This window comes from Mesorhizobium sp. WSM4808, assembly GCF_055811675.1.
In genome coordinates this window covers 1-54,862 of the sequence record NZ_JBVVQX010000009.1, presented here as the reverse complement: position 1 = coordinate 54,862, position 54,862 = coordinate 1, and the positions used below count along the sequence as shown (strand labels likewise).

58 protein-coding genes and 1 tRNA gene (1 of these 59 cut by a window edge) are annotated in these 54,862 nt (G+C 62.3%); 19 read left to right on the top strand and 40 right to left on the bottom strand.

Annotation, left to right across the window (positions count from 1 at the left end; translation table 11 throughout):
- From AC0L2U_RS17635 to AC0L2U_RS17615, 5 genes are all read right to left on the bottom strand, one after another.
- Positions 1–1,497, bottom strand: partial view of an amidase gene (locus tag AC0L2U_RS17635; RefSeq protein WP_127810474.1) — the 5' portion only. 69 nt of this gene lie to the left of the window's left edge; only the first 1,497 of its 1,566 coding nucleotides appear in the window; the start codon lies at positions 1,495–1,497; its stop codon lies beyond the left edge, outside the window.
- Entirely contained in the window at positions 1,497–1,952 is a 456-nt protein-coding gene (locus AC0L2U_RS17630) for a GNAT family N-acetyltransferase (protein ID WP_127380854.1), read from the bottom strand. Before AC0L2U_RS17630 ends, AC0L2U_RS17635 begins: the two co-directional genes overlap by 1 nt.
- Positions 1,953–1,960: 8 nt before the next feature.
- Complete coding sequence (gatC, locus tag AC0L2U_RS17625) at positions 1,961–2,248, bottom strand: Asp-tRNA(Asn)/Glu-tRNA(Gln) amidotransferase subunit GatC (protein WP_127272494.1); 288 nt, start codon at positions 2,246–2,248, stop codon at positions 1,961–1,963.
- A 118-nt stretch (positions 2,249–2,366) separates the two neighbouring features.
- The gene (locus AC0L2U_RS17620; RefSeq protein WP_473602333.1) at positions 2,367–2,783 is read right to left on the bottom strand and encodes a hypothetical protein; all 417 of its coding nucleotides are present in this window, start codon (positions 2,781–2,783) and stop codon (positions 2,367–2,369) included.
- Positions 2,784–2,807: 24 nt separating this feature from the next.
- The gene (locus tag AC0L2U_RS17615) at positions 2,808–3,515 is read right to left on the bottom strand and encodes a metal-dependent hydrolase (RefSeq protein WP_292630831.1); all 708 of its coding nucleotides are present in this window, start codon (positions 3,513–3,515) and stop codon (positions 2,808–2,810) included.
- Between the two features lie 123 nt (positions 3,516–3,638).
- On the opposite strand from AC0L2U_RS17615, the gene ruvX reads away from it, so the two are divergent.
- A complete protein-coding gene (gene ruvX / locus AC0L2U_RS17610) occupies positions 3,639–4,145 on the top strand; it encodes a Holliday junction resolvase RuvX (protein WP_128308140.1) in 507 nt (168 codons plus the stop codon).
- Here the strand turns inward: ruvX and AC0L2U_RS17605 are convergent.
- From AC0L2U_RS17605 to AC0L2U_RS17595, 3 genes are all read right to left on the bottom strand, one after another.
- Positions 4,063–4,404, bottom strand: coding sequence for a DUF6105 family protein (locus tag AC0L2U_RS17605; protein WP_127272493.1), 342 nt, complete (start codon positions 4,402–4,404; stop codon positions 4,063–4,065). The genes ruvX and AC0L2U_RS17605 overlap by 83 nt on opposite strands.
- On the bottom strand, positions 4,404–4,973 hold the full coding sequence (locus AC0L2U_RS17600) for a hypothetical protein (RefSeq protein ID WP_127810477.1): 570 nt from the start codon (positions 4,971–4,973) through the stop codon (positions 4,404–4,406). Before AC0L2U_RS17600 ends, AC0L2U_RS17605 begins: the two co-directional genes overlap by 1 nt.
- A gap of 193 nt (positions 4,974–5,166) precedes the next feature.
- On the bottom strand, positions 5,167–6,795 hold the full coding sequence (locus AC0L2U_RS17595; protein WP_473602332.1) for a DNA alkylation response protein: 1,629 nt from the start codon (positions 6,793–6,795) through the stop codon (positions 5,167–5,169).
- Between the two features lie 192 nt (positions 6,796–6,987).
- Between AC0L2U_RS17595 and AC0L2U_RS17590 the strand changes: the two genes are divergently transcribed.
- From AC0L2U_RS17590 to AC0L2U_RS17570, 5 genes are all read left to right on the top strand, one after another.
- Complete coding sequence (locus AC0L2U_RS17590) at positions 6,988–7,947, top strand: aspartate carbamoyltransferase catalytic subunit (RefSeq protein ID WP_127327334.1); 960 nt, start codon at positions 6,988–6,990, stop codon at positions 7,945–7,947.
- Complete coding sequence (locus tag AC0L2U_RS17585; protein WP_473602330.1) at positions 7,944–9,230, top strand: dihydroorotase; 1,287 nt, start codon at positions 7,944–7,946, stop codon at positions 9,228–9,230. Before AC0L2U_RS17590 ends, AC0L2U_RS17585 begins: the two co-directional genes overlap by 4 nt.
- Positions 9,231–9,288: 58 nt before the next feature.
- Positions 9,289–9,876, top strand: a complete 588-nt coding sequence (gene plsY, locus AC0L2U_RS17580; protein ID WP_292135827.1) for a glycerol-3-phosphate 1-O-acyltransferase PlsY — start codon at positions 9,289–9,291, stop codon at positions 9,874–9,876.
- Positions 9,877–9,893: 17 nt separating this feature from the next.
- Positions 9,894–11,033 (top strand): DNA-processing protein DprA, encoded by a 1,140-nt coding sequence (dprA, locus tag AC0L2U_RS17575; protein WP_473602437.1) that lies wholly within the window; start codon positions 9,894–9,896, stop codon positions 11,031–11,033.
- A 251-nt stretch (positions 11,034–11,284) separates the two neighbouring features.
- Complete coding sequence (locus tag AC0L2U_RS17570) at positions 11,285–11,755, top strand: nucleoside deaminase (RefSeq protein WP_473602329.1); 471 nt, start codon at positions 11,285–11,287, stop codon at positions 11,753–11,755.
- 64 nt (positions 11,756–11,819) lie between these two features.
- On the opposite strand, the gene AC0L2U_RS17565 is transcribed toward AC0L2U_RS17570, so the two are convergent.
- A tRNA-Lys gene (locus AC0L2U_RS17565) sits at positions 11,820–11,895 on the bottom strand.
- A gap of 259 nt (positions 11,896–12,154) precedes the next feature.
- Here AC0L2U_RS17565 and AC0L2U_RS17560 point away from each other — a divergent pair.
- A complete protein-coding gene (locus AC0L2U_RS17560; RefSeq protein ID WP_128363083.1) occupies positions 12,155–12,640 on the top strand; it encodes a BA14K family protein in 486 nt (161 codons plus the stop codon).
- A gap of 96 nt (positions 12,641–12,736) precedes the next feature.
- Here AC0L2U_RS17560 and AC0L2U_RS17555 read toward each other — a convergent pair whose 3' ends face one another.
- The 16 genes from AC0L2U_RS17555 to AC0L2U_RS17480 all read right to left on the bottom strand — a co-directional run bounded on the left by AC0L2U_RS17555 (position 12,737) and on the right by AC0L2U_RS17480 (position 29,635).
- Entirely contained in the window at positions 12,737–13,216 is a 480-nt protein-coding gene (locus AC0L2U_RS17555; protein ID WP_292141767.1) for a DUF6882 domain-containing protein, read from the bottom strand.
- A 34-nt stretch (positions 13,217–13,250) separates the two neighbouring features.
- Complete coding sequence (gene glpK / locus AC0L2U_RS17550; RefSeq protein ID WP_473602327.1) at positions 13,251–14,744, bottom strand: glycerol kinase GlpK; 1,494 nt, start codon at positions 14,742–14,744, stop codon at positions 13,251–13,253.
- Between the two features lie 97 nt (positions 14,745–14,841).
- On the bottom strand, positions 14,842–16,566 hold the full coding sequence (locus AC0L2U_RS17545; RefSeq protein WP_027036699.1) for an ABC transporter substrate-binding protein: 1,725 nt from the start codon (positions 16,564–16,566) through the stop codon (positions 14,842–14,844).
- Between the two features lie 79 nt (positions 16,567–16,645).
- Positions 16,646–16,927: a DUF2160 domain-containing protein gene (locus tag AC0L2U_RS17540; RefSeq protein ID WP_127269597.1), complete on the bottom strand. Its 282-nt coding sequence runs from the start codon at positions 16,925–16,927 to the stop codon at positions 16,646–16,648.
- Positions 16,928–16,994: 67 nt separating this feature from the next.
- Positions 16,995–17,918 (bottom strand): carbohydrate ABC transporter permease, encoded by a 924-nt coding sequence (locus AC0L2U_RS17535; protein ID WP_292335543.1) that lies wholly within the window; start codon positions 17,916–17,918, stop codon positions 16,995–16,997.
- A gap of 1 nt (position 17,919) precedes the next feature.
- On the bottom strand, positions 17,920–18,786 hold the full coding sequence (locus AC0L2U_RS17530; protein WP_127272310.1) for a carbohydrate ABC transporter permease: 867 nt from the start codon (positions 18,784–18,786) through the stop codon (positions 17,920–17,922).
- Positions 18,787–19,854 carry an ABC transporter ATP-binding protein gene (locus tag AC0L2U_RS17525; protein WP_473602326.1) on the bottom strand — a complete coding sequence of 356 codons (1,068 nt, stop codon included), beginning with the start codon at positions 19,852–19,854 and terminating at the stop codon, positions 18,787–18,789.
- Positions 19,855–19,864: 10 nt separating this feature from the next.
- The gene (locus AC0L2U_RS17520) at positions 19,865–20,944 is read right to left on the bottom strand and encodes an ABC transporter ATP-binding protein (protein WP_473602325.1); all 1,080 of its coding nucleotides are present in this window, start codon (positions 20,942–20,944) and stop codon (positions 19,865–19,867) included.
- Positions 20,945–20,986: 42 nt separating this feature from the next.
- A complete protein-coding gene (glpD, locus tag AC0L2U_RS17515) occupies positions 20,987–22,513 on the bottom strand; it encodes a glycerol-3-phosphate dehydrogenase (RefSeq protein WP_127380842.1) in 1,527 nt (508 codons plus the stop codon).
- 124 nt (positions 22,514–22,637) lie between these two features.
- The gene (locus AC0L2U_RS17510; protein ID WP_127258922.1) at positions 22,638–23,405 is read right to left on the bottom strand and encodes a DeoR/GlpR family DNA-binding transcription regulator; all 768 of its coding nucleotides are present in this window, start codon (positions 23,403–23,405) and stop codon (positions 22,638–22,640) included.
- 127 nt (positions 23,406–23,532) lie between these two features.
- Positions 23,533–24,939, bottom strand: coding sequence for a pyridoxal phosphate-dependent decarboxylase family protein (locus AC0L2U_RS17505; RefSeq protein ID WP_473602324.1), 1,407 nt, complete (start codon positions 24,937–24,939; stop codon positions 23,533–23,535).
- Between the two features lie 101 nt (positions 24,940–25,040).
- The gene (locus tag AC0L2U_RS17500; protein ID WP_013531816.1) at positions 25,041–25,772 is read right to left on the bottom strand and encodes a proteasome-type protease; all 732 of its coding nucleotides are present in this window, start codon (positions 25,770–25,772) and stop codon (positions 25,041–25,043) included.
- Positions 25,773–25,904: 132 nt separating this feature from the next.
- Positions 25,905–26,699 carry a transglutaminase family protein gene (locus AC0L2U_RS17495; RefSeq protein ID WP_127273300.1) on the bottom strand — a complete coding sequence of 265 codons (795 nt, stop codon included), beginning with the start codon at positions 26,697–26,699 and terminating at the stop codon, positions 25,905–25,907.
- 85 nt (positions 26,700–26,784) lie between these two features.
- Positions 26,785–27,726: an alpha-E domain-containing protein gene (locus AC0L2U_RS17490; protein WP_473602323.1), complete on the bottom strand. Its 942-nt coding sequence runs from the start codon at positions 27,724–27,726 to the stop codon at positions 26,785–26,787.
- Between the two features lie 88 nt (positions 27,727–27,814).
- Entirely contained in the window at positions 27,815–29,227 is a 1,413-nt protein-coding gene (locus tag AC0L2U_RS17485; RefSeq protein WP_023812984.1) for a circularly permuted type 2 ATP-grasp protein, read from the bottom strand.
- A gap of 171 nt (positions 29,228–29,398) precedes the next feature.
- Positions 29,399–29,635 carry an Lrp/AsnC family transcriptional regulator gene (locus AC0L2U_RS17480; RefSeq protein WP_010909609.1) on the bottom strand — a complete coding sequence of 79 codons (237 nt, stop codon included), beginning with the start codon at positions 29,633–29,635 and terminating at the stop codon, positions 29,399–29,401.
- A gap of 265 nt (positions 29,636–29,900) precedes the next feature.
- Here AC0L2U_RS17480 and AC0L2U_RS17475 point away from each other — a divergent pair, with 265 nt between their 5' ends.
- Positions 29,901–30,320, top strand: coding sequence for a DUF4864 domain-containing protein (locus tag AC0L2U_RS17475; protein ID WP_127269463.1), 420 nt, complete (start codon positions 29,901–29,903; stop codon positions 30,318–30,320).
- 4 nt (positions 30,321–30,324) lie between these two features.
- Here AC0L2U_RS17475 and tgt read toward each other — a convergent pair whose 3' ends face one another.
- The 6 genes from tgt to coaD are packed head-to-tail and all read right to left on the bottom strand — an operon-like array spanning position 30,325 to position 34,708.
- Positions 30,325–31,455 carry a tRNA guanosine(34) transglycosylase Tgt gene (gene tgt / locus AC0L2U_RS17470; RefSeq protein WP_127380837.1) on the bottom strand — a complete coding sequence of 377 codons (1,131 nt, stop codon included), beginning with the start codon at positions 31,453–31,455 and terminating at the stop codon, positions 30,325–30,327.
- On the bottom strand, positions 31,448–32,590 hold the full coding sequence (gene queA, locus AC0L2U_RS17465) for a tRNA preQ1(34) S-adenosylmethionine ribosyltransferase-isomerase QueA (RefSeq protein WP_473602322.1): 1,143 nt from the start codon (positions 32,588–32,590) through the stop codon (positions 31,448–31,450). The genes tgt and queA overlap by 8 nt, the downstream gene beginning before the upstream one ends.
- Positions 32,590–33,039: a DMT family transporter gene (locus tag AC0L2U_RS17460; protein WP_127269466.1), complete on the bottom strand. Its 450-nt coding sequence runs from the start codon at positions 33,037–33,039 to the stop codon at positions 32,590–32,592. Before AC0L2U_RS17460 ends, queA begins: the two co-directional genes overlap by 1 nt.
- Positions 33,040–33,051: 12 nt before the next feature.
- On the bottom strand, positions 33,052–33,564 hold the full coding sequence (locus tag AC0L2U_RS17455; protein WP_473602321.1) for a peptidylprolyl isomerase: 513 nt from the start codon (positions 33,562–33,564) through the stop codon (positions 33,052–33,054).
- Between the two features lie 39 nt (positions 33,565–33,603).
- Positions 33,604–34,191, bottom strand: coding sequence for a peptidylprolyl isomerase (locus tag AC0L2U_RS17450; RefSeq protein WP_127269468.1), 588 nt, complete (start codon positions 34,189–34,191; stop codon positions 33,604–33,606).
- A 16-nt stretch (positions 34,192–34,207) separates the two neighbouring features.
- Positions 34,208–34,708 (bottom strand): pantetheine-phosphate adenylyltransferase, encoded by a 501-nt coding sequence (gene coaD / locus AC0L2U_RS17445; protein ID WP_127272529.1) that lies wholly within the window; start codon positions 34,706–34,708, stop codon positions 34,208–34,210.
- A 298-nt stretch (positions 34,709–35,006) separates the two neighbouring features.
- On the opposite strand from coaD, the gene AC0L2U_RS17440 reads away from it, so the two are divergent.
- Positions 35,007–35,159 (top strand): hypothetical protein, encoded by a 153-nt coding sequence (locus AC0L2U_RS17440; RefSeq protein WP_081714296.1) that lies wholly within the window; start codon positions 35,007–35,009, stop codon positions 35,157–35,159.
- 69 nt (positions 35,160–35,228) lie between these two features.
- Here AC0L2U_RS17440 and gyrA read toward each other — a convergent pair whose 3' ends face one another.
- Both gyrA and AC0L2U_RS17430 read right to left on the bottom strand, forming a co-directional pair.
- Positions 35,229–38,030, bottom strand: coding sequence for a DNA gyrase subunit A (gene gyrA, locus AC0L2U_RS17435; RefSeq protein ID WP_473602320.1), 2,802 nt, complete (start codon positions 38,028–38,030; stop codon positions 35,229–35,231).
- 202 nt (positions 38,031–38,232) lie between these two features.
- Positions 38,233–39,075: a helix-turn-helix transcriptional regulator gene (locus AC0L2U_RS17430; protein WP_127810492.1), complete on the bottom strand. Its 843-nt coding sequence runs from the start codon at positions 39,073–39,075 to the stop codon at positions 38,233–38,235.
- An 85-nt stretch (positions 39,076–39,160) separates the two neighbouring features.
- Between AC0L2U_RS17430 and AC0L2U_RS17425 the strand changes: the two genes are divergently transcribed.
- A complete protein-coding gene (locus AC0L2U_RS17425) occupies positions 39,161–39,691 on the top strand; it encodes a hypothetical protein (protein ID WP_127269843.1) in 531 nt (176 codons plus the stop codon).
- 155 nt (positions 39,692–39,846) lie between these two features.
- Positions 39,847–40,476 carry a MarC family protein gene (locus tag AC0L2U_RS17420; RefSeq protein ID WP_436161335.1) on the top strand — a complete coding sequence of 210 codons (630 nt, stop codon included), beginning with the start codon at positions 39,847–39,849 and terminating at the stop codon, positions 40,474–40,476.
- A 32-nt stretch (positions 40,477–40,508) separates the two neighbouring features.
- Here the strand turns inward: AC0L2U_RS17420 and AC0L2U_RS17415 are convergent, their stop codons facing one another.
- Together AC0L2U_RS17415 and AC0L2U_RS17410 are read right to left on the bottom strand one after the other, a co-directional pair.
- A complete protein-coding gene (locus AC0L2U_RS17415; protein ID WP_127810493.1) occupies positions 40,509–40,934 on the bottom strand; it encodes an OsmC family protein in 426 nt (141 codons plus the stop codon).
- Positions 40,935–41,051: 117 nt separating this feature from the next.
- Positions 41,052–41,573: a single-stranded DNA-binding protein gene (locus tag AC0L2U_RS17410; protein WP_127270744.1), complete on the bottom strand. Its 522-nt coding sequence runs from the start codon at positions 41,571–41,573 to the stop codon at positions 41,052–41,054.
- A gap of 226 nt (positions 41,574–41,799) precedes the next feature.
- Here AC0L2U_RS17410 and AC0L2U_RS17405 point away from each other — a divergent pair, with 226 nt between their 5' ends.
- The 8 genes from AC0L2U_RS17405 (at position 41,800) to AC0L2U_RS17370 (ending at position 49,866) form a co-directional block, all read left to right on the top strand.
- Positions 41,800–42,114, top strand: coding sequence for an ArsR/SmtB family transcription factor (locus AC0L2U_RS17405; RefSeq protein WP_473602318.1), 315 nt, complete (start codon positions 41,800–41,802; stop codon positions 42,112–42,114).
- The gene (locus AC0L2U_RS17400; RefSeq protein ID WP_127810494.1) at positions 42,111–42,602 is read left to right on the top strand and encodes an SRPBCC family protein; all 492 of its coding nucleotides are present in this window, start codon (positions 42,111–42,113) and stop codon (positions 42,600–42,602) included. Before AC0L2U_RS17405 ends, AC0L2U_RS17400 begins: the two co-directional genes overlap by 4 nt.
- 24 nt (positions 42,603–42,626) lie before the next feature.
- The gene (locus AC0L2U_RS17395) at positions 42,627–43,232 is read left to right on the top strand and encodes an ATP-dependent Clp protease proteolytic subunit (protein ID WP_127270740.1); all 606 of its coding nucleotides are present in this window, start codon (positions 42,627–42,629) and stop codon (positions 43,230–43,232) included.
- Between the two features lie 92 nt (positions 43,233–43,324).
- A complete protein-coding gene (locus tag AC0L2U_RS17390; RefSeq protein ID WP_127810495.1) occupies positions 43,325–43,621 on the top strand; it encodes a hypothetical protein in 297 nt (98 codons plus the stop codon).
- A 711-nt stretch (positions 43,622–44,332) separates the two neighbouring features.
- Positions 44,333–47,254, top strand: coding sequence for an excinuclease ABC subunit UvrA (uvrA, locus tag AC0L2U_RS17385; protein ID WP_473602317.1), 2,922 nt, complete (start codon positions 44,333–44,335; stop codon positions 47,252–47,254).
- A 29-nt stretch (positions 47,255–47,283) separates the two neighbouring features.
- Complete coding sequence (locus AC0L2U_RS17380) at positions 47,284–47,754, top strand: GNAT family N-acetyltransferase (protein WP_128289134.1); 471 nt, start codon at positions 47,284–47,286, stop codon at positions 47,752–47,754.
- 23 nt (positions 47,755–47,777) lie between these two features.
- Positions 47,778–48,599, top strand: coding sequence for a DUF72 domain-containing protein (locus AC0L2U_RS17375; RefSeq protein ID WP_127810498.1), 822 nt, complete (start codon positions 47,778–47,780; stop codon positions 48,597–48,599).
- A gap of 115 nt (positions 48,600–48,714) precedes the next feature.
- Positions 48,715–49,866 (top strand): GGDEF domain-containing protein, encoded by a 1,152-nt coding sequence (locus AC0L2U_RS17370; protein WP_473602316.1) that lies wholly within the window; start codon positions 48,715–48,717, stop codon positions 49,864–49,866.
- 49 nt (positions 49,867–49,915) lie between these two features.
- On the opposite strand, the gene AC0L2U_RS17365 is transcribed toward AC0L2U_RS17370, so the two are convergent.
- From AC0L2U_RS17365 to urtB, 5 genes are all read right to left on the bottom strand, one after another.
- Positions 49,916–50,092 carry a hypothetical protein gene (locus AC0L2U_RS17365; RefSeq protein WP_081738697.1) on the bottom strand — a complete coding sequence of 59 codons (177 nt, stop codon included), beginning with the start codon at positions 50,090–50,092 and terminating at the stop codon, positions 49,916–49,918.
- A gap of 270 nt (positions 50,093–50,362) precedes the next feature.
- On the bottom strand, positions 50,363–51,058 hold the full coding sequence (urtE, locus tag AC0L2U_RS17360) for an urea ABC transporter ATP-binding subunit UrtE (RefSeq protein WP_023813006.1): 696 nt from the start codon (positions 51,056–51,058) through the stop codon (positions 50,363–50,365).
- Positions 51,059–51,127: 69 nt separating this feature from the next.
- A complete protein-coding gene (urtD, locus tag AC0L2U_RS17355; RefSeq protein ID WP_127271299.1) occupies positions 51,128–51,874 on the bottom strand; it encodes an urea ABC transporter ATP-binding protein UrtD in 747 nt (248 codons plus the stop codon).
- Between the two features lie 6 nt (positions 51,875–51,880).
- On the bottom strand, positions 51,881–53,113 hold the full coding sequence (gene urtC / locus AC0L2U_RS17350; RefSeq protein WP_127271080.1) for an urea ABC transporter permease subunit UrtC: 1,233 nt from the start codon (positions 53,111–53,113) through the stop codon (positions 51,881–51,883).
- Positions 53,110–54,723: an urea ABC transporter permease subunit UrtB gene (gene urtB / locus AC0L2U_RS17345; RefSeq protein WP_473602315.1), complete on the bottom strand. Its 1,614-nt coding sequence runs from the start codon at positions 54,721–54,723 to the stop codon at positions 53,110–53,112. The genes urtC and urtB overlap by 4 nt, the downstream gene beginning before the upstream one ends.
- Positions 54,724–54,862 lie beyond the last annotated feature (139 nt).

The window sequence follows — 54,862 nt, the reverse complement described above, 5'->3', positions numbered from 1 at the left end:
TTCCTCGTCGAACGGCCGACCGATCAGCTGCAGCCCGAGCGGCAGGCCCTTGGCGTCGAGCCCGGCGGGCACGGCGATGCCCGGCAGGCCGGCCATGTTCACCGTGACGGTGAAGATGTCGTTGAGGTACATCTTGACCGGATCGGCAGCCATGTCCTCATCGGCGACGCCGAAGGCGGCGGACGGCGTTGCCGGGGTCAGGATGACATCGACGCCGGCGGCGAAGACCGTCTCGAAATCCCGCTTGATCAGATTGCGCACCTTCTGCGCCTGCAGGTAGTAGGCGTCGTAGTAGCCGGCCGACAGCACATAGGTGCCGATCATGATGCGGCGCTTGACCTCGCGGCCGAAACCGGCGGCGCGGGTCTTCTCATACATGTCGACGATATCCTTGCCCGGCACGCGCAAGCCGTAGCGGACGCCATCATAGCGGGCGAGGTTGGATGACGCCTCGGCGGGCGCCACGATGTAATAGGCGGGCAGCGCGTATTTGGTGTGCGGGAGGGAAATGTCGACAATCTCGGCGCCGGCGTCCTTCAGCCAGGCAATGCCCTTCTGCCACAGCGCCTCGATCTCTTCGGGCATGCCGTCGACGCGGTATTCCCTGGGAATGCCGACCTTCATGCCCTTGATCGGCTTGCCGATCGCGGCCTCATAGTCCGGCACTGGCCGGTCGACCGACGTCGTGTCCTTCGGATCGACCGAGGCCATCGACTTCAACAGGATCGCGGCATCGCGCACGTCGCGCGCGATCGGGCCGGCCTGGTCGAGCGACGAGGCGAACGCGACGATACCCCAGCGCGAGCAGCGGCCATAGGTCGGCTTGATGCCGACCGTCCCGGTGAAGGCGGCCGGCTGGCGGATCGAGCCGCCAGTATCCGTCGCGGTCGCGCCGGCGCACAGGAAGGCGGAGACTGCCGTGGCCGACCCGCCGGAAGAGCCACCCGGCACCAACTGCGCATTGTCCAGGCTGCGCACGGTCCTCGTGCCGCCGGCCGAGACGAAGCCGCCGTCGCCTTGATGCGTCGTCGGCATCACCGCAGTATCGAGGCGCGAGCGCCGCCACGGATTGATGACCGGACCATAGTAGGACGTCTCGTTGGACGAACCCATGGCGAACTCGTCCATGTTGAGCTTGCCGAGCATAACGGCGCCGTCGGCCCACAGATTTGACGTAACGGTCGATTCGTAGCGCGGCTTGAACCCGTCGAGCACATGGCTGCAAGCCTGCGTGTGGACGCCTTCGGTGCCGAACAGGTCCTTGATCCCCAACGGAATGCCTTCCAGCGCACCGCCCTCGCCCTTGACCAGCCTGGCGTCGGACGCCTTGGCCATGTCGCGCGCCTTGTCGCCGGTCACGGCGACATAGGCATTGAGCGCCGGATTGGCGCGCTCGATAGCGCCGAGATAGGCCTCGGTGATCTCGGTCGCGGTGATTTCCTTGCCGCGCAGCTTGGCGCGGGCCTGTGAAATCGTCAGCTGGGTCAGGTCGCTCATCAAAGGCTCTTTTCGTAAAACACCGACCACTCAGAATCGGGATAATCCAGCACCGGGCCGCAACGCGAAAACCCGGCGCGCTCGTAGACTGTCCACGCCGCGGGATGACGATCGCCCGTCTCCAGCACCAGTCGCTTCAGTCCCTCGTTGCGCGCCAGCGCCTCGACCCGCTCAACGATTTTCGCGCCGATCTTCTGGCCGCGATGCGACGGCCTGATATACATGCGCTTGACCTCGCCAATGGCGCCGTCATGACGCTTCAGCGCGCCGCAGCCAATGGCCAGGCCTTTATCTCGGGCGATGAAAACCGTCGTGTCCTCACCGGCCATCTGCTCAACCGTCAAATGGTAGCAATGCTCCGGCGGCGTCAGTTCGAGCAAGGTCTCGTTGAGTTCGGTGACCAGCCCGCGCAGGTCGTCCTGGAGCGGCGTCTCAATGGCGATCTCGATTGCCATCGGCGGACTTACTCCACGACCTTCGGCACGAGGAAGAAATTCTCTTCGGTCGCCGGCGCGTTGACGACGATGTCGGCCGCCTTGCCGCCGTCGGTGACGACATCGCTGCGCTTCTTCATGTCCATCGGCGTCACCGAGGTCATTGGCTCGACACCGGAAACATCGACCTCGTTCAGCTGCTCGACGAAGCCCAGAATGGCGTTCAGCTCGCCGGTCATCCGTTCGGCATCCTCTTCGCTCACCGCGATGCGGGCGAGATGCGCGACGCGCTTCACTGTCTGAAGATCTACGGACATGTTTTTGCCTCGGGGAAAACCAGTTCGGGCTATAGCGGCGCCGCGCGCGCTGCGCAACATGCATCGTGCGAGAGACCAGGCTGTGCCGACGGCCCGCTCGTCGGCTCTCAGAATACGTCTATGGCAGGGCAACGCCTTCGCACAGATAGTAGCTGCCGCTGTTGCCGCTTGCTTCGCTTTCGTCGTCGACGGGCCGAACCGACACGAGATCGATCTGCTTCGCGTTCATTTGCGTCACCGAGAGAACGTCGGGAAAGACATAACCCGGTTCCTGGCAGATGGCCGTCACCGCCCAGCTCGGCGAAGCCGTCGCCTTGCTGATCTGCAGAAACTCGCAATTGTATTCGACGCTTTGCAGGCCGTATGCCGAAAGCACGATGTTGCCGGCGTCGATCAGCGTTTGCAGCGTGTCCTTCTTGGCCTGTTTGCAAAGCTCCTCGGACTGAAGGTAGACGCCTTCAATGAAATCATCCGCGGCGAGCGCGGGCGACGCCGCAATCAGTATGGAAACGCAAAAAGATTGCCTCAAAGCCATGGTTTTATTCCATTTTGGCTGCTTCTAAATCGTAATCGTCTCGCCAATCTTGGGCAAAGCCACCTTGATGCCGGATCCTTCCAGGCCGGCCTCGAACTTGTCGGCGGTCGGGTCGATCATCGGAAAGGTGCCGAAGTGACAGGGAACCACGGTGTCGAACTTGAAGAAGCGCCGGCAGGCAAGTGCGGCCACCGCGCCTCCCATGGTGAAGCGGTCGCCGATCGGCACAATGCCGATCTTCGGCTCGTGCAACTCGTTGATCAGCGCCATGTCGGAAAAGATGTCGGTGTCGCCCATGTGGTAGAGCGTCTTGTCTTCCGGGAAATGCAGGACGAGGCCGCCCGGATTGCCGAGATAGGTGTTCTGGCCGCCATCGCCGGGAAATGAAGATGAATGCAGCGCCTGGACGAAAGTGGTGGTGAAGCTGCCGCAATCGACTGTGCCGCCGATGTTGCCCGGGTTGATCTTCTTGTCGCTGGCGCCCTTGCCGACCAGGTACATGCAGATCTCGAAATTGGCGACTAGCTGGGCGCCGCTTTTGCCAAGCACTTCCAGCGCGCCGCTGATGTGGTCGCTGTGGCCATGCGTCAGCAGTACATGCGTGATTCCCTCCGCCGGTCCCTCCCAGCCGCCCTTCCAGGACGGATTGCCGATCAGATAAGGATCGATGAGGATCTTGGCATCAGCGGTCTCGATGCGAAAGGCCGAGTGGCCGTACCAGGTCAGTTTCATGAATGCATTCCTCGATTTTTATCTTGCCAAAGGATAGAACGCCGACGGCCCCGAGATCAAAGGGTTACTGTGTCCACCACGCGTTTGACAAAACACGTGGTGGTGAAATGCGAAGGACGGCCGGTGGGCATTATCACGATCGAGGAATTGCCGGCGCGGCTGACCGGCGGCAAGACGCTGGCGGGACTTGACCTCGGCGACAAGACGATCGGCGTCGCGGTCTCGGACCAGAGATTTTCCTTCGCCCATCCGCGCCCGGTCATCATGCGAAGGAAATTCTCGCTCGATGCGGCGGTGCTGCTCGCCTTGCTGCATAAGGAGAATGCCGGCGCGGTGGTGATTGGGCTGCCGATCAACATGGACGGTTCGGAAGGTCCGCGTGCGCAGAAATCGCGCGCCTTCGTTCGCAACATGGCCCAGATGAGCGACCTGCCCTTCGTGCTCTGGGATGAAAGACTATCGACGGTCGCGGCCGAAAGGACGCTGATCGAGATGGATTTCTCGCGCCGCAAGCGCGCCGGCAAGATCGATTCGGCGGCAGCCGCGTTTATTCTGCAGGGAGTTTTGGACCGGCTTCAGTCGCTCCACGCATCCGCTCGAACGGAACCGGACCCGCCCAGCGCTGTTTGACCCAGCCGGCGATTTCGCGGCGACGGCGGAAAGCCCAAAGCGCCATCAGCAGCAACCCGTCGAAGACGCACGTCTTCGCCACCATGCCGGGAATGATCGCCGGATCGATGCCGAGCATCTGACCATAGAGCTGGAAGAAGAAGTCGTGCATCTGTCGGCTGAGCATCGTGTAGCCGAAATTGATGTCGTTGGCCGACAGATAGAACCAGCCCCAGAAAATCGCCATCGGCGCCGCCCAGAACCCGAAGATGTAACGCATCAGCGGCCTCCCCTGTGATTGGAGCCGGTCTTGGAGACCGTTCGGCCTGATATGAGTGAGAGCAGCGAATTGTGAGCCGCGGCTTTTGCCATGTCATGCGCGACGGCATGGATCTCGCTTTCGCCGGAAGCCGCTGCCACAACCACGGACCGCCGCTCGGCAAGCATGGCGACATAGGACGCCAGAAGTGCCGTCAGCTGCACGGCAACCGCCATGAACAGCCCGTTGATGCCTTGCGCAGCACCTCCGATGACGATCAGCGACAACATGCCGGACGCGCAGATGAAGGCGATGCGGGCGACGCTGTCGGCGCCGGGACTGGTCGCGTCGTTGACCAGGGCTTCGACAAAGGCCCAGAAAAACAGAACCGCGACGACAAGCAATGCGGTGGCGAGCGGCGCCACGACAACGAAATTGTCGAGGTCGACGAAGCGGGTACCCTCGATTGTGGTGCCCAGCACGCCGAGTGCCGCCGCCACACCCCGGTTTCCGTCGATGCAGATGAGCGCAAGCAGGGCGAAAACAATCGCCCAGTGCAAGGCCAGAAAAGAGGTCAGTACCTGTCGCATCGGTGTTCCTGCTTCGCAAACCAAGAGACGGCCAATCTGAACCATTCCCTGCTCGCGCCGGGACAGTGGGCCTTGCCGTCCGCCATCGCAACGAAAACCATTTGTTAAGGTTAACAGCGATTAGCCATACGCGTGAGGATGCCGCCAACGCGTCAAAACTGTGGATGGCGCCGATTTTTGCGATGCTCGCCGCTCAGTTCACCGGCGGATAGAGCGTGTCGATGATCATGCGTGCATCGTGGCGCGAATCGATCATGCCATAGGTGTTGCGCCATTGGCCGGCCAAACGCGTCTCGACGAAAGCGTCGGCGATCCGCCCTGCCCCCAGGCGGCGCAATTCCGCCGCCGCAGCCGACAGTGCCAGCTGCTCGGTCAGCAGCCGGGCCGAACCTTCGTCGGTTGAGGCAACCTGCATCGCCGCCTTCAGAACGCCGATCGTGCCGCGTCCGCCGGCGCCGAGATCACGGTCGATGCCGGCCAGCACATCCTCGAACAGGCCGGGCGCACGGCCGAGCACGCGCAGCACATCAAGCGCCATGACATTGCCCGAGCCTTCCCAGATCGCGTTGACCGGGGCCTCGCGATAGTAGCGGGCGAGTGGCGCCTCCTCGACGTAGCCGTTGCCGCCTAGGCACTCCATCGCCTCATAGAGCAGCGGGGGCGCGATCTTGCAGACCCAGTATTTGACGACCGGCGTCATGGCCCGGGCAAACGCCGCCTCGCCGCGATCGCTGGCCGCCTCGTCGAAGGAGCGCGCCAACCGGAACGACAGCGCGGTGGCGGCGGCGACGTCGAGCGCCATGTCGGCCAGAACGCGCTGCATCAACGGCTGCTCGATCAGGGTCGAACCGAACACCTGGCGATGGCGGGCGTGGTGAACGGCCTCGGCGAGGCCCGCGCGCATGATCGCCGACGAGGCGATGGCACAATCGAGCCGGGTCAGGGTGACCATGTCCATGATCGTCTTCACACCGGCACCGGGTTCGCCGACCATCTCGCCGAGGGCATTGACGAATTCGACTTCGGAGGAGGCGTTGGAACGGTTGCCGAGCTTGTCCTTCAGTCGCTGAAAGCGGAAGCCGTTGCCCGAACCATCACCGAGAACGCGCGGCACGAGGAAGCACGACAGCCCCTCCGGCGCCTGCGCCAGCACCAGGAACGCATCCGACATCGGCGCCGACATGAACCATTTGTGCCCGGTCAGACGAAAAAAACCGCTGCCGGCGCGTTCCGCCCTCGTCACATTGGCGCGCACATCGGTGCCGCCCTGCTTCTCGGTCATGCCCATGCCGAGCGTCAGCCCGGTCTTCTCGACCGGCGGTTTCTGGCTCTGGTCGTATTTGCGCGTCGTCACGCGCGGCGCCCATTCGCGAAACAGTTTTGGGCTGGCCATCAAGGCCGCCAGCGAAGCGTTGGTCATGGTGATGGGGCACAGATGCCCGGTCTCGAGCTCCGCCGTCAGATAAAACCGGGCGGCACGGACTTGATGGCGGCGGCCGATCTCGGTGTCGCCGTTCTCCCACACCGAGGAATGCAGCCCGTTGGCCACAGCGCGGCGCATCAAGGCGTGATAGGCGGGATGGAACTCGACCACGTCGATGCGCCGTCCCTGGCGATCATGCGTCCTGAGCTTCGGCGTCTCGACATTGGCGAGGCGCGCCAGTTCCTGCGCCTCCTGCGTCAGCACGAAGCGGCCGAGACCGTCGAGATCTTTGCGCACCGGATCGGAAAAACGCTCCGCGAGCTGGATCAGCAACGGATCGCCCCGCCAGGCGTTGCCGCCCGTCAGCGGCGGCGGCTGGTTCGTCACGTCGTCGGTCACGCCCAATCCTTCTATCGTCAGAAAGCCACGAATCCGAGGCTGTCGGCTAGATATAGCCAAGCCATGCAGCGCGCGCGATGAAAATACCGGCCGATACAATCGGCCATTATACGAAAAAATTGAGGAGAACGGCTGCAATGCAAAGCTGGCGCTTGCAGCCGCAAAGTCTCCACCCTATAGCAGCGCCTTGAGATGACCGACGCTTCGTCCCCCTATCCTCATCGCCATCTTCTGGGCATCCGCGACCTTTCCCCCGCCGATATCGAGCTGTTGCTCGACAGGGCGGACCGAGCGGTCGCGATCTCGCGGCAGTCCGAGAAGAAAACCTCGACGCTGCGCGGCCGCACACAGATTAACCTCTTTTATGAAGCCTCGACGCGCACGCAGTCGTCGTTCGAGTTGGCCGGAAAGCGGCTCGGCGCCGATGTGATGAACATGTCGGTTGCGAGTTCTTCGGTGAAGAAGGGCGAAACGCTCATCGATACGGCGATGACGCTGAATGCGATGCGGCCCGACATATTGATCATCCGTCACCAATCGGCCGGTGCGGCCGCGCTTCTGGCGCAGAAGGTCGGCTGCTCCGTCGTCAATGCCGGCGACGGCGCGCATGAACACCCGACACAGGCGCTGCTCGATGCGCTGACCATTCGTCGCGCCAAGGGCCCGCTGTCGAAGCTCATCGTGGCAATCTGCGGCGACATCCTGCATTCGCGCGTGGCACGTTCCAACATCATGCTGCTCAACGCGCTCGGCGCGCAGGTGCGCGTCGTCGCACCGTCGACGCTTCTGCCCACCGGCATCGAGAAGATGGGCGTCATCGTCACCCGCTCGATGGCCGAGGGCCTCAAGGACGCCGATGTGGTGATGATGCTGCGCCTGCAGCGCGAGCGCATGGAAGGCGCGTTCGTGCCTTCGGTGCGCGAGTATTTCCGCTATTTCGGCCTCGATGCGGAAAAACTGAAGGCGGCCAAGGGCGATGCGCTGGTGATGCACCCCGGGCCGATGAACCGCGGCGTCGAGATCGCCTCGGAAATCGCCGACGGTCCGCAGAGCGTCATCCAGGAACAGGTCGAAATGGGCGTCGCCGTGCGCATGGCCGTCATGGAAGCGCTGCTTGACCCGCGCCGCAATCATGAAGGCCGCGGCGCATGAGCATAACGGTCTTCGAGCGCGTCCGCATTATCGACCCGTCGCGCGGCATCGACGAAGTCGGCGCCGTCGTCGTCGACGGCCGCAAGATCGTTGCCGCCGGCAAGGCGGCGCTGAACCAGGGCGCGCCCGAGGGCGCAACCGTTGTCGACTGCGCCGGCAAGGCGATCATTCCAGGCCTGATCGACGGCCGCGTCTTCATCGGTGAACCGGGCGGCGAGCATCGCGAGACTATCGCGTCGGCAAGTGTCGCGGCGGCGGCCGGCGGCGTCACCTCCATCGTCATGATGCCCGACACCGATCCGGTGATCGACAATGTGGCGCTGGTCGAGTTCGTGCTGCGCACGGCCAAGGACACGGCCATCGTCAACGTCTTTCCGGCCGCGGCGATCACCAAGGGCCTCGACGGGCGCGAAATGACCGAGTTCGGCCTGCTGCGCGAAGCCGGCGCGGTCGCCTTTACCGATGGCCGCCACACCATATCGAGCGCGCTGGTGATGCGCCGCGCGCTGACCTATGCGCGCGACTTCGGCGCCACCATCGTGCACGAGACGCAGGATGCGGACCTCGGTTCGTCCGGCGTGATGAACGAGGGCCTCTACGCCAGCTGGCTGGGCCTCTCCGGCATTCCGCGCGAAGCCGAATCCATCCCGCTGGAGCGCGATCTGGCCCTGGCGCGGCTGACGCATGGTTCGTACCATGCAGCAAAGATCTCGACGGCGATGGCAGCAAACGCCGTCACACGTGCGAAAGCCGACGGGGCGACGGTGACGTCAGGCGTGGCGATCCACAATCTGTCGCTCAATGAAAACGATGTCGGCGAATACCGCACCTTCTTCCGTCTGACCCCACCTTTGCGCGCCGAGGAAGACCGGCTGGCGATGATCGAGGCGGTCAGGGACGGCACGATCGACATCATCGTCTCCTCGCACGATCCGCAGGATGTCGACACCAAGCGCCTGCCCTTCGCCGATGCGGCGGCCGGCGCCATCGGGCTGGAGACCCTGCTGAGTGCGGCCCTGCGGCTCTACCACAATGGCGACGTGCCGTTGCTCAGGCTTATCGAGACCCTATCCACCGCTCCCGCAAAACTGTTCGGCCTGCCCGGCGGCACGCTGAAGCCGGGCGCTGTCGCCGATCTTGCGCTTGTCGACCTCGACGAACCCTGGATCGTCAGCGAGAGCGGCATTCGTTCGCGCTCGAAAAACACCTGTTTCGAAGGCGCGCGGCTGCAAGGCAAGGTCTTGCAAACGCTGGTTGCGGGCCGCACAGTGTTCTCCGTCTGAGCCGGCTACCGCGCACCGCGCGTGATCCGGCTTGTCAGGGGGAAATGCGGGGGAAACAATGACTTACAGCCTCATCCCAGCACTCGTGTTTGGCTATTTGCTTGGCTCGATCCCGTTCGGGCTCCTGCTGACGCGCGCGGCCGGTCTTGGCGATGTGCGCAAGATCGGCTCCGGCAATATCGGCGCCACCAATGTTCTGCGCACCGGCAACAAGGGCCTTGCCGCCGCGACGCTGCTGCTCGACGCGCTGAAGGGCACGGCCGCCGCGCTGATAGCAGGCCATTTCGCGCCTGACCTGGCGATCTGGGCCGGTCTCGGCGCCTTTCTCGGTCATCTCTTCCCGGTCTGGCTCGGTTTCAAGGGCGGCAAGGGCGTCGCCACCTATCTCGGCGTGCTGATCGGCCTTGCCTGGCAGGTGGCGCTGATCTTTGCCGTCGCCTGGCTGGTGATGGCATTCCTGTTCCGTTATTCCTCGCTGGCGGCGCTGACGGCGGCGGTCATCGTGCCGATCGCCCTCTACGTCCTGAGCACACCGCAGAATGCGGCCTTGTTCGTGGTGATGAGTATCATCGTTTTCATCAAGCACCGGGAAAACATTTCGCGCCTGCTTGCCGGCACCGAGGGCAAGATCGGAGCCAAGGGGTGAGCGAGCCTGCCGCCGTGGTGAGTGGGCCGGCCGCCGGGCCGCGTCTCAGCGACCGGCAGCGGCTGAGCTGGCTGCGGCTGATCCGCACCAAGAATGTCGGCCCCGCATCCTTTCGCGACCTCATCAACCGTTTCGGTTCGGCCGAGGTGGCGCTGGAGATATTGCCGGAACTGATGATTTCAGGCGGCGCCATCCGGATCGCTCGCATCCCTTCCGTTGCCGAAGCCGAGGCCGAACTGGAATTAGCCGGAAAGGCCGGCGCCCGCTTTGTCGGGATCGGTGAAGCAGATTACCCACCCCTATTGCGCAACATGGACCATCCGCCGCCGTTGCTGGCGGTAAAGGGCAACGCAGCTGTTTTTCGGCTGCCGGGTGTCGCCATCGTTGGGGCACGCAACGCGTCGCTGGCCGGCATCAAGATGGCACGCATGCTGGCGGCCGACCTCGGCCGCGACGGCTACGCAATCGTCTCCGGCCTGGCGCGCGGCATCGACACGGCGGCGCATCAGGGCAGCCTGGCGACCGGCACGATCGGCGTCCTGGCCGGCGGCCTCGACCTGCCTTACCCGCCTGAAAATGCCGGCCTGTGCGAGGAAATCGCCGAGCGTGGCGCCATCATCTCGGAAATGCCGTTCGGCTGGCAGCCGCGCGCCCAGGATTTTCCGCGCCGCAACCGCCTTGTCGCGGGTGCGGTCCTTGGGCTGGTGGTGGTCGAGGCAGCGCAACGCTCGGGCTCCCTGATCAGCGCCAGGCTTGCCGGCGAAATGGGCCGACTGGTCTTCGCTGTACCAGGCTCACCGCTCGATCCACGCGCCGCCGGTACCAACGGCCTACTCAAGGATGGCGCCACCCTGGTCACCGACGCAGCGGACGTTTCGCGGGCAATCGCTCCGCTGACCGGCATGCGGGCGCCCGACGTGCCGCCGTTCGAAGAGCCGCCCGACTTCTCGGCCACACCACCGCCCGGCGAAAGCGACCGCGCCCGCGTCGTCGAGGCGCTCGGCCCGACGCCAGTGGCGGTCGACGAGATCATCCGCCACACCCGCCTGTACCCGGCCCAGGTGTTCATGGTGCTGCTGGAACTCGACCTCGCCGGCCGCCTCGAGCGCCATGCCGGAGGGAATGTTTCGCTGGTGTTCGGGGAGCCTTCCGTCTGACGCTGTTCGCATTTTCGCGCCGCCGAACTCCTTCGAGAAGCTCGGCGAGGATGGCCTTTTCAGCCGGCTTTCCGCTTTGCCGCGCCTGTGCTCATCTGTTCGACGCGAAGACCGGCCGGCGATTGTAGGGCAAAGGTCTGATATCCCGAGGCAAAGGTCTCAAGCAAAAGTTGGCTCTTGCCACTCGCGTCCGTTGGCACCAATCTCGCTCAGCCGCTCATCGGTGGATGTCGGCATGACAGGATCTTGCCATGACCCGCGATCAGATGCTCGCCCACCTGCGGTCCGCCGATGCCGTCGCGCGCGAGGCGGCGGCGCATGGGCACCATCCGTTCGGTTGCGTGCTGGTCGGGCCGGACGACCGCGTGCTGATGCGGCAGGGCAATCTCGACACGGTGCGCCATGCCGAGACGGAGCTCGCCCGGCGCGCGGCGGCTGCCTATGAGCCGGAGTTCCTGTGGCAATGCACGCTGGTCTCAACCGGTGAGCCCTGCGCGATGTGCACCGGAACGCTCTACTGGGCGAATATCGGCCGGCTGGTCTACGGCTTTGAGGAGACCGAGCTGCTGGCGCTCACCGGGGATCACGCAGAGAATCCGACGATGAGCCTCTCTTCGCGCACAGTCCTCGACTCCGGCCAGAAAAAGATCGAGGTCTTTGGCCCCTTCCCCGAAATCGCCGACGAGTTGCTCGCACCGCACCGCGATTTCTGGAAGCGTTGACGGCTTCCCCGCCCGTTATGGTGTGCCCTTCCCGAGAGATGGGTGACAGTTCATCGGGTGGATTTGGTGAGCGCGATGGGATTCGAACCCATGACCTACTGATTAAAAGTCAGTTGCTCTACCGGCTGAGCTACGCGCTCCCGCGGGCGAAAGGCGGCCCTCGAAATTGCGCGGAACATAGGGAGAGTGCCTCGACCGGTCAACCGGAAAAAGAGAGCTCGCAAACACGGGTGGCTTCGGCCTGTCGCGACACTTGCCAGCCGCGCCACCGGTGGGAGAACAGCCAAGGGAACACTGGCATTTCTGCCCGACAGCGGCATCCAGTCTGGGGAACAATTGTATGCGCCGCTCGTTTTCCCGGCACAGGGACGTCCGCCAAAACCATCGAGGAGAAAACCAATGAACAGAATCACAACGAGCCTTCTGGCGGCCACTCTCTCCGCCACATTCGTTGCGGCGGAGGCCGTGTCGGTTAACGCCCAATCGAACTATGTGCCGCAATCCCAGGCCGCGATGCCGGATGTGCAGACAGTCCAGTACCGGGAGTGGCGCAAGGACCGCTACAATCGCAATTTTTCGCGTGACCGCAGTTTTTCACGTGACCGCAATTTTTCCCGCAATCGCGGCGCGTATTGGAACGGCCATCGCGGCTATCGCGAATATCGCCCCGGCTATCGTCGTCACGGCGATTATTGGTTCCCGCTCGCGGCGTTCGCGACTGGCGCGCTGATCACCGGTGCCATCATCAACAACGAGAACAACCGCGTCTACGGAGGCAACGCCCACGTCCAATGGTGCTACGACCGCTATCGCAGCTACCGTGCTTCGGACAACACGTTCCAGCCGAATTACGGCCCTCGCAAGGAGTGCCGTTCGCCTTACTGATCAAGGCGCGTTTAAGTAGCTGAGATACGTTGAGTGGAGCTCGCGCCGGCAACGGCGCGGGCTTTTGATCGATTGGCCGGACGAGAACAGTTGCCGTCAACTTGCCCAGTTGATGCTCTTGAGCATCAGATAAAAGCCACCGCCGTCCTCTCTGTTGGGACAACGATAGATACCCAACCCATTGCAGATACGGGCCATCACCGCACTGAGTTCCCAACCAACCACTTCCAGCGCATTGTCCGCATCCGTCGCATAGGCTTGGGCCAGTTCGTCAATGCCATTCTGCTCTCCGAAGGATCGAACCAGCTTTGCATCGCTGAGGAGCTCGCTGGGCAGGCTTGAATTTGCCCAAGCCCACAGCCAGTTGCCGGCCTCGGTGCTCGTTGAGCCGACAATCTGGATCTCGGTGACCACCTTGGCGACCCCGTCTTGCGAGAACAGAAGCGTTCCGGCCGTCAGGTCGTAGTCATAGCGCGAGCAATCGCCGAGGCGAAACTCCTTGTTCGAGCGTGCATTTTTGGCCTTCAGCTGTTCGATAGCCTCGTCGCGCCAAGCAGGATACCAATCTGGCTGCATTCCTCGCGCCCCATCACCCACCACTGATGGCTGTTTATGACACGCTCAACGTCCGTCGCACAGCATCGCGCCAACCAGCGAGCTTGGCTACGCGCACGGAGCCATCCATGTCCGGCTGGAAGCGTCGTTCCAGCGCCCAGCTCTTCGCGAACTTCCTGGCATCCGGCCAAACGCCAGCTTTCGAGCCGGCCAGCCAGGCTGCACCGAGCGCGGTCGTCTCGAGAATGGTCGGGCGGTCGACCGGTGCATCGAGGATGTCGGCCAGACGCTGCATGGTCCAGTCCGACGCCACCATGCCGCCATCGACCCGCAACACGGTCTTGGCCGAAGCCCCCTTCCAGTCCTTGCGCATGGCGTCGAGCAGGTCGCGTGTCTGGTAGGCCACGGATTCAAGCGCGGCGCGGGCAAACTCAGCCGGGCCGGAATTGCGCGTCAGTCCGAAAATGGCGCCGCGTGCCTCGGCGTCCCAATGCGGCGCGCCGAGCCCGACGAAGGCCGGCACCAGGTAGACGTTTTGGGTCGGATCGGCTTCATCAGCCAATTTGCCGCTCTGCTCGGCCTTGCCGATCACCTTGATGCCATCGCGCAGCCATTGCACCGCAGCACCGGCAATAAAGATCGAGCCTTCCAGCGCGTAGGTCGTCTTGCCGTGCAGCCGGTAGGCAATGGTGGTCAAGAGCCGGTTCTTCGAACGCACAAGATCGCTCCCGGTGTTGAGCAGGGCAAAGCAGCCGGTGCCGTAGGTGGATTTCATCATGCCCGGCTCGAAACAGGCCTGGCCGATGGTTGCGGCGTGCTGGTCGCCGGCGACACCGAGGATTCTTATCTCGGCGCCAAAGAGATTTTTCTCCGTGATTCCATAGTCATCGGCGCAGTCTTTCACCTCGGGAAGCATTTTTTCCGGGATGTTGAGGATAGCCAGCAACTCGTCGTCCCAGGCATTTTTCTCGATGTTGTAAACCAGCGTGCGCGAGGCGTTGGTGGCGTCCGTGGCGTGGACCTTGCCGCCGGTCAGCCGCCAGATCAAAAAGCTGTCGATGGTGCCGGCGAGCAATTCGCCCTTCTCGGCGCGTTTTCTCGCGCCTTTCACCTTGTTCAGTATCCAGGCGATTTTGGTGCCGGAAAAATAGGGATCAAGCAGCAGGCCGGTCTTCTTGGTGAATGTCTTTTCCAGGCCCTGCTTCTTGAGTTTCTGGCACAGCGGCGCGGTGCGCCGGTCCTGCCAGACAATGGCATTGTGGATCGGCTTGCCGGTCGCCTTGTCCCAGATGACGACTGTTTCGCGCTGATTGGTGATACCGAGTGCCGCCACGTCGGAAGCATTCCGGCCGGCCTTCTTCAGCGCCGCCTTCACGGTCGACACCACACTCGCCCAGATATCTTCCGGATCGTGCTCGACCCAGCCGGAGGCCGGATAGTGCTGGGCGAATTCCTTTTGCCCACTGCCGGCGACCTTCATCTCGCCGTCGAACAGGATCGCCCGGGTCGAAGTCGTGCCCTGGTCGATGGCAAGGATATATCCGGTCATTATGCCTCCCCGCTTAGTCTTTTACACAAACAGGGGAGACGGCAAGATGCCGCCTCCCCCAATGTCACACGGGCGCAGACGCCCGCTTAGAACAATCTTACTTTTGCCAGCTCTTCACCAGTTCGTCGTAATTGATGGTGATCGGCTTTTCCTTCTCGTTCTCGATCTTCAGCTGAGGAGCGAGATTGCCCTTCTTGACCGCGTCGGCGTTCCAGTAGGCGAGGTCATGCTCTTCGGCCATCTTCGGACCGATGTCGCCCTGGATGCCAGCCTTTTCCAGGCGTTCCATGACCTTTTCCTGCTCAGAGCAAAGCGAGTCCATCGCCTCCTGTGCCGTCTTGGCGCCCGACGACGCATCGCCGATCGCCTGCCACCAGAGCTGTGCCAGCTTCGGATAGTCCGGAACGTTCGTTCCGGTCGGCGACCACTGAACACGGGCCGGCGAGCGGTAGAACTCGATCAGGCCGCCGAGCTTCGGAGCGCGTTCCGTGAAGCTCTTGTCCTGGATCGTCGACTCGCGGATGAGCGTCAGGCCGACATGGCTCTTCTTCACGTCGACCGTCTTCGACACCACGAACTGCGCATAGAGCCAGGCGGCCTTGGCGCGATCATCAGGCGTGGACTTGAGAAGCGTCCATGAACCCACGTCCTGATAGCCGAGCTTCATGCCGTCCTTCCAGTAGACGCCGTGCGGCGACGGAGCAAAGCGCCATTTCGGCGTGCCGTCCGCGTTCACGACCGGCAGCCCGTCCTTGACGAAGGAGGCGGTGAAGGCGGTGTAAGTGAACATCTGCTGCGCGACCGTGCCTTGCGACGGGACGGGGCCGGATTCGCCGAACGTCATGCCCTGGGCTTCCGGCGGCGCATAGGCCTTCAGCCAATCCAGGTATTTCTGGATCGAATACACGGAAGCCGGGCCATTGGTGTCGCCGCCGCGCGCGACGCACGAGCCGACAGGCTGCGACTTCTCGTTGACCTTGATGCCCCATTCGTCGACCGGAAGACCGTTCGGCAGGCCCTTGTCGCCATTGCCGGCCATGGACAGCCAGGCATCCGTGAACCGCCAGCCGAGCGAGGGGTCCTTCTTGCCGTAGTCCATGTGGCCATAGACCTTCTTGCCGTCGATTTCGCGGCCGGTGAAGAACTCGGCGATGTCCTCATAGGCCGACCAGTTGACCGGAACGCCGAGGTCGTAGCCGTACTTGGCCTTGAAATCGGCCTTGTTCTTCTCGTCGTTGAACCAGTCGTAGCGGAACCAGTAGAGATTCGCGAACTGCTGGTCGGGCAGCTGGTAGAGATCGCCGTCCGGAGCGGTCGTGAACTTGGTGCCGATGAAGTCGGCGAGGTCGAGGTTGGGGTTGGTGACGTCCTTGCCCTCATTCGCCATCCACTTGGTCAGGCTGCGCGCCTGCTGGTAGCGCCAGTGCGTGCCGATCAGGTCGGAGTCGTTGACGTAGGCGTCATAGATATTCTCGCCCGACTGCATCTGCGTCTGCAGCTTTTCGACGACATCGCCTTCGCCGATCAGGTCGTGGGTGATCTTGATGCCGGTGATCGCGGTGAAAGCGGGCGCCAGAACCTTGGACTCATAGCTATGCGTATCGATGGTCTCGGAGACCACCTTGATGTCCATGCCGGCGAAAGGCTTCGCCGCATCGATGAACCATTGCAGCTCGGCTTCCTGGCCGGCGCGATCGAGCGTCGACAAGTCCTTGATTTCGGTATCGAGGAAGGTCTTGGCTTCGTCCATTCCGGCATAGGCCTGGCCTGCTCCCCAGAGCAGGACAAGCGCAGTCGTTGATGTTAAAAATTGCCTTCGCATTTCGTTTCCTCCACTTTTCAAGTTTCAAGTGCGATCTGGAGCGGTCGTCGGCACGCGGTCGCTCCAACAGTTTCCCCCTCTATACGTAGCGGAACACGCCGACGGCGTAGACTACGGAGAGAGCGAGAGCCCACCACAGGTTGGGTCCGACAAGACCCAGCCAAGCGAGATGGATAAAGGCGCTGCCGAGCAGCGAAACGAAGAGGCGGTCGCCGCGCGTCGTCTCGAAGCGCAGGACGCCGACCCGGGGATTGCCGCCGGGCGAGGCGTATTCCCAGACCGCCATGCCACAGAGCAGCACCAGGATCGTGATGAAAAAGATCGCCGTTGGCAGCGTCCATGCCATCCAGGTGAGGTTCATGGTCATACCCTCCCCAGGGCGAAGCCCTTGGCGATGGTGTTGCGGATGAACTCGTGCGTTTGTTTCATCACACCCTCCCTAGGGCAAAGCCCTTGGCGATGTAGTTGCGGACGAACCAGATCACGAGCGCGCCTGGAAGGATGGTGAGCACGCCGGCGGCGGCGAGCACGCCCCAGTCGAGCCCGGAGGCCGAGACCGTGCGCGTCATGATCGCCGCGATCGGCTTGGCGGCGGTCGTGGTCAAGGTGCGCGCGATCAGCAGCTCGACCCATGAGAACATGAAGCAGAAGAAGCAGGCCACGCCGACGCCGCTGGCGATCAGCGGCATGAAGATTTTTAGGAAGAAGCGCGGGAAGGAGTAGCCATCGATATAGGCGGTCTCATCGATCTCCTTCGGCACGCCGGACATGAAACCCTCGAGGATCCACACCGCCAGCGGCACGTTGAACAGGCAGTGTGCCAGCGCCACCGCGATATGCGTGTCGATCAGCCCGAAGGCCGAATAGAGCTGGAAGAATGGCAGCGCGAACACCGCCGGCGGCGCCATGCGGTTGGTCAATAGCCAGAAGAAGAGGTGCTTGTCGCCGAGGAACCGGTAGCGCGAGAAAGCGTAGGCCGCCGGCAGCGCCACCGAAACCGAGATCACCATGTTCATGACGACATAGATGATCGAATTGATGTAGCCCTTGTACCAGGACGGGTCGGTGAAAATCACGATGTAGTTGGCCAGGGTCGGGCTCTTCGGCCACAGCGAAAAGGCACCCAGAATCTCCTGATTGGTCTTGAAGCTCATATTGACCAGCCAGTAGATCGGCAGCATCAGAAAGATGATGTAGATCGTCGGCACCAACCACCAGAACCGGGATTCTTCGCCGCGCCGGCGCATCAGCCGCGCAAGCTGGTCCTGCGACAATGTGCTGGCGAGCCCGCCTGAAACGGCCGTCTCGCGCACTCGGTCCTGCCTCGTCGTTCCTTCGTTGGCGCCGCTCATCTCAGCGCTCCGCATCGACATTGGTCATGACGGTGTAGAACACCCAAGACAGCAAAAGGATGATCAGGAAGTAGATGATCGACATGGCGGCCGCCGGCCCGAGATCGAACTGACCGATGGCAATCTTGACCAGGTCTATCGACAGGAACGTCGTCGAATTGCCAGGGCCTCCGCCGGTGACGACGAACGGCTCGGTGTAGATCATGAACGAGTCCATGAAGCGCAGCAGCACCGCGATCAGAAGCACGCGGTTCATCTTCGGCAGCTGGATGTAGCGGAACACTGCCCAGCGTGAGGCGCCGTCGATCTTGGCCGCCTGGTAGAAGGCATCGGGGATCGAGACCAGTCCGGCGTAGCAGAGCAGAACAACGAGGCTTGTCCAGTGCCATACGTCCATCAGGATGACCGTCACCCAGGCGTCGGTCGGATCGTTGACGTAGTTGTAGTCGAAGCCGAGCGACGACAGCGTGTAGCCGAGCAGGCCGATGTCGATGCGGCCGAACACCTGCCAAATCGTGCCGACGACGTTCCACGGGATCAGCAGCGGCAGAGCCATCAGCACCAGGCAGACCGGCACGCCCCAACCTTTCTTGGGCATGTTGAGAGCGATGAAGATGCCGAGCGGAATCTCGATGGCGAGGATGGTTGCGGAAAAGATCAGGTTGCGGACCATCGACAGCCAGAAGCGTTCCGACTCCAGGATTTCGGTGTACCAGTCCGAGCCGTTCCAGAAGAAGACGTTGTTTCCGAACGTGTCCTGCACCGAATAGTTGACCACCGTCATCAGCGGGATCACCGCCGAGAACGCCACCAGCAGGAGGACCGGCAGCACCATGAACCAGGCCTTGTTGTTCCAGGTCTTCTCCATCTAGGCCTCCATCTCGACACGCCAGGAATCGGCATAGATGTTGATGCCGGCCGGGTCGAACCGCACCTTCGGATCGGCGGGCAGGGTCTCGTCCTCACCGATCACGGCAGAGATATCGCTGCCTTCGAGCTTGGCGCGCACCACCTTGTGGCGGCCGAGATCCTCGACCTTGCTGACCTGCACGGCCATGCCTTCGCGGCCGAGCCGGACATATTCGGGACGGATGCCGAGTTCGACGGCGCCGGTGCCTGCCTTGGGTGCGCCCGGCAGTTCGATGCGCTGCGAGCCGAGCGTCGCCGTCTTGCCCTCGATCGCCACGGGCATGACGTTCATGCCGGGCGAGCCGATAAAATAACCGACGAAGGTATGGCGCGGGCGTTCGAACAATTCGGCCGGTGTGCCGATCTGCACGATGCCGCCATCATACATGACCACGACCTGCTCGGCGAAGGTCAGCGCCTCGGTCTGGTCGTGGGTCACATAGACCATGGTGTAGCCAAAGCGGCGGTGCAATTGCTTCAGCTGCGAGCGCAGCACCCACTTCATGTGCGGATCGATGACGGTCAGCGGCTCGTCGAAAAGGATGGCGTTGACGTCGGAGCGCACCAGGCCGCGGCCGAGCGAGATCTTCTGCTTCTGGTCGGCGGTCAGGCCCCTCGCCTTCTTCTTCGCCCAGGACGCCAGATCGATCATCTCCAACGTCTCGCGAACCTTGCGGTCGACATCGGCTTCCGGCACGCCGCGGTTGCGCAGCGGGAAGGCCAGATTGTCGTAGACGGTCATGGTGTCGTAGATGACCGGGAACTGGAACACCTGCGCGATGTTGCGCTCCTGCGTCGACAAATTGGTCACGTCCTTGCCGTTGAACAGCAACTGGCCGTGCGAGGGGTGCAACAATCCCGAAATGATGTTGAGCAGCGTGGTCTTGCCGCAACCGGAGGGCCCGAGCAGCGCATAGGCGCCGCCGTCCTCGAAGACATGATGCACTTCCCGCAGTGCGAAATCGGCATCCTTCTGCGGGTTCGGCAGATAGGAATGTCGGACATGGTTGACGTCGATGCGTGCCATCTCTTTGCCCTCAAGCCGCCAGCTTCGGCGCAGTCACGGCGCTGCCGTGCTCGTCGAAAACCATGATGTGGCGCGGATCGATGAACACCTCGACCACCGCGTCCGGCTCGAAATGCCTGATACCATGGGTCAGCATGACCCAGCGCGCGTCCGCGAAATCGAGATGGATGAAACTCTCCGATCCGGTGATCTCGGTGATCGTCACCTTGGCACGCACCGGCACCGCCGCCGCATTCGGCCGCTCGAGCGACAGGTGGTGCGGCTGAAAACCGATCGTGTACATGGCATCGGCAATGCCGGAGAGCTCGGCCGGCACCGGCAGGTTCACGCCGCCCTCGAGCAGGAAGTCCCGACCCTTCTTGGCGAGCACGATGGTGTTGAGCGGTGGATCGGAAAACGTCCTGGCTGTCACCAGATCTACCGGCTTGCGGAACACCTCGATGGTCGGTCCGAACTGGGTGATCTTGCCTTGCGAAAGCGTCGCCGTATTGCCGCCGAGCAGCAGCGCCTCGTGCGGCTCGGTCGTGGCGTAGACGAAGATGGTGCCGGCGGCGGCGAATATCCTGGGCAATTCGGCGCGCAGTTCCTCGCGCAATTTGTAGTCGAGATTGGCGAGCGGCTCATCGAGCAGGACCAGGCTTGCGTTCTTGACGATGGCGCGTGCCAGTGCGGTGCGCTGCTGCTGGCCGCCGGACAGGCTGAGCGGCGTGCGGTCGAGATAGGGCGTCAGCTTGAGAAGAGCGGCGGCTTCACGCACCTGGCTGTCGATCCTGGCCTGCTCGATGCCGGCCACCCGGAGCGGCGAAGCGATGTTCTCATAGACGGTCATCGCCGGATAATTGATGAACTGCTGGTAGACCATGGCGATCTTGCGCTTCTGCACCGGCACGCCGGTGACATTCTGGCCGTCGAACCAGATCGAACCGGAGGTCGGCACGTCCAGGCCGGCCATCAGCCGCATCAGGCTTGTCTTGCCGGAAAGCGTCGGTCCGAGCAGGACGTTGAGCGAGCCGTGCTGGAGCGTCAGCGACACGTCGCTTATATGCTCGACCGCGCCGACCGCCTTGGTGACGTTTCTCAGTTCCAGCATGACGCCTCCTCCCAGGCCTTCCGCATCAGCTCAAACCCCTCTTCATTCGGCAGCCGCGACATGGCGCCGGCTTATGCCGCGCATGAACTCATCGAGCGCCGCCACCTGCTCGCGGCTGAGATGCAGACCGCGCTTGGTCCGGCGCCACAATACATCTTCTGATGTGACGGCCCATTCGTTTTGAACGAGATAGCGCACCTCGGCCTCGTAGAGATCGGCGCCGAAGTTGCGGCCGAGATCGACGTTCGATTTGGCCAGCCCCAACAGCATCCTTGCGCGGGTGCCATAGAGCCGGGTCAACCGGCGAGCCAGGCGCGCGTCGAGGAATGGATAAGCGGTTTTGAGTTTCGCCACTTCGGCATCGAAACCGGTGGCCGGGAAATCGCCGCCCGGCAGCGGCGCGTTTGCCGTCCACGGCTTGCCGCGCTTGCCGAGAAAACCCTCGATCTTTTCCAGCATCGATTCCGACAGCCGGCGATAGGTGGTGATCTTGCCGCCAAAAGCATTGACGATTGGGGCGGCGCCCTCGCCGCCATCGGCCTTGAGCACATAGTCCCGCGTCGCTTCCTGCGCCTTGGATGCTCCGTCATCATAGAGCGGACGGACGGCCGAATAGGTCCAGACGATGTCCGAGCGCTTGACCGGCTGAGCGAAATATTCGCTTGCCGCGGCGCAGAGGTAATCGATCTCGGTGTCGCTGATCTTCACGTCATGCGGATCGCCGGGATAATCCTGGTCGGTGGTGCCGATCAGTGTGAACTCTTCCTCGTAGGGAATGGCGAAGATGATGCGGCCATCCTTGTTCTGGAAGAAATAGGCGCGCGGATCGTCGAACTTCCTGGCGATGACGATGTGGCTGCCCTGCACTAGGCGGACATTGTGCACATCGTTGAGCCCCACGACGCCAGACAGCACATGATCGACCCAGGGGCCGGCGGCATTGACCAGCAGTCGCGCCTTGATCTCCTCGGTCTCGCCGCTCTGCAGATCCTCGATCTGGATCGTCCAAAGGCCGTTTTCGCGGCGCGCGCCGGTCACTTTCGTGCGGGTGCGGACCGTGGCGCCGCGGTCGGCGGCATCACGCGCGTTCAGCGCCACCAACCGTGCATCATTGACCCAGCCATCCGAATATTCGAAGGCCTTCTTGAACAGCGGCTTCAAAGGCTTGCCGGCCGGATCCCTGGCCATGTCCAGCGTCCGGGTCGCGGGCAGCAATTTGCGCCCGCCAATGTGATCGTAGAGGAAGAGACCGAGCCTGATCAGCCAGGCCGGACGCAGGCCTTTGGCATAGGGCAGCACGAACCGCATCGGCCAGATGATGTGCGGCGCGTTCTTCCACAAAACCTCGCGCTCCATCAGCGCCTCTCGCACCAGGCGGAATTCGTAGAATTCGAGGTAGCGCAGGCCGCCATGGATCAATTTGGTCGAACCAGAGGAGGTTCCGCTGGCGAGGTCGTTCATCTCGGCGAGAAACACGGAAAAGCCACGACCGACGGCATCACGGGCAATGCCGCAGCCATTGATGCCGCCACCTATGACGAAAATGTCACGGATCGGAGATGCGTCCACAATTCCTCCAACGATTTCGCATTGCACCATTTTGGGCTTTTACGAAACCGTGTCGGAATTATTTCGAAATGATAACGAATGTCAAACGAAATATCACGAGCGCGTGATATCGGGCAGAAACCGCCTAGGCGAGCGACGTCTCGATCAACTGAACCTCGGCCTCCTGGCAGATCTTGCGCACTGACGGGATGTCGCAACGATCGGTGATGAAGGTGTTGACCTGCGACAGATGGCCGATGCGCACCGGTGCGGTTCGCTCGAATTTGGTCTGGTCGGAAACCAGGATGACATGCCTTGCATTGGCGATGATCGCCTGCGCCACCTTGACCTCGCGAAAATCGAAATCGAGCAAGGCGCCGTCATGGTCGATGGCGGATGCACCGATCACCGCATAGTCGACCTTGAACTGCCTGATGAAGTCGACCGCCGCTTCGCCGACCACACCGCCATCGGAACCGCGCACAACCCCGCCGGCGATCACCACCTCGATCGAGGGATATATCCGCATCCTATTGGCAACATTGATGTTATTGGTGATGACCATGAGACCGTTGTGATCGAGCAACGCCTTGCTGACCGACTCGGTCGTGGTGCCGATGTTGATGAACAGCGAGGCATTGTCGGGGATCAGCCTGGCGGCCGCACGGCCGATCGCCTCCTTCTCGTCGGCGGCGATCTTGCGTCTCGCCTCATATTCCATGTTCTCGATGCCGGAGGGATACAACGCGCCGCCATGGATGCGCGAGAGCAGCCGCTGGTCGCACAAATCGTTGAGGTCCTTGCGTATGGTCTGCGGCGTCACATTGAAGTGGGTGGCCAGATCATCGACCAGCACGCGGCCATGATCCTTGGCCATCTGGATAATCTCGGCATGGCGCGGCGACAGATACATAGGCAACCTCCCGTTTTCGTTTTTCTTGTCTATAGTCGAAAACGAAACCGATGAAAAGGCATGAGCCGGCTAATGAAATGCATGTGATTGCCAAGGTGAATACGAACGCAAACCAGATTGTGCCCGATCAATCCATTGCGCGCGCGATTTCCGTGATGACGGTGAAGGCCGTATCAACATCGGCGGCGGTCGCCTCGAACTGGCCGACCTGGAAGCGGATTGCGATCCTGCCATCGACCTTCGTCTGCGTCAGGTAGATGCGGCCATCGTCGTTGATCGCATTGACCAGGCGCAGATTGTGCTCGTCCGCGTCGGTTGCGATCTTGTGTCGGAACGAGAACAACGACAGCATCGGTTCGCTGACGATCTCGAAATTCGGCTCCCTTGCCAGCCGCGCGGCAAGCCCTTCGCTCCACGCGACATGATTGCGGATCATTGTGCGCAGGCTTTCCAGGCCATGGGCGCGCAGCAGGAACCACAATTTCAGCGCGCGAAATCGCCTGCCAAGCGGCACCGACCATTCGGAATAGTTGATGATGCCGTCGTGGCCGTGTGTCTTCAGATAATCCGGCTTGATGGCCAGCGTCCTCACATGGCTTTCGGGGTCGCGCAGGAACTGGATCGAGCAGTCGAACTGGGCGCCCAGCCATTTGTGCGGATTGAAAACGATGGAATCGGCGCCTTCGACCCCTTCCCAGAAATGCCGAAACTCCGGACAGATCATCGCCGATCCCGCCCATGCGGCGTCGACGTGAAGATAAAGCCCATGCCGCCGTGCGACCTCGACAACCGCTGCAATATCGTCGGTGCCGCCGGTGCTGGTGCCGCCGACGCAAGCGATGATGCCGGCCGGCAGCATGCCGGCTTCCCTGTCGGCGATGATTGCCGCCTCGAGTGCCGCCGTATCCATGGCGCGAAAGCGGCCGGCGACGGGAATGCGCACGAGATTGTCCTCGCCTATGCCGGACACCCAGATCGCCCGGTCAATCGAAGTATGCACCTGGTCGGAGGAGTAGATGCGCAGCCGCGCCTGCCCTGCCAGGCCTTGTCTGTTGCCTTGCCAGTCGAGCGCCCGTTCGCGCATGGTCAGCACCGCGGCCAGTGTCGCCGACGAGGCTGAATCCTGGATTACCCCGGAAAACCCTTCGGGCAGGCCGAGCGCCTGGCGCATCCAGTCGACGGTGCGCGTTTCGAGTTCGGTCGCCGCCGGCGACGTCTGCCAGAGCATGCATTGCGCGGCCATCGCCGAAACCAGATATTCCGCCACCACCGAAACCGGCGCCGCATTGGCCGGGAAATAGGCGAAGAAGCGGGGATGCTGCCAATGCGTCATTCCCGGCAGGATCTTCTCTTCGAAGTCGGCGAAGATCCGGTCCATCGGCTCGGCGTCTTCGGGCGGCGAAGCCTCAATGCTTCGAAAAATGTCGCCCGGTTCGACCAGCGGCCGCACCGGCCGCTCGCGCAGCGTATTGCGGTAGTCGGCGCCCCAGTCGGCGGCGCGCCGCGACCATTGCCGGAAATTATCATTGTTCATCCTGTCCTCCCGACATGATCCGTCGCTACCATCCATCGCGGCTGGTCTCTTTATTAATTAACGCGTGAAATAGATGCAACCGACAACGGATGCCGCACGCCTCAGCCCGGGAAATCCGGCAGGCTGGCAAAGGCCGTCTTCAGCGCATTCGACCAGCCGTCGGAGATCGTGCGGTAATACTGGTCGTCCTGGCCGATCCGCTTCTTCAATCCGACCTTGAAGGCGTCCTTCTCCAGGAACAGCAGGTCGAGCGGCAAGCCGACGGACAGGTTCGACTTCAACGTCGAATCGAACGACACCAAAAGCAGCTTCACCGTCTCGGCGAGGCTCATCGTCTTTTCGTAGGCGCGGATGATGATCGGCTTGCCGTATTTGGTCTCGCCGATCTGGAAAAACGGCGTGTCATCGGTCGATTCGATGAAATTGCCTTCGGGATAGATCATGAACAGGCGCGGCTCGCTGCCCTTGATCTGGCCGCCGAGGATGAAGGACGCATTGAAATAGGAATCCGCCTTCTCGCCGGCGGGTGACGAATTGGCGATGACCTCCTTGACCGTGTCGCCAACAATGCGGACTGTTTGGTACATCGACGGCGTTTCGAGCAGCGTGGAATGTCTTTCGGAGATCGCCTTGGTGCGCTCGTCAAGCAGGCTGACCACGGCCTGCGTCGTCGCCAGGTTGCCCGCCGACATCAAAACGATGACGCGCTCGCCCGGCTCTTCCCAGACATGCATCTTGCGAAAGGTGGAGATGGAATCCATGCCTGCATTGGTACGCGTGTCCGACATGAACACGAGCCCGCGATCGATCTTCAGGCCAACGCAATAGGTCATGGAATCTCTTCTAGAGCAATTCCAGGAAAAGTGTGAAGCGGTTTTCCGTCCGGAATTGCGTTAAAACAAGGGGATAGAGCGGTTCGGCGTTTCCTTGAAACGATGAATCGCTCGGCAGCAATCTTGCGAGGATTACTGCTCCACCGTGACGGTGACCGCAAGCTGTTCTTCCGCCTGTCCCAGCCGAATTCCCGACACCGGCGTGGCGTCGCGGTAATCGCGGCCCGTTGCCACCTTTACATAACGCTCGTCGGGTGAAATGCCATTGGCGGCATCGAAGGCAACCCAGCCGAGACCCGAAACATGCGCCTCGGCCCAGGCATGGCTGGCCGCCTGCTCGACCGTGGCTTCCAGCATCAGATAGCCGCTGACATAGCGGGCCGGAAAGCCCATGGCACGCGCCGCGGCGGCAAAGATATGGGTATGATCCTGGCAGACCCCGGTTTTCAGCGCCAAGGCTTCCTCCGCCGGCGTCGTCGCACTGGTGGTGCCGGGCGTGTAGACAACGCGCTCGCCGATGACAGCCATCAGCCGGTGCAGCCTTTCGATGTCGCTGCCCTTGCCGACCGATGCGGCGAGTTCGCGGATACCGCTGCCGATCACCGTCAATGGCGTCTCATGGCTGTACAGCCAGAGCGGCGTAAAGCCCTGGTGCGGCCCCGAGACACCCGCGGTGTCGCGTGTCACCACTTCGCCTGATGCTTCCACCGTGATGAAGTCGCGCTCGCCCTCGACGCTTAGCAGCCTTGTGTCATTGCCGAAATGGTCGACAAAGCGAACTTCTTCGCGCGCGCCTTCGATGGTCAAGGCCCAGGACAGAACGGTCTGCGTCGACCCGCTGACCGGAAGCAGCCGCAGCCGCTGCAACAGATAGTGCACCGGCGCGTCGTAGCGGTATTCGGTCCGATGGGTGATCTTCAGCCGCATGCTTCTATTCCGTTTGTGAGCACGATCTCCGGACAAACGGTTTCATTTGTCTGAGAAAACCGGCTCCCACCTTTCGGGACCATGCTCAATTGAACCGGTAATCTTGTGCGATCTCTTCGCCCAGCTTGGTGTTGTCGCGAATGAAATTGGCCAGGAATTCATGCAGCCCGGCGTCGAATATGCCCTTGATCGACCCGGCTCTCAGCATTGTCTGCGTCTTCTCGGCCGTTGCGTGGCAGGCATGGCGTTCGCCGTAATCGTCGCCGAGGAATTTCAGGTGCTCCGACAGGAAGCGATAGCAGAACATCAGCGAACGCGGCATGCGGACATTGAGGATCAGATAGTCGGCAATGTTGGTCGGCTTGTAATCGGCGTCGTAGACCCAACGGTAGGAGCGATGCGCCGAGACCGAACGCAGGATCGATTCCCACTGATAATTGTCGAGCGTCGAGCCGACCCAGGAGATCGACGGCAGCAGCACATAATATTTCACGTCGAGGATGCGCGCCGTGTTGTCCGCGCGCTCGACATAGGTGCCGAGCTGCGAGAAGTCGAAGATTTCGTTGCGCAGCATGGTGCCGTAGAACGAGCCGCGGATCAGCGCCGTCTCGCGCTTGATGGCGTCGAGTACGCTGGGCAGGTCGCGCTCGTCGATCGGCTTGGCCAGCATCCGCTTCAGCGACATCCAGGCTTCGTTGATGCTTTCCCAGGTTTCGCGCGTCAGCGCGGTACGCACCATGCGGGCATTGTTGCGGGCCGTCTCGATCGACGCCATCGTGCTCGACGGGTTCGACGTGTCGCGCAACAGGAAGTCGGCGACGTTGGCCGCGGTATAGTAAGAATATTTCTGGCTGAAGGTGACGTCGGAACCGGCGCTGAGCAGCACCGAATTCCACTCTTCCGAGGCACTCTGGGTACGAGTCAGCGCCATGCGCAAACCGGCATCGACCAAGCGCGCCATGTTCTCCGCCCGCTCGATATAGCGATTCATCCAGTAAAGCCCGTTGGCGGTGCGGCCGAGAAGCATATCAACGTGCCCCGATTTTGAGCGAGTAGCGAGTAGCGAGTAGCGAATAGGGAATGCGTCTCATGATTGCTGCGTCCCCCTGCTCGTCTCAATCATCCAGCACCCAAGTATCTTTCGTCCCGCCGCCTTGCGAGGAATTCACGACCAGCGAGCCTTCCTTCAGCGCGACACGCGTGAGGCCGCCCGGCACGATCTGGATGCGGTCGGAGACCAGCACATAAGGCCTGAGATCGACATGGCGCGGCGCCAGCCCCTTTTCCGTCAGGATCGGGCATGTCGACAGCGCCAGCGTCGGCTGGGCGATGTAATTCGAAGGTTTTGCCTGGAGTTTCTTGGCAAAGGTCTCGCATTCCTTCTTGGTCGCAGCCGGCCCGACCAGCATGCCGTAGCCGCCGGAACCATGGACTTCCTTGATCACCAGCTCGTCGATGTGCTCGAGCACGTATTTCAGGCTGTCGGGCTCCGAGCAGCGCCAGGTTGGGATGTTGCCCAGGATCGCCTTGCGGCCGGTGTAGAATTCGATGATCTCGGGCATGTAGGAATAGATCGCCTTGTCGTCGGCGATGCCGGTGCCCGGCGCATTGGCGATGGTGATGTTGCCGGCCCGATAGACATCCATGATGCCGGGTATGCCGAGCGCCGAATCCGGTCGGAAGGTCAGCGGATCGAGGAAGGAATCGTCCACGCGCCGGTAGAGCACATCGATCTGCTTGTAGCCTTCGGTCGTGCGCATCGCGACATGGCCGTCGACGACGCGCAGATCCTGGCCTTCGACCAGCTGCACGCCCATCTGGTCGGCGAGGAAGGCGTGTTCGAAATAGGCGGAGTTGAAGCTGCCGGGCGTCAGCACCGCAATGGTCGGCGCGCCCTTGGTGCTTTGCGGCCGCACCGCCGCCAGCGACTGGCGCAGAAGCTGCGGGTAGTTTTCCACCGGCCGTACCTTGATCTTCTGGAACAGCTCGGGGAACAGCTGCATCATCGTCTCGCGGTTCTCCAGCATGTAGGAGACGCCCGACGGCGTGCGCGCATTATCCTCCAGCACGTAGAATTCGTCCTCCGAGATGCGGACGATGTCGACGCCGATGATATGGGTGTAGACGCCGGCCGGCGGCCTGACCCCGATCATCTCCGGCAGGAAGGCCTCGTTCCTGGCGATCAATTCCCTGGGGACGCGCCCTGCGCGCAGGATTTCCTGGCGGTGGTAGATGTCGTCGAGGAAGGCGTTCAGCGCCTGCACGCGCTGCTCGATGCCCTGCGTGAGGCGCCGCCATTCATTGCCTGAAATGATGCGGGGAACGATATCGAACGGGATCAGCCGCTCGGAAGCTTCCTGCTCGCCATAGACGGCGAAGGTGATGCCGGTCTTGCGGAAGACGCGTTCGGCGTCCTGCATCTTCTCGGTCAGCCTGGCCGGATCCTGCTCCTTCAGCCAGCGATCATAAGCCGAATACGGTCTTCTCAATCCGGAGACTTCCGGAAGCATTTCATCGAACGCTGCCAATCGCATACTCCCCTGTGACGCCATTTCACTGACGTCGCCGGAGAAAATCAAGCGCAATCGGTGATTTGGGAGATACGGGCGACCAGTATGTTGCGCCTGCCTAAAATTGAGGCAGGTGAAATATGACCTTGATCAGCCTTTGCCTCGTGCCCGGGCAAATGCGTTTCCAGGCTAGAAAGCGCGAAACGTGACGACGGTGAACGTGTCCTTGATGCCGGGGAGAATCTGCACCTTCTCATTGACGAAATGGCCGACGTCTTCCTCGTCGTCGACGTAGAATTTGGCGAGCAGATCGTAATTGCCGGCGGTGGAGTAGATTTCCGAGGCGATCTCGGCATCGGCAAGCGCGCTGGCAACCTCATAGGATTTGCCGAGCTCGCATTTGATCTGCACGAAAAACGCCTTCATGGCTTCGTCCCGCTAAACGTCCAAGTCCAGCGGCCCTTCTGGCAGACTGGAGGCGGGCTTTCAAGCGCTGGAATGAATGCTCAGCCGGCTCGGGCCTAGGCTACCGCCTGCTGCAACTCCGCCACTGGCGTGGAACTTGTCACCGATCGCCAGTGAATATTCGCAATCGCTGAAACCGCGATGCGCTGCCAAGCGTATGTTATGATGTGTCTTCGGACAGCAGCATTTCGAGGGAAGATATTTCGCGGGATAACGGAGACAGGCCATGCGCCGCGCCTTTTTCGCAATCGCAGTCGTTCCATTCCTCTTCGCGTCGTCGGTATTGGCCGGCGATGCCGAGATCAAGGCGGGCCAGTCCGTCATCGACAGTCAGCTAAAGGCCCTCATCGCCAATGACGGCGCCACCGCCTACAGCTTCGCCGCCCCGAATGTGAAGCGGATCTTCCCGACCGTCGATGCCTTCATGAACATGGTGACCAACGGCTATCCGCCGGTGCGCAAGCCGCGGACCTATTCCTTCGGAAAGGTCGAGGAGACCGCTCCGGGTTCGATCGTCCAGCAGGTGCTGATCGTCGGCCCCGACGGCAAGGATTACGAGGCGGTCTACACGTTGCAGCAACAGCCCGACGGTACGTTCCAGATCACCGGCTGCAGCCTGCGCGCTTCGAATTCGCTCAGCACTTGAGGCCTCACAGCAACGGGATATCGCCCCTCGCCCAGCCCTCGGTGATTTCCGCGCCGCGCGCTTCGAAGGTGCCGGCCTCGATCGCAGCGCGGATGTCCTGCATCAGTTTCTGGTAGTAGGACAGGTTGTTCCACGTCAAAAGCATTGCGCCGAGCGCTTCTTGAGAGCGCACCAGATGATGCAGATAGGCGCGTGAGTAGTCCCGGGCGGCCGGGCAGTCGCTTTCCTCGTCGAGCGGCCGTGGATCGTCGGCATGGCGGGCGTTGCGCAGATTGACCTTGCCGCGCCTTGTATAGGCAAGGCCGTGGCGGCCGGCCCGTGTCGGCATCACGCAGTCGAACATGTCGATGCCGCGCGCCACCGATTTCAGGATATCGTCGGGCGTGCCGACACCCATCAGATAGCGCGGCTTGTCCGCTGGCAGTTCCGGGCAGGTGATGTCGAGCATCTCGAGCATCACCGCTTGCGGTTCGCCGACGGCCAGGCCGCCGACCGCATAGCCCTTCAGCTCCATCGCGCTCAGCGCCTGCGCCGAGCGCTCCCGCAGGGCCGCGTTGTCGCCGCCTTGCACGATGCCGAACATCGCCTTGCCCGGCTGATCGCCGAACGCCGTCTTGCAGCGCTCGGCCCAACGCAGCGACATCTCCATGGCGCGCTCGATCTCCTTCATCTCGGCCGGCAGCGCCGTGCATTCGTCAAGCTGCATCTGGATATCGGAATCGAGCAATCCCTGGATCTCTATCGAACGTTCCGGCGACATCTCGTAGGCGGCGCCATCAATATGCGAGCGGAAGGTGACGCCCTTTTCGGTCAGCTTTCTCAGCTTCGACAGCGACATCACCTGGAAACCGCCGCTGTCGGTTAGGATCGGATGCGGCCAGCGAGCGAATTCATGCAAACCGCCGAGCCGCGCCACACGCTCGGCGCCGGGCCGCAGCATCAGATGATAGGTATTGCCCAGGATGATGTCGGCGCCGACACCGCGCACCTGGTCCATATACATCGCCTTGACGGTGCCGCCGGTGCCGACCGGCATGAAGGCCGGCGTGCGGATTTCGCCGCGCGGCATGTCGATCACGCCGCGCCGCGCCTTGCCGTCGGTTGCCAGAACCTTGAAGCTGAACGGCTTAGCCATTGAATTCCTTGTCGTGGATCGGGGCGTCCGGCGCCTGATTGTCGAGCGACTGGCGGTCGCTCGTCTCCGCTCGGAAAAGCAGGCTTGCGTCGCCATAGGAATAGAATCTGTAGCGGTTCTCGATCGCATGGGCATAGGCCGCACGCATCGTGTCGAGGCCGCTGAAGGCCGAGACCAGCATGAACAGCGTCGAGCGCGGCAGATGGAAATTGGTCATCAGCACGTCGGCCGTGCGAAAACGGTAACCGGGCGTGATGAAGATATCGGTCGGACCGGACCACGCAGCCAGAGTACCGTCCTCACGCGCCGCACTCTCCAGCAGACGCAGCGAGGTCGTGCCGACGGCAACGATACGCCCGCCCCTTGCTCTTGCGGCATTCAGGGCGTCCGCAGTGGCTTCGCTGACCGAACCGGTCTCGGCATGCATCTTGTGGTCGGCGGTGTCGTCCGCCTTCACCGGCAGGAACGTGCCGGCGCCGACATGCAAGGTGACGAAGCGGCGTTCGATGCCCTTGCTGTCAAGCGCTGCAAAAAGCTCCGGCGTGAAATGCAGGCCCGCGGTTGGTGCCGCGACGGCGCCTTCCTCGCTTGCATAGATGGTCTGGTAGTCGGCCCGGTCGCGTTCGTCGTCGTCGCGTTTCGAGGCGATGTAGGGCGGCAGCGGAATGTGGCCGACCGCGTGCAGCGCCTCGTCGAGGAACGGCCCCGACAGATCGAAGCCAAGCAGCGCTTCGCCGCCCTCGCCTTTCTCGATCACCGTGGCGTCGAGCTGACCGAGCAAACAGGAATTGCCGTCATGGCCGAAATGGATGCGGTCGCCGGCGGCAATGCGCTTGCCCGGCCGCATGAAGGCCAGCCAGCGGTCCGGCGCCATGCGCATATGCAGCGTGGCTTCGACCTGCGCTGTCGCTTCGCCTCGCCTCCGGATGCCTTTGAGCTGCGCTGGAATGACCTTGGTGTCGTTGAACACCAGCACGTCGCCGGCCCTGAGCAAGGACGGCAGGTCGCCAACCCTGCGGTCGTCGAACCCTTCGCCGGGTTTGACCACCAGCATCTTGGCGCTGTCGCGCGGCTCCGCCGGACGAAGCGCGATGCGCTCCTCCGGCAAGTCGAAGTCAAAGAGATCGACGCGCATCAGTAGAGCCGGACGAGCAGCGCTCCGGCCAGCAGCAGCACCGCGCCGGCAACGCGGCCGAGCGAGATTTCACGCACCGCGACGCCGAGGAAGCCGACGCGATCGATGAGCATGCCGGCCAGCAACTGGCCGGTGACCAGAAACGCCATCAGCGCGGCCGCACCTATGCGTGGCGTGAGAATCGTCGACAGCGTGACATAGAAACCGCCCAGCATGCCGCCGGCCACGAACAGCCAGGGCGCCGGCGCCTTCCAGTCGAGCGAGATGCCTTGCAGCTTCACCACCGTGACGGAGATGATACCGAGCACGATCGCGCCCGACAGGAACGAAAACGCAGCCGCCGCGACCGGGAGGCCCAGGCCGCGCGCCAGCTGCGAATTGATCGGCGCCTGAATGGCAATGAAGGCGCCGGACAGGATGCCGAGAAGCGACCAGACGACGCCCATCATTGTCGTTTGCCCTTACTTGACGTCGGCCGCGACCTTCAGCGACACGATCTTGTCGGGATCCTGCACCGGCTCGCCGCGCTTGATCTTGTCGACATTGTCCATGCCTTCGATGACCTGGCCCCAGACCGTGTACTGGCGGTTGAGGAATGCGGCATCGTCGAAGCAGATGAAGAACTGCGAATTGGCCGAGTTCGGGTTCTGCGAGCGGGCCATCGAGCAGGTGCCGCGAGCATGGTTGGCGTTGGAGAATTCAGCCTTCAAATCCGGCTTTTCAGAGCCGCCCATGCCCGCGCGGGACGGCGCGAAGGAAGGCTTGCTCGAATTGCCGAACTTGACGTCGCCGGTCTGCGCCATGAAACCCTCGATGACGCGGTGGAAGACCACGCCGTCATAGGCGCCTTCCCTGGCCAGTTCCTTGATGCGGGCGACATGGCCGGGCGCCAGGTCGGGGAAAAGTTCGATGACGACCTTGCCCTTGGTCATTTCCATGATGAGCGCGTTCTCGCGATCCTTGATTTCGGCCATGTCAGATATCCTTTTGAGAAAACAGAGTTATTCGACAATTTACTTGTCGGCGGCGATGCGCACCTTAATCATCCGGTCGGGATCGGTGACCGTGCCGTTGTCCGCCTGGTCGCCCTTCTTGATTTGGTCCACCAGTTCCATGCCGCTGACGACATTGCCGACGATCGTGTACTGGCCATCGAGGGGCGGTGCCGGAGCGAACATGATGAAGAACTGCGAATTGGCCGAATTTGGGTCCTGCGAGCGGGCCATACCGACCACGCCGCGCTTATAATGTTCGGTCTGTGAGAATTCGGCCGGCAGGTCGGGCAGGTCGGAACCGCCGGTGCCGGCGGCCTCGGCGCTGAAACCCTTTTTCATATTGCCGAACTTGACGTCGCCGGTCTGCGCCATGAAGCCGTCGATGACGCGATGGAAGGCGACGTTGTCATAGGCGCCTTGGCGCACCAGCTTCTTGATCTGCTCGACATGCTTTGGCGCAAGATCGGGCCTCAGCGCAATGGTGACGTCGCCGTCCTTCAGCGTGATGATCATTGTGTTTTCCGGGTCGGCGGCGAAAGCCGAGACCGACACAGCCACAAGACCGGCGAGCACGACAAGGAACGAGGCTAGCTTTTTCAGCTGCATGGTTTTCTCCGAAAACTTACTTCTTGAACTTGGCTGTGAGCGCACCGGCAACCGCCGCCGGCACGAAGGGGCGAATGTCGCCGCCCATCGAGGCAATCTGGCGAACAAGTGTGGCGGTAATGGTGCGTACCGAAGGACTGGCGGGCAGAAAAACCGTCTGCAGTTGAGGCGCCATGGTCTCGTTCATGCCGGCCATCTGCATCTCATAGTCGAGGTCGGTGCCGTCGCGCAGGCCGCGGATCATGATCGAGGCGCCCTGCTTCCTGGCGGCGTCGATGACCAGCCCGTCGAAGGCGACGACCTTGATGCGGGCACCGTCGCTGCCGAATTCCGTCTTCGTCGCCGTCTCGATCAGCTTCACCCGCTCCTCGAAGGAAAACAGCGGTTGCTTGCCCGGATGGATGCCGATCGCCGCATAAACGATATCCGCCACGGCCAGCGAGGCCTTCAGCACATCGAGATGGCCGTTGGTCAGCGGGTCGAAGGAGCCGGCATAGAGGGCGATGCGTTCAGTCATGGCAGGTGCTTCTAATGCATGATCCCAAAAAGTGGAAACCGGTTTTTGGAAAAGATCATGCTCAAATGAAAGCTAGAGCCCGTTCCGTCTTCCGTCCATCAAGATGTAACAGGCTCTAACGAGCCTCTCTCGCAAAGGCAAATCCGATCGGCGCGCCGGCCGTGAACCTTTTCCGGCACATGAACGACAGATGAACACGCTGATCACGAAGCCTTCACGCAGCGTTCACTAGGTGGCACCTTAATAAGATGAAACCAAAATCCCATCTATCCGTTGTTAGGCGCAGGAGAACACGCACATGCTGATCTACATGCTCGCCACCGCAATGACCGTCGCCATGCTGATCGCCACCGTATTTGGGCTGCATCAGGAGGCGCAACGCATCCGCGTCAAGGCAAACACCAAGCGCTTCGAAGGCTTCGGCCCGCGCAAGCCATATCGTCACTACTGATAAAGCCTGAACTTGCTGCCGCGCCGGCCACCTGGCCGGCGTTGCTATGTCAAAACCCGGGTGCCGGACTTAGTCCGTACCCTCCGGACCGGCGTCAGGCGCCGGAGCGGCATCAGCACCGCCCTCGACCGTCTCATCGCTTTCTTCGTCCGCTTGCGGTTCCGAGATCCGCTCGACCGAAACCACCTTTTCGCCTTCAGCCGTGTTGAAGATGGTCACGCCCTTGGTGGCGCGGCTGGCGAAACGGATGCCGTTGACCGGAACCCGGATGACGGTGCCGCCGTCCGACACCAGCATGATCTGGTCGTCATTGCCGACCGGGAACGTCGCCACCAGCCTGCCAATCTCGGCTGCCTTCGACACATCGGTGGCGCGGATGCCTTTGCCGCCGCGTCCGGTCAGCCGGAAATCATAGGACGACGAACGCTTGCCGTAGCCGAACTCGGTGACCGTCAGCACGTACTGTTCGTGCGCCTTGAGCTCTTCGTATCGGTTGTCGGAAAGCTCCGTCTCCTCGCCGATCTCCTCATTGGTCAGCGCGATCTCTTCCTCTTCGCCGGTCGTTTCCGTGGCAAGCCGCCGCTCCGCCGCCGCGCGCTTCAGGTAAGCGGCGCGTTCCGCTGGCGAAGCATCGACATGCTCTATCACCGACATCGAGATGATGCGGTCGGTCTCGGCCATGGTTATGCCGCGCACACCGACCGAATTGCGGCTCTGGAAGACGCGCACGTCGCCGACGGAGAAGCGTATGCACTGGCCGGAACTGGCGGTCAGTAGCACGTCGTCCTTGTCGGTGCAGGTCTCGACGCCGAGGATCTCGTCGCCTTCTTCCTCCAGCTTCATGGCGATCTTGCCGTTGCGGTTGACCTGGACGAAGTCGGATAGATCGTTGCGGCGCACGGTGCCGCGCGTGGTGGCGAACATCACGTAAAGTTCGCCCCAGCTGGCCTCGTCCTCCGGCAGCGGCATGATGGTGGTGATGCGCTCGCCCTGCTCCAGCGGCAGCATGTTGATCAGCGCCTTGCCGCGTGACTGCGGATTGCCGATCGGCAGCCGCCAGACCTTTTCCTTGTAGACGATGCCGCGCGAGGAGAAGAACAGCACCGGCGTATGGGTGTTGGCCACGAACAGCCGGGTGACGAAATCCTCTTCCTTGGTCGACATGCCGGAGCGGCCCTTGCCGCCGCGACGCTGCGCCCGGTAGAGCGACAGCGGCACGCGCTTGATGTAGCCGGAATGGCTCACCGTCACGACCATGTCCTCGCGCTGGATCAGGTCCTCGTCTTCCATGTCCGAACCGCCGTCGGTGAGTTCGGTGCGGCGCGGCGTGCCGAACTCGTCGCGCACGGCAGCAAGCTCGTCCTTGACGATCTGCTGGACGCGCGCGCGGGACGACAAAATGTCCAGGTAATCGATGATTTCGGCGCCGATCGTGTTCAACTCGTCGGCGATCTCGTCGCGGCCGAGCGCGGTCAGGCGCTGCAGGCGCAGTTCGAGGATGGCGCGCGCCTGTTCCTCTGACAGATTGTAGGTGCCGTCTTCGTTGATGCGGTGACGCGGGTCATCGATCAGGAGGATCAGCGATTCCACGTCGCCAGAGGGCCAGCGCCGCTCTATCAACTGCTCACGCGCCGTCTGCGGATCCGGCGCGGTGCGGATCAGCTTGATGATCTCGTCGATGTTGGCGACTGCGATGGCGAGACCGACCAGCACATGGGCGCGGTCGCGCGCCTTGCGCAGCAGGAATTTCGTCCGCCTTGTGATCACCTCCTCACGGAAGGCGACGAACGCCTTCAGCATATCGGTCAGGTTCATCACTTCCGGCTTGCCGCCGTTCAGTGCCACCATATTGGCGCCGAAGGAGGTCTGCAGCGGCGTGAAGCGGTAGAGCTGGTTGAGGATGACGTCGGCAACGGCGTCGCGCTTCAACTCGATGACGACGCGGTAGCCCTGGCGGTCGCTCTCGTCGCGGATATCGGAAATGCCCTCGATGCGCTTGTCGCGCACCAGTTCAGCCATCTTCTCGATCATCGACGACTTGTTCACCTGGTAGGGAACCTCGGTGATGATGATCGACTCGCGGTCGTTGCCGCGCTGTTCGATGTTGACCTTGCCGCGCATGACGATGGAGCCACGGCCGGTCGAATAGGCGTTGTAGATGCCCGAACGGCCAAGCACGATGCCGCCGGTGGGGAAATCCGGTCCCGGAATGATCTCCATCAACGCCGGCAGGTCGATCGCCGGATTGTCGATGAGGGCGATGGCGCCGTTGCAGATTTCGCTGAGATTATGCGGTGGAATGTTGGTCGCCATGCCGACGGCGATGCCGCCCGAGCCGTTGACCAAAAGGTTGGGAAACCGTGCCGGCAGAACCTTCGGTTCGCTGCCCGACGCGTCGTAAGTGTCCTGGAAATCGACGGTATCCTTGTCGATATCCTCCAAAAGCTCGTGTGCGACCTTGGTCAGCCGCGCTTCCGTGTAGCGCATCGCCGCAGGCGGATCGCCGTCGATGGAACCGAAATTGCCCTGCCCGTCGATCAACGGAACGCGCAGCGACCAGTCCTGCGCCATGCGCACCAAGGCGTCATAGATGGAGGTGTCGCCATGCGGATGGTATTTACCCATCACGTCGGCGACCGGACGCGCCGACTTCACATATTTGCGGTTCCAGTGGTAGCCGCTCTCATGGGCGGCGAAGAGAATGCGGCGATGCACCGGCTTCAGGCCGTCGCGCACGTCCGGCAGCGCACGGCTGACGATCACGCTCATAGCGTAATCGAGATAGGAGCGCTGCATCTCCTCGACGATGGATATCGGCTCGATGCCGGTGGGGCCGCCGTCGGCGCCGCGCGGTGTCTTCTGGTCGGTCAAATCGGATCACAATCTAATCAGGAATCACTTGGTGCTTATATAGGAAGCAAGCCCGAAACTCCAACCTTCACGGCACTTTTCCAGTGTCATTTTCGGTGGTAATTTCAAATGGATACCGCTGATTGCGACGATATGGCCAAGGCAGTTTTCGCCGCCCTGACGCAAAAGCCTGCGTGTCTGCCTTGGCGGGCATGGGGCCGATTCACGAAGCAGAAACGGCCCATGCGCCACGGCGGCTGCGATACTGGCCCGGCGTCTCCCCGATGATCCGCCGAAAACGACGATTGAAGGTCGACAGATCGTTGAAGCCTGCCTCGAAGGCGATCGCCGAGACCGCATCGTTCGACAGGCGTAGCCGCACCGCCGCCCTGTGCAATCGCGTCCTGAGCAGGAATTGGTAGGGCGTCATGCCCGCCACCTGCCGGAAGATGCGCAGGAAGTGATACGGACTGGTTGCTGTCTCATCGGCAAGCGCTGAAAGCGAGACAGGCCCATCGGCGTCCAGTTCGATCCGCCGCACTGCCTCGGCCACCCGTTTCTGATCGCGGCGGCTGGGCGCGCGCCCGACATGCGTAGCGCCAGAGGCTGTAGCCACGGCAGCACCGGCCAAGCGCAGGGAAAGTTCCTCGAAGGCGTCGATGTAGGCCATCTCGCGCGCGGTCTCCGCTTCGGCCAGGAGCGGCGCCAGTACCGGCAAAGGCGGCAGGCGCGCCGCCTCGAAAGCCAGCTTCCTGGCGCCCGGAACGCCAGCTGCGATCCGTTCCATGTAAGCCGGCTCGAAATGGAACGAGAGGCAACGGTCGCCGCTGCCATGCTCGTGCCCGCATTCGTAACATGTGCCGGGATTGCCGAGCAGGAGCGCGCCGGGCGCCAGCATCGCCGTGCCTTGCTGGGCGCGGTAGCGAAACGTGCCGCTGGTGACCGCAGCGACGCAGAAATCCTGATGCGCTTCCTCGAACGGCCGGTCGCCGGCGCCGGCCGTGCAAATGACGTCCGTCACGTGCCAACCGGCTCCGAATGCGAGACTATGCGTGGTCGTCGTCATAGTCGAAATATAGCAATTTTTCCCAAGCCCAGAACCCCGTCACCGCCTAGTCCTAACGGTCTCCTGACAAGAAGAGACCGCAGCCATGTTCGATCAATCCTCGTTTGCCGAAGCCCTGCATAGCTCCGGACCGATCGAAGGGCTTGCCGAAAAACTGAGCCTTTACGGCCGCTTCGTCGGCGCCTGGACGTTTGAGGCCTCGCGCCACCTCGAGGACGGCACTGTGCTGACAGGGCGTGGCGAGGTGCATTTCGGCTGGGTGCTGGAAGGCCGGGCGATCCAGGACGTGTGGATCCTGCCCGCGCGGGACGCCGGTCCATCGCCATCCTTGGGCACATGGACTTTTTACGGCACGACGCTGCGCGTCTATGATCCCGGTGCGGATGCCTGGCACATCTTCTGGAGCGACCCGCGCAACCAGTATTTCAGCCGCCAGCTCGGCCGCGCCGAGGGTGACACGATCGTGCAAGTGGGCGCCGACGACACCGGCAGCTCGGTACGCTGGAGCTTTTCACGCATCACCGAAAACTCCTTCCGCTGGCTGGGCGAACGCTCGCAAGACAATGGCGCGACATGGCGGCTGGAAGTCGAGTTCCTGGCGCGGCGAGCGGTTTGATCTCCGAGGATTGCAGCAGCCCAGAATAAAAGCGTCGCGATCCTTCGCGCTGCCCTCTGTCCCGCATCAACCACTTTCTCACGAACGGTTCCCACCGAACGGGCTTTGCTCTACCAGTATTCTGGCACGGGCACAGCCCGGCGGGAGGGTCAGAGATGCCGAGTTTCGACAGCCTGTTCAACGCTTTCGTCACCATTCTCGTGACCATCGACCCGCCCGGCCTGGCGCCGCTGTTCCTCGCCGTGACGCGCGGCATGAACCGCGAGGAGCGCCAGCAGGTTTCGGTGCGCGCCTCGATCATCGGTTTCCTAGTGATGGCGCTGTTTGCGGTTGCCGGGGCCTCGATCCTGTCGGTGTTCGGCATAACGTTGCCGGCCTTCCGCGTCGCCGGCGGTTTCCTGCTGTTCTTCATCGCCTTCGAGATGGTGTTCGAGCGCCGGCAGGACCGCAAGGAGAAGATCGGCGACGTCGCCATCACCAAGGACATGATCCACAACATCGCCGCCTTCCCGCTGGCGATCCCACTGATCGCGGGCCCTGGTGCCATTTCGGCAACTGTGCTGCTTTCCGGCTCGTTTCAAGGCTTTGCCGCGCAGGCGGCGCTGGTCGGCATCATCTTCGTCTGCCTCGCCATCACCTATCTGGTGTTCGTGCTGTCGGAACGCATAGACCGCATCCTCGGCCAGACCGGCCGCTCGATCCTGACCCGTCTGCTTGGCGTCATCCTGGCGGCACTGGCTGTGCAATTCGTCGCCGACGGTATCAAGGCGCTGGTAGCAGGCTGAGAGGCTGACGCGGCGAGAACCCGAAGCCGGTTCTATTTCGCCGTCGTGTCGATGACCTCGAAATCGTGGGTAATCGTGGCGGTCTCGGCCAGCATCGCGGAGGCCGAGCAATATTTTTCGATCGAAAGGTCGATCGCGCGTTTCACCTTGACGCTGGAGAGTGCCCTGCCCTTGACGACGAAATGCATGTGAATGCGGGTGAACACTCTTGGCTCGGTTTCGGCCCGCTCGGCATCAAGCTCGACCACGCAGTCCTCGACCGCCTCGCGGCCCTTTTCGAGGATATGCACGACATCATAGGCCGAACAGCCACCGGTGCCGATCAGCACCAGCTCCATCGGGCTTGGACCCGGCGTCCTGCCTTCCGGTCCGTGCGCTGTTCCGAGCACGACCATGTGACCGCTGCCGGATTCCCCGACGAAGGTGCGCTCCTCGACCCACTTTACGCGCGCTTTCACCCAACTCGTCCTCTCACCGTATTTCGTTGATCGGCCCGGTCAGCCTCAATCACGATGCAAAACCCCGAAAGTCCATGAACGACTCTCGGGGCACTGTGTCTGACATAACTGTTGCGATCAGAACGGGATTTCGTCATCCAATTCGCGCGACGAACCACCGCCGCCGCCGCTCTTGGCACCGCCGCCACCGCGATTGAAGCCTTCGCTCGGGCTGGACTGGCCGAAATCGGAACCACGGCTGCTGCCGCCACCGGTATAGCCGCCGACCTGACCGCCCTCGCCCTGTCCGCGTGCGTCGAGCATCTGCAGCTCACCGCGGAATTTCTGCAGAACGACTTCCGTCGTGTACTTGTCGGCACCGGTCTGGTCCTGCCATTTGCGCGTCTGCAACTGGCCCTCGACATAGACCTTCATGCCCTTCTTTAGATACTGCTCCGCCACCTTGGCGATGCCCTCATTGAAGATGACGACGTTGTGCCACTCGGTTTTTTCCTTGCGTTCGCCGGAATTCTTGTCGCGCCAGCTTTCCGATGTGGCGATGCGGATGTTGACGACCGGTTCACCCGAATTCAGGCGACGGATTTCGGGATCCGCGCCGAGATTGCCGACCAGAATGACCTTGTTGACGCTACCCGCCATGATATTTCTCCGCGCTCATCCGAAAGAAATTTTTGTCGCAGCACCTTACAGGCTGCAGGCGATCGCCGCTTGCCATGGCTGCCTTTACCCACAAGGTTTTTGTTCCCTTTTCGTTCTTATCCGCATCGCTGCTTATTGTCAAGGAATGGCAGCAACGCCGAAGCCGATCATATGGGCCTGAAAAGACCGCTTGCCAAATCAATAAGTATGCACTTATGCTTTTGGCATGATCGAAGCAGAGATTTTTCGCGCACTGGCCGACCCGACGCGCCGCGCCGTCTTTGAGCGGCTGGCCGCCGGCGAGATGAGCGTGTCGGAATTGCGCACCGGGGTGACGGTGTCGCAGCCCGCGGTGTCGCAGCATCTGGCGGTGCTGCGTGGCGCCGGGCTGGTGGTCGAGCGGCGAGCCGGCCGCAACGCCTATTACCGCGCCGATCCGCAGGGGCTCGCCCCCTTGCTCTCCTGGATCGAACGCTACCGGACCTTCTGGCCGGAGCGCATCGAAAGGCTGAAGGCGGTTTTGAAGGACATGGATCAATGAAGAAGGCGGGATCAACGACCAACCACGGCCAAGGCGACGCCCCGGATGCGCTCGAGTTCGAGTACGAGCTTGCCGAGCCGCCGGAAAAGGTCTGGCGGGCCCTGACCGTACCGGAATTGCTGGCCGCCTGGATGATGCCGAACGACATCAGCCCCGAGATCGGCAACCGTTTTGCCTTCGCCGGACCGGACACGCCGATCGAATGCGAAATCCTCGACGCCGAACCCGAGAAGCTGCTGCGCTATTCCTGGCGGGAGCAGCCGGGCGACGCCGCCAGGCAGGGGCCGCTCGACAGTACCGTCACCTTCACACTTGCCCGAACCGTTTCCGGCGGCACGCATCTGCGCATCGTCCATGACGGCTTTGCCCGCAAGACCATGCCTGCCGTCGCCATGGCAGGCGCCGGCTGCCGGGTTTCGCTCGGTGCGAACAGGTCATCTAAGCCAATCGCCGCAAACACGCCTCGCCTCCTGCTTCGCGCGGCCTGAAAACAAAACGGACGGAGAGAGACAATGAGCGGTGTTGCCAGTCTGGTGCCGATGGTCATCGAGCAATCGAGCCGCGGCGAACGTGCCTTCGACATCTTTTCGCGGCTGCTGCGCGAGCGCATCATCTTCATCAATGGCGAGATCAACGATGACATCTCGGCGCTGGTCTGCGCGCAGCTTTTGTCGCTGGAATCGGACAATCCCGACAAGGAGATCTCGCTCTACATCAACTCGCCGGGCGGCGTGGTGACCAGCGGATTCGCCATCTACGATACGATGCAATATATTAGCTGCCCGGTGTCCACCGTATGCATGGGCTTTGCCGCCTCGATGGGCTCGTTCCTGCTGATGGCAGGCACACCGGGGCGTCGGATTTCCCTGCCGAATGCCACCATCCTGCTGCATCAGCCGCTGGGCGGGTTCCAAGGCCAAGCCTCCGACATCCAGCGCCATGCCGAGCGCATCGGCCGGACGAAACGGCACATGGCCGAACTTTACGCGCAGCATTGCGGCCGCAGCTATGAAGAGGTGGAACGCACGCTCGACCGCGACCACTTCATGACCGCCCGCGAGGCCCAGTCCTGGGGCATCGTCGACCATGTTTTCGACACGCGAAAGAAAGCGGCGTAAGCTAGGGTCGGATCGGAGACCGTCCGGCAGTTAGTCGAAGATTTGACGATGCCGGTCTGGTTCCATCGGCGACGCGCCACTATAGTCCTGCGATGACCGACACTCATCAGTCCAGATCATTGCACCGCGTCATCGCCGTTGTAGCGCTCGCCATTGCGGGCCTCATCAGCGGCGCGGCACTTGCCGACGACAGTTCGTCGTCGACGCAAAAAAGCGCCCTTCCCGGCGTAACCGGCGACTACCGCATCGCCAAGCCGGCTCCCGAGCCGGACGATGCGCTGCCAGCCGGCGAGAACGGTACATTCAAGATCGGCGATACCGATGTCAGGATTTCCGGCAGCATCACCGTCGATGTCGGCGCCGGCTCGATCGGGCCGCCGCGCCACTGACAGCGCGTGTCGCGCTGCGCCTGTCGCCCACAAGACAATCCGCACATGAAAACGGCCCCGCCGTGCTTTGCGCAACGGACGGGGCCTTTTTGGATCTCAAATCCAATTTTACCGGGAGTGTACTGCCGGCGTTTGATTTCGGATGCACCGCGGCATTCAGCCGACGATCCGACTAGTAGTCTCTGATTTTTACGAGAGATGGCAGGTCACGGTTTGCCGGCTGGCGAAAACGCTGAACCCTGGCACTTATGCCTGCCTCGGCTCCAGTGACAACTGGAACCCTGGGGGACGATCCGGTGGCGTCATAGCTCCGCTCCTCTGTCCGTTGCGATTGTTGTCAATTCGAAGCACAAATCGCAAATGCCTGCGGCGTCTCGCAGGCCACCTTTGGGCGGCGAGGCCATCGAAAGACGGCCGGCTTCGTTGACTGCTGGAGACTGCTCCCCTCAGTTGGTGGCGTCAACCATCAATAGCCGGTTACCGAAAAATGTGATCGCCGGGAGGTTACGTGCAAGTCAGTTTTTGCACAGCTTTGTCAGGAGCGTGTTCGGCCTTTGTTCTTTCCGCTTGCCCGTTCACGCGAAAGACGCTTAAACGCTCTCGTCGGGAATTGTGGCGTATCTCGACGTGGCGGCAAAACTACCTACATAGGGGATGGCCGGGAAAACCCGCCATTCCAGGAAATTCCAGATTCTGAGGCGGCGACCGGCTATGGCCGACCATAAATATCTTTCCATTCGCGGGGCGCGCGAACACAATCTGAAGAATGTCGATCTCGACTTGCCGCGTGACAGCCTGATTGTCATGACCGGCCTGTCGGGGTCCGGCAAGTCATCGCTGGCCTTCGACACGATCTATGCCGAGGGCCAGCGCCGCTACGTCGAAAGCCTGTCGGCCTACGCGCGGCAATTCCTTGAGATGATGCAGAAGCCTGACGTCGACCAGATCGACGGCCTGTCGCCCGCCATTTCCATCGAGCAGAAGACCACCTCGAAGAACCCGCGTTCGACGGTCGGCACCGTCACCGAGATCTACGACTATATGCGGCTGCTTTTTGCGCGCGTCGGCATACCCTATTCGCCGGCCACCGGCCTGCCGATCGAGAGCCAGACGGTTTCGCAGATGGTCGACCGCGTGCTGGCGATCGAGGAAGGCACGCGCCTGTTCATCCTGGCGCCGATGGTGCGCGGCCGCAAAGGCGAGTACCGCAAGGAATTGCTGGAACTGCAGAAGAAGGGCTTTCAACGCGTCAAGGTCGACGGCGTCTTCTATGAGATCGCCGACGTGCCGGCGCTGGACAAGAAGTACAAGCATGACCTCGACGTCGTCGTCGACCGCATCGTCGTGCGCGGCGATCTGGCGACGCGGCTCGCCGATTCCATCGAAACGGCGCTGAAGCTGGCCGATGGGCTGGCGGTCGCCGAATTCGCCGACAAGCCGCTCGATTCCAGCCAGACCGGCGAGGATTCGGTCAACAAGTCGAAGAACGAGACGCATGAGCGCATCCTGTTCTCGGAAAAGTTCGCTTGCCCGGTCTCCGGCTTCACCATTCCGGAAATCGAACCGCGCCTGTTCTCGTTCAACAACCCGTTCGGCGCCTGCCCGACCTGTGACGGTCTCGGCAGCCAGCGCGCCATCGATGGCAATCTGATCGTGCCGGACGAGAACATCTCGCTGCGCGACGGCGCCGTCAGCCCGTGGGCGAAATCGACTTCCCCCTATTACGCGCAAACGCTGGGAGCGCTGGGCAAGGCCTATGGCTTCAAGCTTGGCGACAAGTTCAAGGATTTGTCCGAAGAGGCCAAGGAAGCTATCCTGCACGGCACGGGTGAGCGCGAAATCACCTTCCAGTATGATGACGGCCTGCGCTCCTACAAGACCACCAAGACCTTTGAAGGCGTCATTCCCAATCTCGAGCGGCGCTGGAAAGAGACCGAATCCGCCTGGATGCGTGAAGAGATCGAGCGCTTCATGTCGGCCACGCCCTGCCCGGCCTGCAAGGGTTATCGGCTGAAGCCCGAGTCGCTGGCGGTGAAAATCGCCGGCAGGCACATCGGCGAAGTCACCGAGCTTTCCATTCGCAAGGCCGGCCAGTGGTTCACTGACCTGCCGGCGTCGCTCAACGACAAGCAGAACGAGATCGCGGTGCGCGTCTTGAAGGAAATCCGCGAGCGGCTGCGCTTCCTCAACGATGTCGGGCTCGACTATCTGACGCTGTCGCGCAATTCCGGCACGCTGTCGGGCGGCGAGAGCCAGCGCATCCGGCTGGCATCGCAGATCGGCTCCGGTCTCACCGGCGTGCTCTATGTGCTGGACGAACCGTCGATCGGCCTGCATCAGCGCGACAATGCCCGCCTCCTCGATACGCTGAAGCACCTGCGCGATATCGGCAACACGGTGATCGTCGTCGAGCATGACGAGGACGCCATCCTGCATGCCGACTATGTCGTCGACATGGGTCCGGCCGCCGGCATCCATGGCGGCGAGATCATCGCCCAGGGCACGCCGCAGCAGGTAATGGCCAATCCCAATTCGATCACCGGCAAATATCTGTCCGGCGCGCTCGAAGTGGCGACGCCCGGCGTGCGGCGTGAAGCGAAGAAGAACCGCCGCCTGAAGATCGTCGGCGCGCGCGGCAACAATCTGAAGAACGTCACCGCCGAAATCCCGCTCGGCACCTTCACCGCCGTCACCGGCGTGTCGGGCGGCGGCAAGTCGACCTTCCTGATCGAAACCCTGTTCAAGGCTGCCTCGCGCCGCATCATGGGCTCGCGCGAGCACCCGGCCGACCACGACCGCATCGAGGGCCTCGAATTCCTCGACAAGGTCATCGACATCGACCAGTCGCCCATTGGCAGGACCCCGCGTTCGAATCCCGCCACCTATACAGGCGCTTTCACACCGATCCGCGATTGGTTCGCGGGCCTGCCGGAAGCCAAGGCGCGCGGCTATCAGCCCGGACGTTTTTCGTTCAACGTCAAGGGCGGCCGTTGCGAGGCCTGCCAGGGCGACGGCGTCATCAAGATCGAGATGCACTTCTTGCCCGACGTCTACGTCACCTGCGACGTCTGCCACGGCAAACGCTATAACAGAGAGACGCTCGACGTCGTGTTCAAGGGCAAGTCGATCGCGGACGTGCTCGACATGACAGTCGAGGAAGGCGTCGACTTCTTCGCCGCCGTGCCCGGCGTGCGCGACAAGCTCGATACGCTGAAGCAGGTCGGCCTCGGCTACATCCATATCGGCCAGCAGGCGACGACGCTGTCCGGCGGCGAGGCGCAGCGCATTAAGCTCGCCAAGGAACTGTCGCGCAAGGCAACCGGCAAGACGCTCTACATCCTCGACGAGCCGACCACCGGCCTGCATTTCCACGACGTCGCCAAGCTGTTGGAAGTGCTGCATGAACTGGTCGACCAGGGTAACACGGTGGTGGTCATCGAGCACAATCTCGAAGTGATCAAGACCGCCGACTGGGTGCTCGACCTCGGCCCCGAAGGCGGCGACGGCGGCGGCGAACTGGTTGCCTCCGGCACGCCGGAAGCCATCGTGCGCGAAAAGCGCAGCTACACCGGCCAGTTCCTCAAGGAACTGCTGGAGCGGCGCCCCGGAGGCAAGCGCGAAGCGGCGGAGTGATCGGACCGGTTGGCGCCTGGAGCTTTTGAATGAAAATCAGAAGAGCGCTTGCCGGTGATCTCCAAACCGTCGTCTCGCTGACGGAAGCGGCCTATGCGCCTTACACTGCACTGTTAGGCGCACCGCCGATCCCAGTCACCGAGGACTATGCGCCGCGCATTGAGGGCGGCGAGGTGTGGGGGTTGGAAAGTGGCGGCGGACTTGCCGGGCTGATCACGCTGGAACGGCATGACGACCACGCGATGATCTTTTCCGTCGCGGTCTCTCCTGACTTTCAGGGCAAGGGCTTCGGCATTGCGCTGCTGAAACACGCGGATGAGCTGACCCGTCTCTGGGGCCTGCCCGAGATCCGGCTTTACACCAACGCCAGGATGGAGCGGAACATCGCGCTCTATCTGGCCTATGGTTTCCACGAAACGGGTCGCCGGCCCAATCCCTACCGGCCGGGATGGGTGCTGGTCGACATGGCAAAATCGGCCCACGAGAGCACAGCGGCCTGATTTTCTGAACTTGGGAGGATGAGATGAGCACATCGGGAACAATCCGCGCCGGCATGGGCGGCTGGACCTTCGAGCCCTGGGATACGTCCTTCTATCCCGACAAGCTTTCCAAGGCCAAGCAGCTGAACTACGCCACTCGCCAGGTGTCGAGCATCGAGGTCAACGGCACTTACTATTCCAGCTTCAAGGAACCGACCTTCGTCAAATGGGCCAACGAGGCGCCGGACGGTTTCGTGTACTCGCTAAAGGGCAACCGCTTCGTCACCAACCGGCGCGTGCTGGGCGAGGCCGGCGAATCGATGACGCGCTTCCTCGGCTCGGGCGTTGCCGCACTCGGGGAAAAGCTCGGGCCGATCCTGTGGCAGTTCGCGCCGACCAAGAAATTCGATCCGGACGATTTCGAAGCCTTTTTGAAACTGCTGCCGGAAAAGCAGGACGGCGTTGCGCTGCGCCACGCGGTCGAGGCCCGCAACGACAGTTTTGTCGTGCCGGAATTCGCAGCACTTGCCCGAAAATACAAGGCCGCGATCGTCTACGCCGACCATGCCAAATATCCTGATATCGCCGACGTCACCGGCGATTTCGTCTACGCCCGGCTGCAGACCGGTAGCGATGACAATCCCGACTGCTACACGCCGAAAGGCCTCGATGAATGGGCCGCGCGGGTAAAGATCTGGGCGCAAGGCAAGCAGCCGGCCGACCTGCGGCGCGCCGACCCCGCCACCGATGCGCCGGTCAAGCCGCGCGACGTGTTCGTCTACTTCATCACGGAGGGCAAGGTGCGCGCGCCGTTCGGCGCCATGGCACTGATGAAGCGGGTGGACCAGGGTCTGCCGGTGCCCTGACGCTGCGGAATCATGGCATCTTCGCCATCGTCGTAACCTTATCGATACCTCCTTGCTGCATGAATCCAGCTGAACCAGTCGCAAATCTGGGCCGCCGCGGGCAAGGACGAGGGGCATGTCGCTCGACTACACTTCACTTCTGCTGGCTGTCGGTTTTTCCGCTGCCTGCCTGAGCCTGACCTTGTTTGGCATGTGGCTGACCGCTCGCTCGGAAAAGTTCCTGCTGACATGGGCGGTCAGCCTGGTGTTCGTGGTCGGCGATATTTTTTTCTATGACGCCTATATCGATATGCCCGGGCGCCTGCTGGGCATCGCCACGCTGGCTTTCCTCCTGCTCGGTTTCTCGACAATGCTGGGCGCGGCCTACCAGTTCAGAACCGGCGGCTCGCCAGTGCCGCGAACGGCGTTTGGCAGCGCCATTTCACTGGCCGTGACGTTGCCTCCGATGGCTCTAGGCTATGACGGGCTGGGCTTCATGTTCGAAAATGCCTTCGCCGCCTTGCTTCTGTTCGCAACGGCGGTCGAATACTGGAAAGGCCGCGACGAAGCCCCTGCCCTGACAACCGGTATCACCGCGCTCTATTCGGCCACGGCCGCATCCTTTGCTCTCTGCGCCATGGTTTTGGCCTGGGAGGGAAAGCTGGTCCTTGGACATGCGCCAAGCAACTGGGCCGAGGAACTGAGCCTCATCATCGTTATCGCCAGCATGACCGGCATCGGAGCGCTTTCCCTGGCCCTGAACCAAGGGCGTCTGGCCCGGCATCACCGCCACAATGCCCTGACCGACCCGCTGACCGGCCTGCTCAACCGCCGCGCCCTATTCGACCTGCACGGCGATGCGCCGGTCGGTGCCTTCACGGCGGTGGTCGTCTTCGACCTCGACAACTTCAAGGCCATCAACGACGAATTCGGCCACGCCGCCGGCGATGAGGTGCTGAAGGTATTTGCACGGGAACTCGCCAGCAATCTTCGCCCGGGTGATGTCGCCGCGCGCATGGGCGGCGAGGAATTCGCGCTGGTGCTGAAGCGGACCTTGCCCGAAACGGTGGAGGCCACCGCCGAGGCCATGCGGGCAGCTTTCGCCGCGCACCACATCGAAACCGAGACAGGCTTGCTGATATGCACGGTCAGTGCCGGATTTGCTTTCGGCACCAAGGAAGGCCTCGGCTTCGACAAGGTGCTCAATGCCGCCGACAAAGCGCTCTACGACGCCAAGCGCGCCGGCCGCAACCGCGTCACCGCTTCTCCGTTCAAGCGCGCAGGCTGATCGCGTGTGTCAACACCGGCCTCTGATCGTGGCGAGACGAATGCGGCTCCTAGGCCGCCATGACAATCTCATTGAAGGTATCGAGGTCGACATAGAAGACCTTGGTGATCTCCTCGATCAGATCGTCGTAATCGCAGCCCTGTGATCTCAAGATGTTGATGGCAGCGATGATATCGACACGTTCGATAAGCCGCCGCTTCTGGTAATCCTCGACGTAACGTTCCATGGCTGTCCCTTAGCCTGTGTGCCCAAACGCGTTGAACGACAGAGATCGCAGGAGGGAAGCTAGGCAGCCTTGCTTGCGTGAAACTTGCCCGGCATTGGCCGTGCTCCTCGATCTGCGATAAACCAGACTGGTACGGAAGCGGCCGACTCACAAAAGCCTAGGAAAAGACTAGCACGCAGCTGCCAATGCACCAGAGACGCTGGTGCAGGGCCGGAGAAATACTGGACTTGCCAAGGACTTCGGATCGTCAACTGAAGTGCGTTGGCGATTCTAGACCGTCAGGAACTTCCTGACATCAGCACGGTCCAGATCTTCCGCCGGACCGGTATGGACGATCACGCCACGGTCCATGATGTTGACCTCGTCGGCCAACTCGCGGCAGAAATCGAGATATTGTTCGACCAGAAGCACGGCGATGCCGGCCTGATCGCGCAGGTAGCGGATGGCGCGGCCGATGTCCTTGATGATCGACGGCTGGATGCCCTCGGTCGGCTCGTCGAGCACCAGCAGTTTCGGCCGCATCACCAATGCCCTGCCGATGGCGAGCTGCTGCTGCTGGCCGCCGGAAAGATCACCGCCGCGACGGCCCAGCATCTGCTTCAGCACCGGGAACAATTCGAAGACATGCGCAGGAATGTTGCGGTCGGCCCGTTTCAGCGGCGCGAAGCCTGATTCCAGGTTCTCCCGCACGGTGAGCAGCGGAAAGACCTCCCTGCCCTGCGGCACGAATGCGATGCCCGACCGGGCGCGGTCATACGCCGCGCTCCGGTCGAGCGCCTTCCCCTCGAAGGCAACGCTTCCGCTCGTCAGCCGGTGGTGGCCGACGATCGATCTCATCAAACTGGTCTTGCCGACGCCGTTGCGGCCGAGCACGCAGGTGATCTTGCCGGCGCCCGCCTTCAGCGACACGCCGCGCAGCGCCTGGGCGGCGCCGTAGTGCAGCGTGGCATTGGAAACTTCGAGCATGTCAGCGCCTTTTCCAGAACCGCAGGAACGACAGATCGAAGTGATGGAATTGCACCCGCCAGACCATGCTCATCTCCCCAGGTAGACTTCGACGACACGCTCGTCGGCCGACACGAAATCGAGTGTGCCTTCCGAGAGCACCGAGCCCTCATGCAGGCAGGTGACCTTGACGCCGAGCTCGCGCACGAAATGCATGTCATGCTCGACGACGATGACCGAATGGTCGCGGGCAATATCCTTGAGCAGCCGCGCGGTCTCCTCGGTCTCGGCATCGGTCATGCCGGCGACCGGTTCGTCGACCAGAAGCAGTTTCGGGTCCTGCGCCAGGAGCATGCCGATCTCGAGCCACTGCTTTTGTCCATGGCTCAGATTGGCCGCCAGTTCGTCACGCTTGTCGCCAAGCCGGATGATGCCGAGGATGTCATCGATCTGCCGCGTCTCGGCGGTCGAGCGGCGATGGAACAGCGCCGGGAAGATCGAGCGCGGTCCCTTCAGCGCCAACATCAGGTTTTCCTCGATCGTGTGGCTTTCGAACACGGTCGGCTTCTGAAACTTGCGGCCGATGCCCATCATGGCGATTTCGGCCTCGTCATGCTTGGTCAGATCGACCTGGCCGTCGAAGAACACATCGCCTTCGTCGGGCCGCGTCTTGCCGGTGACAATGTCCATCATCGTCGTCTTGCCGGCGCCGTTGGGGCCGATGATGGCGCGCATCTCGCCCTTGTCGAGCACCAGCGACAAATTGTTGATGGCGCGAAAACCATCGAAGGAGACCGAGACGCCGTCGAGATAAAGGATCGTGTTCGACTTTGACATGGTCGCTCACTCCGCCGGCTGCGGTTCGGGGTTGCTGGCTGACCAGTCGCCGGGCTTTCTCGCCTCGCTGCGAACGATTTTCGCCGGTGGCGGAACGTCGGGGTCGCTGCCGGCTTCCTCGGCGATCGAAGCTGCTCGCAACGCCTTGGCGTTGCCGCGCCAACTGTCCCACATGCCGATGATGCCTTTGGGCAGCAAAAGCGTGACGGCGACGAACAGCCCGCCCAGTGCAAACAGCCAGAACTCCGGCAGCACGCCGGTGAACCAGGATTTGCCGGCGTTGACCAGCAGCGCACCGATGATCGGTCCGACGATGGTGCCGCGCCCGCCGACAGCCGCCCAGACGACGACTTCAATCGAATTGGCCGGCTCGAACTCGCCCGGATTGATGATGCCGACCTGCGGCACGTAGAGCGCGCCGGCTATGCCGGCCATGACAGCCGAGACGGTGAAGGCGAACAGTTTCACGTTCTCGGCCCGCCAGCCGAGGAAGCGCGTGCGGCTCTCGGCATCGCGTACCGCCATCAGGAGCTTGCCGTATTTGGAGCCGACGATCGCCCAGGTGACGAACACGGCAAGCGCGAGCATCACGGCGCTGGCCGCGAACAGCGCCGAACGCGTCGCGTCGGCCTGCACGTTGAAGCCGAGAATATCCTTGAAATCGGTCAGGCCGTTGTTGCCGCCGAACCCCATGTCGTTGCGAAAAAAGGCAAGCAGCAGCGCGTAGGTCATCGCCTGGGTGATGATCGAGAGATAGACGCCGGTGACGCGGCTGCGGAAGGCGAACCAGCCAAAGACGAAAGCGAGCAAACCGGGCACCGCGAGCACCATGAGGCCGGCGAACCAGAAATGGTCGAAACCGTACCAGAACCAGGGCAATTCCTTGTAGTTCAGGAACACCATGAAGTCGGGCAAGATGGGATTGCCGTAAACGCCGCGTGAGCCGATCTGGCGCATCAGATACATGCCCATCGCATAGCCGCCGAGCGCGAAGAAGGCGCCGTGACCGAGCGAGAGGATGCCGCAATAGCCCCAGACCAGGTCAAGCGCCAAGGCGAGCAGCGCATAGCAGAGATATTTGCCGGTGAGCGCGACGATGTAGGAAGGGACGTAGAAGGCGCTGGTGGGAGACACCGCAAGGTTGAGCAGCGGCACAAGGACGGCCACCGCCAGCAGGATGAAGATCGTGATGGCGATGCGGCGGTCCGCGCCGGCGGCAAAGAAGCGTCCCGTGATCATGCTTCCACCGCCCTGCCCTTGAGCGCGAACAGGCCGCGCGGGCGCTTCTGGATGAACAGGATGATCAGCACCAGCACGACGATCTTGCCGAGCACCGCGCCCGCATAGGGCTCGAGGAACTTGTTGACGATGCCGAGCGAGAAGGCGCCGACCAGCGTGCCCCACAGATTGCCGACGCCGCCGAAGACGACGACCATGAAGCTGTCGATGATGTAGCCGCGACCGAGATTGGGCGAGACGTTGTCGATCTGGCTGAGCGCGACGCCGGCAATGCCTGCAATGCCGGAGCCGAGCGCGAAGGTCAGCGCGTCTACCCATGGCGTCCTGATGCCCATCGAGGCGGCCATGCGCCGGTTGGCGGTGACGGCGCGCATCTGCAGGCCCCAGGGCGTGCGCTTCATCACGTAGAGCAGGATGCCGAAGACAGCGAGCGCGAAAACCAGGATCCACAGCCGGTTCCAGGTGATCGCCAACTGGCCGAGATTGAACGAGCCCGACATCCAGGATGGGTTGCCGACCTCCTGGTTGGTCGGCCCGAAGATCGAGCGCACGGCCTGCTGCAGGATCAGCGAGACGCCCCATGTCGCCAGCAGCGTTTCAAGCGGCCGGCCATAGAGGAAACGGATGACGCCGCGCTCGATGATCAGGCCAACAAGGGCCGCGACGAGGAAGGCCAGCGGCAGCGCAATGACCAGCGACCAGTCGAACAGGCCGGGAAAGGAGGTGCGGATCACCTGCTGGACGACGAAGGTCGTGTAGGCGCCGAGCATGACCATCTCGCCATGCGCCATGTTGATGACACCCATGACGCCGAAGGTAATGGCAAGGCCGATTGCCGCCAGCAGCAGCACCGAGCCCAGCGAGATGCCGTACCAGATGTTCTGCCCGGCATCCCAGAAGGCCAGCGTCGAATTGATGTTGGCGATTGCGGTCGTCGCCGCTTGCTTGACCGCGTCGGTGGAATTCGCCTCGACCGAGGTGAGCAGGGAAACCGCATCGCGGTCGCCACGCGCGCCGATCAGGGCAATTGCAGCGAGCTTGTCGGCTTCGGGCCGGTCGGAGACCAGAACGGAGGCGGCACGAGCCTGTTCGAGCAGCGCCTTGACGCTGGCCACGGTCTCACTGGCGATTGCCGTGTCGAGCGGTCCGATGTTTGCGGCGTCGGGAGTCTTGAACATGGTGTCGGCGGCGGCAACACGCACGGCCGGGTCCTTGGCGCCGAGCGTCAGTGTGCCCAACGCATCGCGTATGACGCGACGCAGCGTGTTGTTGACCTTGATCTTGGTGATGCCGTCCTTGGCCGCTTCGCCCGACGCCTCGCCGCTCAACGGGTCGAAAAGCTGGACGCTTTCGCCCGCTTCCTTGCCGACAAACACAAGGGAATCAGCCTTGCGGACATACAGGTTGCCGTCGGCAAGTGCCGCAAGCGGCCGCTCTACCGCCGGATCGCCGGCGGCCGCCAGTTCGTGGACGACGGCCCCGATCTCGGAAAAGCCCTTGGCCGTGGCGAATTTGGCGATGATGCCGCGCAGATCGGCTTCGCCGGCGCCGGAGGACGACAGTGTCGCCAGCAGGAACAACAGCATCAAACCCGTGCGGATCAAGGTCATCGGTCTCTGGTAACCCCTGAAGGTTGAAGTGGGGGGGGGGGGGGGGGGGGGGGGGGGGGGGGGGGGCGCGGGGGGGGGGGGGGGGGGGGGGGGAGGGGGCGGGGGGGGGGGGGGTGGGGGGGGGGGGGGGGGGGGGGTA

What these genes read in the sequence shown, in the direction of transcription:
- AC0L2U_RS17630 (WP_127380854.1), bottom strand. Translation starts at nt 1,952, where the DNA reads ATGGCAATCGAGATCGCCATTGAGACGCCGCTCCAGGACGACCTGCGC.
- gatC (WP_127272494.1), bottom strand. Translation starts at nt 2,248, where the DNA reads ATGTCCGTAGATCTTCAGACAGTGAAGCGCGTCGCGCATCTCGCCCGC.
- AC0L2U_RS17620 (WP_473602333.1), bottom strand. Translation starts at nt 2,783, where the DNA reads ATGGCTTTGAGGCAATCTTTTTGCGTTTCCATACTGATTGCGGCGTCG.
- AC0L2U_RS17615 (WP_292630831.1), bottom strand. Translation starts at nt 3,515, where the DNA reads ATGAAACTGACCTGGTACGGCCACTCGGCCTTTCGCATCGAGACCGCT.
- AC0L2U_RS17605 (WP_127272493.1), bottom strand. Translation starts at nt 4,404, where the DNA reads ATGCGTTACATCTTCGGGTTCTGGGCGGCGCCGATGGCGATTTTCTGG.
- AC0L2U_RS17600 (WP_127810477.1), bottom strand. Translation starts at nt 4,973, where the DNA reads ATGCGACAGGTACTGACCTCTTTTCTGGCCTTGCACTGGGCGATTGTT.
- AC0L2U_RS17590 (WP_127327334.1), top strand. Translation starts at nt 6,988, where the DNA reads ATGACCGACGCTTCGTCCCCCTATCCTCATCGCCATCTTCTGGGCATC.
- AC0L2U_RS17585 (WP_473602330.1), top strand. Translation starts at nt 7,944, where the DNA reads ATGAGCATAACGGTCTTCGAGCGCGTCCGCATTATCGACCCGTCGCGC.
- plsY (WP_292135827.1), top strand. Translation starts at nt 9,289, where the DNA reads ATGACTTACAGCCTCATCCCAGCACTCGTGTTTGGCTATTTGCTTGGC.
- AC0L2U_RS17570 (WP_473602329.1), top strand. Translation starts at nt 11,285, where the DNA reads ATGACCCGCGATCAGATGCTCGCCCACCTGCGGTCCGCCGATGCCGTC.
- AC0L2U_RS17560 (WP_128363083.1), top strand. Translation starts at nt 12,155, where the DNA reads ATGAACAGAATCACAACGAGCCTTCTGGCGGCCACTCTCTCCGCCACA.
- AC0L2U_RS17555 (WP_292141767.1), bottom strand. Translation starts at nt 13,216, where the DNA reads ATGCAGCCAGATTGGTATCCTGCTTGGCGCGACGAGGCTATCGAACAG.
- glpK (WP_473602327.1), bottom strand. Translation starts at nt 14,744, where the DNA reads ATGACCGGATATATCCTTGCCATCGACCAGGGCACGACTTCGACCCGG.
- AC0L2U_RS17545 (WP_027036699.1), bottom strand. Translation starts at nt 16,566, where the DNA reads ATGCGAAGGCAATTTTTAACATCAACGACTGCGCTTGTCCTGCTCTGG.
- AC0L2U_RS17540 (WP_127269597.1), bottom strand. Translation starts at nt 16,927, where the DNA reads ATGAACCTCACCTGGATGGCATGGACGCTGCCAACGGCGATCTTTTTC.
- AC0L2U_RS17535 (WP_292335543.1), bottom strand. Translation starts at nt 17,918, where the DNA reads ATGAGCGGCGCCAACGAAGGAACGACGAGGCAGGACCGAGTGCGCGAG.
- AC0L2U_RS17530 (WP_127272310.1), bottom strand. Translation starts at nt 18,786, where the DNA reads ATGGAGAAGACCTGGAACAACAAGGCCTGGTTCATGGTGCTGCCGGTC.
- AC0L2U_RS17525 (WP_473602326.1), bottom strand. Translation starts at nt 19,854, where the DNA reads ATGGCACGCATCGACGTCAACCATGTCCGACATTCCTATCTGCCGAAC.
- AC0L2U_RS17520 (WP_473602325.1), bottom strand. Translation starts at nt 20,944, where the DNA reads ATGCTGGAACTGAGAAACGTCACCAAGGCGGTCGGCGCGGTCGAGCAT.
- AC0L2U_RS17510 (WP_127258922.1), bottom strand. Translation starts at nt 23,405, where the DNA reads ATGTATCTGTCGCCGCGCCATGCCGAGATTATCCAGATGGCCAAGGAT.
- AC0L2U_RS17505 (WP_473602324.1), bottom strand. Translation starts at nt 24,939, where the DNA reads ATGAACAATGATAATTTCCGGCAATGGTCGCGGCGCGCCGCCGACTGG.
- AC0L2U_RS17500 (WP_013531816.1), bottom strand. Translation starts at nt 25,772, where the DNA reads ATGACCTATTGCGTTGGCCTGAAGATCGATCGCGGGCTCGTGTTCATG.
- AC0L2U_RS17495 (WP_127273300.1), bottom strand. Translation starts at nt 26,699, where the DNA reads ATGCGGCTGAAGATCACCCATCGGACCGAATACCGCTACGACGCGCCG.
- AC0L2U_RS17490 (WP_473602323.1), bottom strand. Translation starts at nt 27,726, where the DNA reads ATGCTTCTCGGCCGCACCGCCAACGGGCTTTACTGGATGAATCGCTAT.
- AC0L2U_RS17480 (WP_010909609.1), bottom strand. Translation starts at nt 29,635, where the DNA reads ATGAAGGCGTTTTTCGTGCAGATCAAATGCGAGCTCGGCAAATCCTAT.
- AC0L2U_RS17475 (WP_127269463.1), top strand. Translation starts at nt 29,901, where the DNA reads ATGCGCCGCGCCTTTTTCGCAATCGCAGTCGTTCCATTCCTCTTCGCG.
- tgt (WP_127380837.1), bottom strand. Translation starts at nt 31,455, where the DNA reads ATGGCTAAGCCGTTCAGCTTCAAGGTTCTGGCAACCGACGGCAAGGCG.
- queA (WP_473602322.1), bottom strand. Translation starts at nt 32,590, where the DNA reads ATGCGCGTCGATCTCTTTGACTTCGACTTGCCGGAGGAGCGCATCGCG.
- AC0L2U_RS17460 (WP_127269466.1), bottom strand. Translation starts at nt 33,039, where the DNA reads ATGATGGGCGTCGTCTGGTCGCTTCTCGGCATCCTGTCCGGCGCCTTC.
- AC0L2U_RS17455 (WP_473602321.1), bottom strand. Translation starts at nt 33,564, where the DNA reads ATGGCCGAAATCAAGGATCGCGAGAACGCGCTCATCATGGAAATGACC.
- AC0L2U_RS17450 (WP_127269468.1), bottom strand. Translation starts at nt 34,191, where the DNA reads ATGCAGCTGAAAAAGCTAGCCTCGTTCCTTGTCGTGCTCGCCGGTCTT.
- coaD (WP_127272529.1), bottom strand. Translation starts at nt 34,708, where the DNA reads ATGACTGAACGCATCGCCCTCTATGCCGGCTCCTTCGACCCGCTGACC.
- AC0L2U_RS17440 (WP_081714296.1), top strand. Translation starts at nt 35,007, where the DNA reads ATGCTGATCTACATGCTCGCCACCGCAATGACCGTCGCCATGCTGATC.
- AC0L2U_RS17430 (WP_127810492.1), bottom strand. Translation starts at nt 39,075, where the DNA reads ATGACGACGACCACGCATAGTCTCGCATTCGGAGCCGGTTGGCACGTG.
- AC0L2U_RS17425 (WP_127269843.1), top strand. Translation starts at nt 39,161, where the DNA reads ATGTTCGATCAATCCTCGTTTGCCGAAGCCCTGCATAGCTCCGGACCG.
- AC0L2U_RS17420 (WP_436161335.1), top strand. Translation starts at nt 39,847, where the DNA reads ATGCCGAGTTTCGACAGCCTGTTCAACGCTTTCGTCACCATTCTCGTG.
- AC0L2U_RS17410 (WP_127270744.1), bottom strand. Translation starts at nt 41,573, where the DNA reads ATGGCGGGTAGCGTCAACAAGGTCATTCTGGTCGGCAATCTCGGCGCG.
- AC0L2U_RS17405 (WP_473602318.1), top strand. Translation starts at nt 41,800, where the DNA reads ATGATCGAAGCAGAGATTTTTCGCGCACTGGCCGACCCGACGCGCCGC.
- AC0L2U_RS17400 (WP_127810494.1), top strand. Translation starts at nt 42,111, where the DNA reads ATGAAGAAGGCGGGATCAACGACCAACCACGGCCAAGGCGACGCCCCG.
- AC0L2U_RS17395 (WP_127270740.1), top strand. Translation starts at nt 42,627, where the DNA reads ATGAGCGGTGTTGCCAGTCTGGTGCCGATGGTCATCGAGCAATCGAGC.
- AC0L2U_RS17390 (WP_127810495.1), top strand. Translation starts at nt 43,325, where the DNA reads ATGACCGACACTCATCAGTCCAGATCATTGCACCGCGTCATCGCCGTT.
- uvrA (WP_473602317.1), top strand. Translation starts at nt 44,333, where the DNA reads ATGGCCGACCATAAATATCTTTCCATTCGCGGGGCGCGCGAACACAAT.
- AC0L2U_RS17380 (WP_128289134.1), top strand. Translation starts at nt 47,284, where the DNA reads ATGAAAATCAGAAGAGCGCTTGCCGGTGATCTCCAAACCGTCGTCTCG.
- AC0L2U_RS17375 (WP_127810498.1), top strand. Translation starts at nt 47,778, where the DNA reads ATGAGCACATCGGGAACAATCCGCGCCGGCATGGGCGGCTGGACCTTC.
- AC0L2U_RS17370 (WP_473602316.1), top strand. Translation starts at nt 48,715, where the DNA reads ATGTCGCTCGACTACACTTCACTTCTGCTGGCTGTCGGTTTTTCCGCT.
- AC0L2U_RS17365 (WP_081738697.1), bottom strand. Translation starts at nt 50,092, where the DNA reads ATGGAACGTTACGTCGAGGATTACCAGAAGCGGCGGCTTATCGAACGT.
- urtE (WP_023813006.1), bottom strand. Translation starts at nt 51,058, where the DNA reads ATGCTCGAAGTTTCCAATGCCACGCTGCACTACGGCGCCGCCCAGGCG.
- urtD (WP_127271299.1), bottom strand. Translation starts at nt 51,874, where the DNA reads ATGTCAAAGTCGAACACGATCCTTTATCTCGACGGCGTCTCGGTCTCC.
- urtC (WP_127271080.1), bottom strand. Translation starts at nt 53,113, where the DNA reads ATGATCACGGGACGCTTCTTTGCCGCCGGCGCGGACCGCCGCATCGCC.
- urtB (WP_473602315.1), bottom strand. Translation starts at nt 54,723, where the DNA reads ATGACCTTGATCCGCACGGGTTTGATGCTGTTGTTCCTGCTGGCGACA.